Genomic DNA, 57671 nt, shown 5'->3' on the forward strand with positions numbered 1-57671 from the left:
ACAATTATGGCACAACTAACATAGGAAAGTTGTAGCGACCATTAAGAGTAAATTGCAATTTTGGTTGGTTGGGTTCAGAGCAAAAACTCTGTAAAGGTTGAAATTGCTACTTAAAAACTCTGAAGGCTTGAGCAACCGATGGAGTGATTTACAACAGCCTACAATACGATGCCTTGGTTGTCCCGATATCAAATCCTAGCAAAGATATGCGATCGCCAGCTCTTGAGAGCCATATTTGCAATATTCCTAAAACACAAATCAAATCCTCGTCTATGCAACCTTTTACTATTTTTGCCCAGTGTGTTTGTTGGCAGACCCTATGTGCCAACGCTACCAAGGGTTAAGTCTCAGGTAACCCTTCAGTTTGATCGACCAATTTATTCTAGGAAAACACAAACCATGTCTATCGATACTAAAATCAGACAAATAGCTTTCTACGGTAAAGGCGGTATTGGTAAGTCTACTACCTCTCAAAACACTCTAGCAGCTATGGCAGAAATGGGCCAACGCATTCTGATTGTAGGTTGCGATCCTAAAGCTGACTCCACTCGTTTGATGCTGCACAGTAAAGCTCAAACCACTGTTTTGCACTTGGCTGCTGAACGTGGCGCAGTAGAAGACCTCGAACTTGAAGAAGTCATGCTGACCGGCTTTCGTGGTGTGCGTTGCGTAGAATCTGGTGGCCCCGAACCTGGTGTAGGTTGTGCAGGTCGCGGTATTATCACTGCCATCAACTTCTTGGAAGAAAATGGAGCTTACCAAGATGTTGACTTTGTATCTTACGACGTATTAGGTGACGTTGTTTGCGGTGGTTTTGCTATGCCTATCCGTGAAAACAAAGCACAAGAAATCTACATCGTGACATCAGGTGAAATGATGGCGATGTACGCTGCAAACAACATCGCTCGTGGTATTTTGAAATATGCACACACTGGTGGTGTCCGTTTGGGTGGTTTGATTTGTAACAGCCGTAATGTTGACAGAGAAATCGAACTAATCGAAACTCTGGCAAAACGCTTGAACACCCAAATGATTCACTATGTACCTCGTGACAATATTGTTCAACACGCTGAGTTGCGTCGGATGACTGTTAACGAGTATGCACCTGACAGCAACCAGTCTAACGAATACCGCACATTGGCTACCAAAATCATCAACAACCAGAATCTTCAAATTCCTACACCAATTGAAATGGAAGAATTAGAAGAGTTGTTGATTGAATTCGGTATTCTTGAAAGCGAAGAAAATGCTGCAAAAATGATTGGTACACCTGCTGAAAGCACCACCAAGTAATTTTGATGTAGTTATAAATCGTTTCTAAGCTACTAGACCCCAGTTTTTATCAAACATAAGGGTGTAGGTGACCAAAATCCCTACACCCTTACACCCAGTCTTAACAGACAACCTTTGTGCGTAAGTCCTGTATGACTACAAACGCACAGATGAATCCAATGCGAGGTGCGATTCTAGACACCCCAATACGGTTCGGTTAAGATCCCCCCGCCTACGGCGACCCCCTTAAAAAGGGGGTAAAAGAGGGTTATAAGCCCCCCTTTTTAAAGGGGTTGGGGGGATCTTCGAGGAATAAACACGTTAACCGAACCGTATTGCGTAGACACCCCGCATTGATCTTACTTGCCGTCCAATAATGGAACGCTAATTACCCTTCGACAACCACAAAATTGTTGTTGGTTAACGACAACCCACCAGATAGTTGTGCAAATTGTACTTGATCGGACCCACCTGCATTGCCATCTTTGTCAAAGAACAATGCACCTGTAGTGGAATTATAAATAAATCGTTGAGCGCTAGTGTTTGCAGATGTTCCGATTCTAAACTGACTAGCTAAAAGTACACCTGTTGATAAACCGCCAGCAAAGCCAAGAGCCGATATCTGAATCACTTCATTAGTGGTATTGAAATCATAAATGGTATCCATGCCTTGATTAAAATGATTGAAAACGAAGGTATCAGTACCACTTCCTCCGTAAAGGCTATCATTACCCTTGCCGCCTGTGAGGATATCATTGCCACTACCACCTTTGATGGTGTTCTTACCAGTGGCGCTAGAGGCTGTGAGAGTATCATTGCCATCGCCACCATTAAGTAAATTATCACCTGATGAATAGCTAACATCCAAGTAATCGTCACCAGCACCACCGTTGAGAGTGTTATTACCAGAGGAGTCATATCTATCGTTGCTGGTGTAGTCGAACTGAGCAGAGGCAAATAGAGAATCATTGCCATCACCTCCACACAGCAGGTTATCACCATCTGAAAAGTTAACATTCAAGATATCGTTACCAACACCACCGTTAAGGGTGTTATTGCCAGAGATAGCATCGCCATACAGGAAATCTTCACGGTAGTATACCAAGGAGCCATCGGCAAAGAGAGAATCATTGCCATCACCTCCAGAGAGCAGGTTATTACCTGTTGAAGCGTCGAGATCCAAGTAATCATTACCTTTACCACCAATAATCGTATCATTACCATTACTGCCACCGTAAAGTGTATCGTTACCATTAGTCCCGACAATGTTGTCGTCCTCGTATGTACCTCTAATACCTAATCGTTCGATATTACTGTAGTTAATCTGATTTTTACCGACCATAATTGAGCCAGTGTTAGTACTGGCATTGAAAGTAGATGTGATTGCCTCAGTAGAACTGCCATAGTAGAAATTGATGTACAAAACATCGTCGTTACCTGTTCCTCCATCTACCGTTTGAGTTACTAAGGAGGAAACGACAGTAGATAATTCATCTAAAATGAAGATGTCATTGCCATCGCCACCATCTAGTAGATTACTACCTGTTAAATTTGTAACTTCAATGTCATCGTCACCAGCACCACCTTTGAGGGTATTATTACCAGACACCCCATCAATATATGAGCTAGAAAGGACGAGTGCATCATTGCCATCTTCCCCAGAGAGTAGATTATCGCCTTTTGAATCTCTAGCACTCAAGAAATCGTCACCAACGCCCCCAAAAAGTAGATTATCGCCTGTTGAAAGGTTAACTTTCAAGAAATCCTTACCAGCGCCGCCTTTGAGAGTGTTGTTGCCTGAGGCAAAATAGAGACGCAAATCTCTATTTTCGTCGAAGTACTCCTCGCCTTGAGCGGAGAGTTCATCATTACCATTCCCTCCATCTAGGAAGTTATTGCCTGTTGAAATATCTGCATTCAATAAATCGTCACCAGCACCACCCTTAAGAGTGTTATTACCTGAGGCAATAGTATTTAGGTACTGGTTTCCAGACGCAAAGAGAGAATCATTGTCATCGCCACCATCCAACAGATTATTGCCTGTTAAAAAGTCAGCTTTCAAGTAATCGTCACCAGCATCACCCTTGAGGGTGTTATTGCCTGCACCACCAATGAGAGTATCATTGCCCAGACCACCAATGAGAGTATCATTGCCGATACCACCCCTTAAAAGGTCGTTGCCACTCTTGCCGTCGATTTTATCATTGCCTCCTTGACCATTGACAACATCATCTGAGTTATCTAAACCCGTAATATTGTTGTCGAGGTCATTAAGAAAAGTGACCGTGTTCTTGATACCCAGGCTAGTTTCAGTCGAGTTGGCATCGAGAACATTAAAACTGTCCGTGATATTAGTTTGGTTATAAAAGATAATATTACCGATCGCTGGTTTTGTTCCAGAAGCTTTCAGGTTCTCCAAGTTTTCTAATTTGAAGTTTTGTAAGATGACTTTTGTATCATCTACTCCTTCAAAGGTGATTTCTAGATTGCCGCCATTCTGGGTCAGTAGCATATTTCTGGCAGTGAAGTCTTCAAATTTGATAGTATCCACTTCGCCAATGACTGCTGCGGAAGGATTTGTGCCTTTACCCACTCCACCGAAATCAGTGATTGTATCAGTGCCATCACCAAACTTATAAACAAATATATCGTTACCACCACCACCAGTTAAGGTGTCATTGCCGGCTTTACCGTTAATTGTGTCCGCGCTGTTGGCGCCCAGTAGGGTATCGTTCCCATTAGTTCCAATAAAATTCGTCATAAGTTTTTCCTGTCTAAATTAAGTTTTTTCCTAACTTGAGCTATCAATTTTGATGCTGTTTGGAGACATCAATAATTCACCGAAAATCAAATGTTTCGGCATACTTTACTATCAGTTTTTGGGGTTAGCAATTTTCCCAATACTCGCATTGTTGACCTGCGTGCAACTAGGTCTAATGCAAACTACTTGGAACTATCTAAGTTCAACCCTTTCAATACGAGTGAATCTCTTTTTTTCACTCTCTAACCGCGAAGGTTTTCTTAGCCGTTGGTGTTGTCACAGCCATCAATGTCTAGCCAAAGGCATAGTTGTTTCAGCGGTGAAGAGGTTAAAAAGGAAGTTTTTGAGCAAACAGCAAACTTTTTAGCTATTTTGAAAGGTCTAGCCCTACTAGTTTGAAAATAGCAAACAGTTTACAGGGAATAAAGAAACAAATCTTTATGCTTTCCTTGTGGGCGATCGCCCCAGAGTCTTTAACTTCAGAATAGGGAACATATAAATACGATCATACTAATTAAATACTGAATATTTACTTAGCTGTCTATATTTCAACAAATATCTTTGCACATTCTTCACATGATTTTACATCCTGCCTTTCTTATGTAAATATACTGCAACTAAAATGCTGTTGTAAACACATAACTTTTCATAATTTATGGTTTGCTGCTAAAACTCTCAATGGTACTAGTTAGTTAAATCTACCTGCAAAAACGAGGCAGACACTAAGCTAGGAAAGCTTTTTCATTATTAGTTGTGGGATTTTGCCGTGATTGAATCTCTTGAAAATAGAGACTAGGAAGGGAATACTTCATGTATTGTTAAGTAATTTATTATACATAAACGTATCTTGAATAAGTGAGTAAGAGAGGAAACCTTTTCATTGTTGATTGTGAGTTTTTCGATGAATGACTGTCTTGAAAATAAAGACTGGGGTCTGGAGACTTATGATTGAGTAAAAAATATTTTCATACCAAAGTTGTGCGATCGCTCGTACTAACTTCTAGGTTGAAAATAGGAGACAGTCTACAAGTCAAAAGTAATAAGCAAAGAAATTTTTTGCCTTACCTACAAAGTATTACAAGGTATTACTTGTGGTCGTTTAACTAGCAGAATAGGAAACATCTAAGTAACACCATACTAACTAAATACTGAATATTTACTTAGATGTCTATGCCTAGAAGCAGATCTTTGCATACTCTTCATATTATTCCTTGAAAAAAGTATATGTTAAGTACTGATGTTTTAGGGGAATTAGGTGTTCAAGCGTTGAGATTTCGTCAATTTTGCTAAACAGATAATTCTGGGGAAGCCTGGATTCCTTATGGGACAATGAGCGTTGTTAATTGAAATCAAGATTTACTTATCTTTGTGTATTCTTCATACTCATCTGGGCAAACAGATGACCGAAGCAATGAGTAAAAATACATATTAAATTGGCGATCGCTGTTGTGAAAACATGTAAGGCGGCGGGAATAATTATCGTTAGAATAAGGTAATAATAAATCGACAATAAGTAATAAGAATAAGGGTTTTAGCTGAGTTGATTTTTCTTGGTATAGTTTGGTTTGATTGTGCCAACTTACTTAGGTAATTGGGAGTCGGGAATAGTGGAGAAACCTTTTTGAGGTATTTGTGGGATTGTTTAGTGTAAAAAACTAGTACGTAGCATATCTCGTAGCCAAGCGAAAACCGCTAGAGGATGATAAAATTACAAAAGCAGACATGATTAAATTTAGTCAATAACATTTGCAAACTATTCGCACCCATGCTGAAAACACCCACCCAGACAATGTTGCGATACAATCTTGGGTTATCTGGCTGGTGAGGGGAAGACAATACAAAATGTGTGGAGTACCGAGGCAGGTGCTAAAATTACAGGCAACTTGATATTAGAAACTAAAAAACGCAATATGCCATCTGACTGTAAATTAAGCAATCAAATGCGAGATGCTATTTTCAACACCTCGCATTTTCCAAGTTTTTAAATCATGGAATCCTAAGCTTAAACAACCACAAAATTATTATTGGTTAGTGACAACCCAGCAGATAGTTGTGCAAATTGTACTTGGCTATATGTACCCCCACTGCCATCTTCGTCAAAGAACAATGCACCTGTCGTAGAGTTGTAAATCAATCGTTGAGCAATTGTTGTTGCAGATGCTCCGACGGTAAACTGACTAGCTGAGAGTACACCTTTACCACCAAAATCGTAGCCAACACCTATGCTAATCACCTCATTAGCTGCATTAAAGTCATAAATAGTATCTACTCCTTGATTGAAACTCTTGAAACCAAAGGTATCGATACCGCTTCCTCCATAGAGGCTATCATCGCCTCTGCCACCGATAAGGGTATCATTGCCATTACCTCCTTTGAGGATGTTATTACCAGAGGCATCCAGGGCGGAGATATAATCATTGCCATCACCTCCAAACAGCAGGTTCTTGCCTATTGAACCATCAGCATTTAAGGTATCGTCACCAGCACCACCCTTAAGGGTGTTATTGCCAAAAGATTGAGAGTCGTTTTCAACTTTGTAATATGTATCTCCGAAGTCGCTGTAGTTATAAAAATATGAGCCAGAGATATCTAGATAATCATTACCATTGCTACCATCGAGCAGGTTATTGCCTTTTGAACCGCTAGCACTCAAGGTATCATTGCCATTACCACCGTTGAGGGTGTTATTGCCTAAGGAACGAGAGTCGAAATTAAAGGTAGGAACACGTCCGTATGAGTCTTCCTCCTGCTGGTAGGCACCAGAGACGGAGACATAATCATTGCCATCGCCCCCAGAAAGTAGATTATTGCCTTTTGAACCACTAGCACTCAACTTATCATCGTCAGCACCACCGCTGAGTAGGTTATCGCCTGATGAATAGTTAGCATTCAAGGTATCAAAACCAGCACCTCCTATAAGGGTGTTATTGCCTAAAGCGCTATAGTCGCTATGTGTTTCATACTCGTAGTAAGCAGAGATGTCTAAAAAATCACTACCATCGCCACCATCAAGCAAGTTCTTGCCTGTTGAACGGCTAGCACTCAAGGTATCATGACCAGCGCCACCGTTGAGGGTATTATTACCATCTGAGCGAGGCTTGTTGTATATAGGGTCGCTATAGAATTCGTAGTAGGTATAGATAGAAAGCAAATCATTGTCACTGTCACCATTGAGCAAGTTATTACCTGCGCCACCAACGAGAGTATCATTCCCCGCACCACCAATGAGAGTATCGTTGCCTGTTCCACCTCTCAAAAGGTCGTTGCCACTTAACCCACGAATTTTGTCATTACCTCCCTGACCATTGATGACATCATCTGAGTTATCAAAGCCTTTAACATTATTGTTCAGGTCGTTAAGGAAAGTAACTGTATTCTTGTTGAAAATAGTGCTTTGGTTGGAGTTGGCATCGAAAACATCAAAGCTGTCAGTAGTGCTAGTTTCTCCATAAAACACGATATTGCCTAAGTCTACAGTGGCTCCAGTCGATTTACTGAGATTATCCAGGTTTTCTAAGGCAAAGTTTTGCAGGATGACTTTGACTTTATCTACTCTTTCAAAGGTAATTTCCAGATTACTGCCATTCTGGGTGAGTAATAGATTTCGTGCTGTCAAGCCATAGTTTTGAAATATTAGGGTATCAACTTCGGCAACAGCCGCTGCTGTTGGGCTTGTTCCTTTACCAACACCACCAAAATCGGTGATTAAATCAGTGTCGTCGTTCAAATTATAAAAAAATATATCTTTGTAAACAAATGTATCTTTGCCACCTCCACCAGTCAAGGTGTCGTTTCCCTCTTTGGATGTAATGGTATCGTTGCCTAATTGACCGTTAATTGTATCCGCTAAGCTGCTGCCATTAAGAGTATCATCACCATTAGTTCCATTGATATTCGCCATAACTTTTACCTTCCTAAAAGGATTTTTCGAGTAATATCAAGTTCGGAAAATTACCTATAATTCAAAGTTATCCGCATTTGTCCTTCTCGAAAGTTCTCTTCGCATTTGGCGCTCCCCAACAGTATTTGCGAAACCCTGTAGGATCTTGCTAAAGACTTTTCTTTGCGTCAGCTTTAATTATTAAGTATTCAATCGAACCTGTATAATTTCAGTTGCAAATAATCGGGTTAATAATAATTTGAAAGCCCAAAGAGTTTACTAAAAGTTAACGCTTTCGACAGATTTAATTTTGCACAAGATTGGCTCTGAGCAAATTGCAAGTAGTATTTATCGAACTATCTCGAACTATCTAAGCCTTAAGCACTGTACAAATTTCTCATAGTTGGGATTCAGTGGCAAAACAATTAGTTTTGGTTTGATTTCAACCATGCTTCATCACTAGCTCAGGGAAGTAGTTAGCGTAGGTATCGCTGAAAAACAGTTAAAAATCAATCTGGAATGCCCTCAACCCACAACCTATTAATTGGTTTGTCAATGCATAAGTCTTAATGTTTTCAAAATAGGAGCTGCGGACTGGAAAACGAATACTTTCATGCCCTCATTGTGCAATCGATCGCCTAAACATCTAGCCTGAAAATAGAAAACATTTAAATAACCCTATAATAAGTAAATACCGAAATATTTAATGGAATGTCTATTTTTTAATAAAAATGTAATATTTTTAGTAGGTGGTGAAGTATTGTATCGAAACGAGAATCCCTAGAGATTGCAAAATTACAAACGCAGACATGATCCGATTGAGCATAGAACACTTAGAAACGATTCGCAGCCATGCGGAAAACATCTACCCAGAAGAATGCTGTGGTATAATCTTGGGTTATCTGGCTAGTGAGGGCAAAACGACAGTAGAAGTAATGCCCACAGAAAATGCTTGGAATACAGAGGCAGGTGCTGAATTTTCAAGCGAACGCACAGTAGAAAGTAAAAAACGGCAGTATGCGATCGCACCTGAAGTAATGTTACAAGCACAAAAACAAGCACGCGATCGCTCCTTGAATATTATCGGCATTTTTCACTCCCACCCAGATCACCCTGCCATACCTTCAGAATGCGATCGCTTGTACGCTTGGCAAGGATACTCGTATATAATAGTTTCCGTCCAAAACGGCAAAGCCACCCAAGTGCGAAGCTGGAGTCTTGATGATACTCATCAGTTCCAAGCAGAAGCAATTGAAAATATAACTTAACGGGTTAATTTCAAGACAGATATCATTTTTCGATAGGATTAATATTCCTGCTCTTGCACAAGACTACTGCTATGTTAAATCCGAATCTGGATGAAATCCAGTTGACCAAAGATGATTACGAACGCTACTCCCGACACTTGATTTTGCCGGAAGTAGGATTGGAAGGACAAAAGCGCCTGAAAGCTGCTAGCGTACTTTGTATCGGTACGGGTGGACTAGGTTCACCACTACTTTTATACCTAGCGGCCGCAGGTATTGGACGCATCGGGATCGTTGATTTTGATGTTGTTGATACTTCCAATTTGCAACGTCAAGTCATTCACGGTACATCCTGGGTGGGTAAACCCAAGATTGAATCCGCAAAAAACCGCATTCACGAGATTAACCCCTATTGTCAGGTGGATCTCTACGAAACTCGCCTGAGTTCCGAAAATGCGTTAGAAATTTTTCAACCTTACGATATCGTGGTGGATGGCACCGATAACTTCCCCACGAGATATTTAGTTAATGATGCTTGCGTATTGTTAAACAAACCCAACGTCTACGGTTCCATTTTCCGCTTTGAAGGACAAGCCACTGTATTTAATTACGAAGGCGGGCCGAATTATCGTGACCTTTACCCAGAACCACCACCACCAGGAATGGTTCCCTCTTGTGCAGAAGGTGGCGTGTTGGGAATTTTGCCAGGAATTATTGGTGTTATCCAAGCAACGGAAACTGTCAAAATTATTATGGGACAAGGTAACACCTTGAGTGGGCGCTTACTGCTATACAACGCCTTAGACATGAAATTCCGGGAGTTGAAACTACGTCCTAACCCCATTCGCCCAGTTATTGAAAAACTGATAGACTACGAACAATTCTGCGGAATTCCACAAGCTAAGGCAGAGGAGGCAAAACAGCAGATGGAAACTCAAGAAATGACCGTTAAGGATTTGAAGGAATTGCTAGATAGTGGTGCGAAGGATTTTGTACTACTGGATGTCCGCAACCCCAATGAATACGAGATTGCGAAGATTCCTGGTTCAGTTTTGGTGCCCTTACCAGAAATTGAAAACGGTGATGGCGTTGCCAAGGTGAAGGAAATATTAAACGGTCACCATTTAATTGCTCATTGTAAGATGGGCGGGCGATCGGCAAAAGCCCTCGCTATTCTCAAAGAAGCCGGGATCGTTGGGACGAATGTCAAAGGCGGAATTACCGCTTGGAGTCGGGAAATCGATCCCTCGGTTCCGGAGTATTAAAATAGGACGCGGGGGTACGGGGACGCGGGGACGCGGAGAGTAAAAATTTTACCGCGTTACCTACCTTCCCTTCCGCCTCTTTAGATCTACCTTAATTTTTGTCCCCGCGTCTCCCCTTCCCCGCGTCACCGCGTCTTCTTATGACTACCTCAAAATCTTCTTTCAATATCTTATGGGTGCAAGTTTGGGTATTGGCAGCGGTGCAGGGGGCAATTACCCTGACTTGGTTAATTTATAATGCTTACTTGCCCCAACTTTTGACCCAGTTTGGTTTTCCTGCCTCATTCGCTATTGGTTTATTATTGGTAGAAAATGCCTTGGGTGCAGTATTGGAACCTTTGATGGGGGGACTTTCAGACCAAACTAGGCGTTGGGTAGGGACTCGATTTCCCTTCATTTCAGTAGGTGTAATTCTGGCATCAGCTTTGTTTATTGCCATACCATGTGTCGTCAGCTTGATCCCGCCTACTATGATAATGCGATCGCTCTTGCCCATAACTCTGGTAGCCTGGGCATTAGCAATGACAGTATTTCGCTCTCCAGCTATATGTCTGCTGGGAATGTATTCTACACCAGCCGAGTTACCGTTGGCTGCCAGTGTTGTAACTTTGGTAGGAGGATTTGTTGGCGCTTTTAAACCCATCGCTAACAAGTATATTCTCAGTTTAGGGCCAGTTTTGACCTTTGCAATTGGTTCTTTTGTGTTGTTGGGTGCGGGGGCCGTGTTGCGGTTAGTTAATCTGCCAGAAACACCAGTCGATCGACACAATGCACAGATAGTACAGTTTCCTTTAAAAAAATTAGCTTTGATTTTAGGAACTGGTTTTAGTGTAGCGTGGGGTATCCGATTTTTGATGGATGTCTTGGGTAAAGTCCTCAAAGCCCAACTTAACGCTGATAATATTGATATGCAAATGGTGTGGATTGGAATAGCGATCGCTTTGGCCAACATACCAGCTGGGATGTTCGCTGTCAAAATTGGCAATCGTCAAGCAATGCTTTGTGGTATTTGTGCAACTATTCCGGCGTTACTCATAATGGTATTTATCGGCGTACAAATTCCCATAATTGTGTTAATTATTGCTGGCTTTAGTTTAATTGTTAACGGGGCAGTTCCTTTTGCTTTAGGACTAGTACCCCAAAGATGGGCAGGATTAGGAATTGGGATGTATTTTGGTGGGTTTGCGGCGGCGATGAGTTTGTTTGGCGTCATATTTCCCCAACCGCAAACCATAACACCTTTTGTAGGCGCAGCTGCGGGCGCATTCGCATTTTTCCTCGCTGGTATTTGCATTGGGGTGAGTGGCATTTTTCAAACGCCAAGTAACGCAGAGATTTAACGCAGAGGTACGCAAAGTTAATCTTTGCGTACCTCTGTTTCCTTGGCGTTACTCTGCGTTTAAAAAGCAGTTACAGGTTTTACTTGACTCAACAGATTATGCAATTTCTCCCCTTCAATAACTTCTGTTTCCAAAAGTTGAGTTGCAATTTCTTCTAGCAAATCTCGATTCTCCTTAAGAATCTGTAGCGCTTGTTCGTGGGCAGTTTCCACGATTTCCTTGACCTCGCTATCAATAGCTTTGGCTGTATCTTCACTCACCGCCCGCCGGGGATTAGGGGCACCATTACCCAAGAACATTGCTTGTTGTCCTTGTTGGTAAGCGAGTGGCCCTAAGACTTTACTCATACCATAGGTAGTTACCATTCGTTCTGCCAAGTCTGTTGCTCGTTGCAAATCGTTGGATGCACCTGTTGTAATACTGCCAAACACAACCTCTTCGGCGGAACGTCCCCCTAACAGAGTTGCAATTTGACCGCGCAATTCTGCTTCATTCATCAAAAAGCGGTCTTCGGTAGGTAATTGCAAGGTGTAGCCTAAAGCAGCCATCCCACGGGGAATAATGGAAATCTTTTCTACACGACCGTTGCCTGTGGTTAGCGCCCCGACCATTGCGTGACCGACTTCATGGTAAGCAACAATCTTTTTCTCAGTATCGCTCAATACACGACTCTTCTTTTCTAGACCAGCGACTACCCGCTCAATTGCTTCGGCAAAGTCTTCTTGGGCAACCGTTTGGCGCTGATTGCGGGCTGCTAATAATGCAGCTTCATTTACCAAGTTTGCCAAATCTGCACCAGCAAAACCAGGAGTCCGAGTAGCGATCGCTTTTAGATCTACATCATCTCCTAATTTTACCTTTTGAGCGTGAATCTTCAGAATTGCTTCCCGACCAGATAAATCAGGACGGTCTACCAACACTTGACGGTCAAAGCGACCCGGACGCAATAATGCAGGGTCAAGGCTTTCCGGGCGGTTGGTAGCTGCCAGAACAATTACAGTTGCATCTCCAGCCGCAAAACCATCCATCTCAGTGAGTAATTGATTAAGGGTTTGTTCCCGTTCATCGTTACCACCGTAGAAGCCGTTGCTGCTACGAGACTTACCAATGGCGTCCAACTCATCAATAAATACAATACAAGGAGCCTGTTTCTTTGCTTGCTCAAATAAATCTCGCACCCTGGAAGAACCCACACCCACAAACAGTTCCACAAACTCGGAACCAGAGATACTGAAGAATGGAACTCCTGCTTCCCCTGCCACAGCTTTGGCTAAAAGAGTTTTACCAGTACCAGGAGGGCCGACCAACAGCACACCCTTGGGAATCCTCGCACCAATTTGCGTAAAACGTGCCGGAGTCTTGAGAAAATCTACAATTTCCACTAACTCAGTTTTCGCTTCTTCTACCCCAGCCACATCTTGGAAGGTGATTTTAGCAGATTCGCCTTCAACGTAAACCTTAGCTTTACTCTTACCGATAGAGAGAACACCTTGAGAACCACCAGCACCACGTGAAATAAAAAATTGCCAGATGCCAATAAAAATCAGTGGTGGGATGACCCAACTCAAAAGGGTTGTAAACCAAGTATTCTTCGGTGGAGGTGCAGCTGCAAACTCAACTCCTTTTTGTTCTAAGAGTTTGGGCAATTCCAAATCAAAGATTGGTGTAGTTGCAAACACCTGCCCCGGTTCGCCATTCTCTGTTTTTAATTCGTAGAGAATCTGGTTTTGACCAACGGAAGCACGGCTGACTTCCCCTTCCTGTACTTGATGAATAAATAAGCTATAGGGAACGCCAGCAGGACGAGAACCAAACAAACCAGGCAAAAACAAATTTAAAAGCAGGAATAATCCTGATACTCCTAACAATACATTGGCAATAATTCTAGAACGGGGTGGCTTAGGCTGTTCTTTAATTGTCATAGGTGTTATCAATCCTTTTAGTCATTGGTGATTGGGCATTGGGCAAGCAGGAAGTGTGGGAGGGGTGGGAGGTGTGGGAGGATAGGGAAAAAATCTTTCCCCCCTCTCTCCCCACACTTCCCCATCTCCCCATTCCCCAGTCTCCACCCTCCTCTAACCAATCAAAAATTTGGGCTAACTGGTCTAGGGTTATCAGTCCATATTGCCAGAGGGTCATTGGTAGGAAGTTAGGAGTCTGTTCGCAATGTTGCAAGGCCAAGGAAATTGCTTTGTCGGAAATAGCCAACTCTTTTTCTAAAAAATTCACTAATTGATTTATGGCTTTCATGGCAATGTTAAACAATATTAAATAAATTTATTTTTGATGGAATTTGAGAAACTCGACACAGACTGGATATAAATACTACATACAAAGCAGCTTGCCAAAAATCATCACACTTTTGACCGCTGTTGTCTGACCTAAATCCAGCGTCTAATAAGGCATCCGCGCAATTTAGGCTACGCCTGTGCCAAGTCGTTCATGTTATCTTCATCCTCAAGAGTAATCAATTTTCCCTTCCAGCAAGCTTGGCTGCTATTTTTAATTTATGTAACTAAACTTAACAATTAAATTAATCTTTGGGAACCAAGAGCAAATACGGTTTACCGTACTCAGAGTCGGCAAGAGCAAAGAACACTCCAACGCACACAAATTATTAAGTCATAGCGTCAGAGTGTAATTTTTGATATGCGAACTCCAAAAAATAAATTGTCAAATTTGGATACAACACGAGTGTTCTTCCCCATACTCCCTGCTAAGAGTTCCCTTGCACTTAACACAATAGGGTATTTTTTATTTGGAAGTTGCTATCTGCGATCGCATCGCTATAAATACTCAATTTATCTTACAGATATTTACAATTAAAAATGTTAGTTAGGAAAATTCATCTTCCTAACATAATTCTGCTCCCAATCCCATTTTTTCTATTCTCTGGCAATAACTATATCATTAGACTTAATAACTGCATAAGCTTCTTTTCCCACAGCTAGTTCCAACTCTTCAGCAGAAGCTCTAGTAATAATCGAGGTTAATTCTACTTTGTGAATAATTTCGAGAGTTACTTCACTATTCACGGCTCCAAAAACTACTCGTTTAACAACACCTTTAAGAATATTACGAGAGCTAACTTTTAATGATTTTTTGGGAATGTTAGTTTCTAACTCAGGCTTTTGAGTGTAAATATCTTCTTCTTCCTGCTTGCTTGGTAGTGATATTGCTGGTGAAGAGTGCTGATTAAGACTACGCACGAGTTCCCGCAGAATTTCAGTCTTGGTGCGTTGAGACTGTTCGCAGAATTCTTCTAGAATCTTCCGCTCCTCCTCAGAGGTTTGAAATGTGACCCATCCTTGTTCTTTTCTTGGCATAATATTATCAATTTTGGTTACCTTGTTACGATTCTATCAAGTATCAATTCGATGTATCGTTTTAGTAATAACATTTTTTTTTGAGTAATTTTTGCATTTTCCAGTAAAATTCGTCAATTAATCTCATACATTTAACTACATAGATATTTATTTTTTGTAGATGCAAAATAATTTGTTACTTCATAATGGATAACCGTCATTACACATATACCAACAAAAATGGTAATATTGGTTAAGCTTGATGTCTTCTCTGTTCTTAGCTTTTTAGTTGGAATCTTCGATTTGACAGTTGCAAGGTTAATGTAGCAGAAAACTCGGCGAGCGATGTCTCCGACGGGCTACGCCTACGCGCGAGTACCATAGGATTATTTCATGTGAGTTTATAAAAGGGTGATGAAACACCTCAAATCGCGTTCTCAAGACCTGCGGAGTTTGTTTGAGAACAATATCACCATTGAATACGTCGCGGAACCCCTCAAAGCTATGCCAGCTGATGCAGAGGTGACACAAGTGCTGCATTGGATGGAGGCACAAAATTTTGATGTCATCGGTGTTGAAACTGGAGATACTATCACTGGTTATGTAGAACGCTCTAGTTTGATTCAAGGTAATGGCAAATGTAGCGATTATCAACGGGTATTTCATCCCAAAGAATTAATTGCCATTTCCACCCCGCTGATGAAATTACTACCCATTTTGCAACAAACTCCGCGATTGTTTGTTCTCGACTGCAATCAAGTGAGTGGAATCGTTACCTGTGGCGACTTGCAGAAAGCACCTGCGCGAATGTTATTGTTTGGCTTGGTAACGCTGCTAGAAATGAATCTCCTGCGGTTGGTGCGGCTTTACTATCCTCAAGATTCTTGGCAACCAGTCTTGAAAAAAGAGCGGTTAGAAGTTGCTCGACGGCTATGGCGAGAAAGCCAGGAAAGAAACGAAGCTACGGATTTGTTAGATTACCTGCAATTCTGCGATAAGCGAGAGTTGGTTTTAAATCAGCCAGAACTTCTTGAGCAGCTGGGACTGAAATCCAAACGGTTTGGGGAACGTTTCCTCAAGTCTGCTGAACAGTTGCGAAACCGATTAGCTCATGCCCAAAATTTAGTCACTGGTTCCTCTTGGACAGAGTTGATTTCTCTAGCAGAAGCGATGGAAATGCTGTTAATTCGCTGTGAGGAAGTCGAGTAAAGTTTATTGATGGTTCTGCAACCAGGCTACTAAATAGACATAGGAGAAAAATAATCTAGAGACGTAGCATTGCTACGTCTCTACAAGGGTTCTGGATAACGCATATTTAATTTCTGGACATGTCTAATCTGCTGCTCTAGAGAAATATAAATGGTATAAGTTTTCTATCTTACAATTAAAAACTTCTGAAAGATCGCGGTAAGCTAGTTGGAATTCAAGCTGATTGCGTCAGTAGATTGTTAAATTAGCTGCTCAGTTTTCCGGGGTGAAATTTGTAATGACTGTAAACCTGAAGTCTTTAGAAAACCCAATTGCTCTCGCGGCCGATTCCAAAACCGCTGCTAATCCTCAAAAAAACCGCTACATTCCCTTACATCATCGACGTATTCTTTGTATCTTTCCCAAGTACAGCCGTTCATTTGGTACATTTCATTACGCCTATCCACTCATGGGTAATGTCCGAGCTTTTATGCCACCCCAAGGTATTTTAATTGTGGCTGCTTACTTACCTCAAGAATGGGAAGTCCGGTTTATTGATGAAAATGTCAAACCAGCAACTAAGGGTGATTACCAATGGGCTGATGTGGTAATTGTTAGTGGAATGCACATTCAAAAACCACAGATTAATCAAATTAATGAACTTGCCCATCGAGCCGGCAAAATCACAGTTATCGGCGGCCCTTCTGTATCTGGTTGCCCAGAATATTATCCAGAATTTGATATTTTACATTTGGGTGAATTGGGAGATGCAACCGATCGCTTGATCGAGTATCTAGACCAAAACTCCGAACGTCCCCAAGCACAAATTCGCTTTGAAACTAAAGAACGTTTGCCTCTGACTGAGTTCCCCACCCCAGCTTATCATTTATTGAATATCAATGATTATTTCCTAGCAAACGTGCAGTTTTCTAGCGGTTGCCCTTATCGTTGCGAGTTTTGCGATATTCCAGAACTCTACGGACGCAACCCCCGGATGAAAACCCCAGAGCAAGTTGTCGCAGAGTTAGATGCAATGCGGCAATCAGGCAATTTGGGAGCAGTATATTTTGTCGATGATAACTTTGTTGGCGATCGCCGCGCAGCCATGAAGTTACTTCCTCACCTAATTGACTGGCAAAAACGCAATGGCTATCCCATTCAGTTTGCCTGCGAAGCAACCCTCAACCTCGCTCAAAGCCCCAAACTGCTGGAGATGATGCGCGAAGCCTATTTTTGCACCATCTTTTGCGGCATTGAAACGCCAGAACCAGAAGCCCTCCATGCGATTTCCAAAGACCAAAATCTGAGTATGCCGATTTTAAAAGCGATTCAGGTTTTAAATAGCTATGGTATGGAAGTAGTTTCGGGGATCATCATCGGCTTAGATACAGATACACCAGAAACAGGCGATCGCATTCTCGAATTTATTCGGGCGTCCCAAATTCCCATGTTGACAATTAACCTACTTCATGCATTGCCGAGAACTCCTTTATGGCGGAGATTAGAAGCAGAAGGACGACTGGTATTTGATGAAAACCGCGAATCGAATGTAGAGTTTTTAATGCCTTACGAGCAAGTTATCGAAATGTGGCGGCGTTGCATCACCACAGCTTACGAGCCAGAATTTTTATATCAGCGGTTCGCCTACAACATGGAACACACCTACCCAAACCGCATCAAAGTTCCCAACAGCCCAGCTCGTACTTCTGGGGCTAATATTCGCAAAGGTTTAACTTATTTAATCAATATTTTGCTACGGATAGGTATATTTAGTAACTATCGTCAAACTTTTTGGAAAATGGCTAAACCCGCACTCAAAGCAGGTGATATTGAAAGCTTGATTCACGTTGGGCTTGTGGGGCATCATCTAATTAAATTTGCCCAAGATTGTGCCAAAAATGAAGAATCAGCTTCGTTCTATTCCCAAAAAATCCTGACTAAGGTTCGTAGCTAATAGGTATTTTAGCCGTGTGAAAAACAATGTAGAGACGTAGCTAAGGTTCGTAGCTAATAGGTATTTTAGCCGTGTGAAAAACAATGTAGAGACGTAGCAGTGCTACGTCTCTACAACAATTTTGGGTAACTGCGGAATTCTGAATTCCTCTATAGGACATACAGCGTTCTTACCCTAATGTATGATTTAATTCACAGAAAATTCATGTAAAATAATAATCTATATCTATAGACAGATGTGGTAATTAACAGTGTATAAGCTTAAAAACCACATCAAATTCATTTATGACGACAAAGACTTGGGATGCTCAACTTGCTTACTGGCTAGTTCGACCTCTAAAAAACAGTTGGGTAAATCCCAATCATCTGACCACAGTCCGACTGGTAACAGGACTGGCGGCCGCTGTTGCATTGGCAGTTGGCGATAGTATCTGGGCTAACATTGGCACAATGCTTTTTGCTTTATCCAATTTTTTAGACCACACCGATGGTGAATTAGCCCGTTTAAGTGGCAAAAGCAGCAAATGGGGACATCAGTACGACCTTTTGAGTGATGCCATTATCCACATTCTCTTATTTATGGGCATTGGGTATGGCCTTAGGGGAAGTGAACTTGGTTCGTGGGCATTACTTATGGGGATCGTATCTGGCGTATCTGTTGCTTGCATTTTTCATTTGCGAAACCAAATGGAACAGCGTTTAGGTAAAGACGCCACCCGTCAACCGAATTTTGCCGGCTTTGACATTGAAGATGTGCTGTATTTATTTCCCATAGTCACCTTACTCAACGGACTACAACCGTTACTCATTGCAGCTAGTATTGGTGCGCCAACGTTTGCTATATGGGTAATTTGGCAATTTTTGGCACTCCCAGAGTCTTAAGTAAATTAGGAAATGGGGAAGAGGACACGGGGACACGGAGAGGGGGGACGCGGGGAAAGATTTATTGCAAATTGTCCCCGGTTCGTGACATCGGGCATTGATGATTTTAAGTTTTAATTTATTGATTAATGAAACTTCAAACTGAAATTTCTCAAGCCATAGCAGCTGTTGATTATCAAAAACTGAAAGCTGAGTTTCAAGCACACAATGAATTTTTGGTGCTTGAAAACTTTCTTCCTAATTCGATTCTTAATGAGTTTTTGAGTTTGTTGCCATCGTTGCAACCTGCTATCAATCGTAACTATATTCCCAATCATAAAAAAGGCGGTAGTATTAGCCGCTATAGCTTAGATAAGCTAGCGCCGATTTTCGGAGAATTTTATCAATTAAATGCCCTTTTCGACTTTTTCAACGAAATTACTGGGGAAAAACTGCTTCCCTGTCCCGATCGCGATCCCCACACTTACGCGCTATACTACTACACTGAGCCTGGAGATCATATTCAATATCATTACGATACATCTTATTATCGCGGAAAACGCTACACGGTGTTACTCGGTTTAGTTGACCGTTCATCAAGCAAGTTGGAATATCAACTCTACAAGGATATTCCTGAACGGGAAACACAAATGCGATCGCTTTCCTTAACCCCTGGTACCCTAGTATTATTTAACGGTGACAAACTTTACCATAGAGTTACTGCTTTAGGCGAGAATGAACAGCGAATTGTTTTAACTTTAGAGTATGTCACCGACACCCGTATGGGTATGTTAAAACGTTTTGTCTCAAATATGAAAGATGCGATCGCTTATTTTGGTTTTCGCCAAGTCTTTGGACGTTAAAGTTATTAATTTCACTGGATGTTAATCAAAAGTCAAATAAAAAAGACAGAAAAATTTATTACTTGAGAAAGAAGCTACAAATTATTTAATAATAGAAAATAATTTTATTGATTACATTTATAGAAATTCTATAAATTTGGAAATGGGAAATTTAATTGAATTTACCTTGTTCGCTCCTCGTAACCAAGGGGCAGTTTTAATTGGGTCATTTTCTGATTGGCAAGAAATCCCAATGCAAAAAGGCGAAGATGGTTATTTTCGCACTCAAATACAACTAAAAGACGGGGTTTATCAATATAAATTTCGCGTTCAAACTAAAAGTCCCAATTTTGCACCTAATGAATGGATAGATGTTATAGACCCGAAGGCAACAGATGTTAATGAAACAGAAAAACACGCTATAGTGCGAATTAAAGACGGGCAACGTATTGTTGATACTTATGTTTGGCAATATGACGAAATGCTGTTGCCTGATAATCGGGAATTAGTCATATACGAAATGCACGTTGCTGATTTTACTGGTGATGAGGTTGACCCTGATAAGCGAGGCAAATATTTAGGGGTAATTGCCAAGTTAGATTATCTGTGTGAATTGGGAATAAATGCAATTGAATTAATGCCAGTCAACGAATACCCAGGTAACTATAGTTGGGGCTATAAAGTCCGCCACTACTTTGCTACAGAATCTAGCTACGGTTCCACAGAAGATTTAAAACGATTAATAGACGAATGTCATGCTAGAGGCATTCGTGTTTTTATGGATGCGATTTACAATCATACAGACGAAGAATGCCCATTACTGCTGATTGACAGGAATTATTGGTACTACGAACACAAGCATTATCCAGAAGACCCAGATAATTATTGGGGGCCAGAATTTAACTATGATAATTACGACGAAAAATTAAACGTTAAACCAGCATGGAAATACATCGGTGATGTAGTGCAATTTTGGATTCAAGAATATCATATTGATGGCATTCGCTTTGATGCGGTGCGCCAATTGGCTAACTTTGAATTTTTCAACTGGCTGACTAAGCAAGCAAAAAAACATGCCGCATCCAAGCATTTTTATAATATTGCCGAACACATTCCTGATACAAGCACTGTAGTCAAACCAGATGGGCCATTAGATGGTTGTTGGCATGAAAGTTTTCGCTACTTTGTAGTTCCATATATTTGTGGAAAATCATTTGAATTAGAACAATTAAAGGAGATTTTAGACCCTAGAAAACAAGGTTATGCAACTGCCACCAATACGATCAATTATTTGGCAACACACGATCGCCAACGTCTATTGCGAGAATTAGGCGATGCTGGTATCTTTGATGCAGAAGCATTTAAACGAGCAAAGTTAGCAGCAGCCCTGTTAATGACAGCAATGGGTATACCAATGCTGTGGATGGGAGAAGAATTTGGCGAATACCAGCCAAAAAGCGAAAGTGTGACTCAACCACAAAAAATTACTTGGTCATTGTTGACAAGTGACCAGAACCATAATTTATTTAAGTATTATCAAAAACTGATTGCTTTACGCCAGCAAAATCTAGCCCTGCAAAGTGACAATATCGAATTTTTTCACGAAGACACAAACAATAAAGTATTGGCTTACAGCCGCTGGGATAAACAGGATTCTCATATCGTTGTCGTGGTAAACTTTTCTGCCGTAAATCTAACTAAGTACGAAATTCCAAACTTTCCCACTGCTGAGTATTGGCAAGATTGGTTCGGTAACTGTGAAGTGGAAACTCAAGAAGATACTTTAGTCACTGATTTACCAGGCTATACAGCCAAAATATTTGTTTGGCAGTAATCTGAGAAGATGTTTGAAGTTCATCATCTCAATATAATTAGCATTGTCACAAACCTCAAAACCTTTTTTTCGTTTGATACAGGAGTAGTCACTTAGGGCCAGCATTTTAGTATATCTTGATACAGTTTAGAGAAGCCTGTTGTTTCCCCCTAGTTTCCCATCCCTCCACAGAGGAACTTTCCGAACTCAACCGTATTGGAGTATATACAGCAGTTTTCTTTTACATGAGGTACAAAGTCACTGGTTTTGAGGCAGCGCAAAGTCGAGCCACTGCGTTCCTGTCGCCCTGCGTCGGAAAGCAAGTGGCGTTGAGCCGAGGCTTCCTCGGATCAGAACTTTGTAAGAGAGGAGGGAGAAGAATAATTTGATTTCTGAATCCTTGGTGCTGTACCTCATTTAGCAAGAAAGGCAGCTATGCTGAGGGCAGGAGGCTTTTATCGGGAAAGGCAGAGGGCAGGAGGCAGAAGGCAGAAGGAAATTCTAAAGCAAATAAAAGCCCTCAGATGGGACAGAGGGCTTTTGGCAGATATGGTTAGCTAAGGGGGCAAAAATAACAGAACTAATGCAAACACTTGGTATGTTGATGTGGATGCAATAGGTTGCTATGTAAATAAATAGTATCAGATGGCTATCAGATAAGATACTCACATACATCACATGTGCAACATTTAATTACTATTAATGTTAACTTCAGCTAAAACCCTTGAAAATTACCATTCGCTTAGGGTTTCAACAAACCTCAACTTACCTTTAGTTTTAAAGTTGTACGAAGCGTATTTATAGTTTTTTAAGCAAAACTTTATCAAATCTTTTTATCTTTAATAAAAGTATTTCACATTTCACATGACTTGTAATATAGAATATTACAGTGAATATTATATTCAGTGTGCAAATACATCTGCCAAAAGTGCAACTTTATTGAAATTTCTCCTCATGAAATACAATAATTTTCTTCTAAATTTAGATTTAGATATAATTTAATACAGTCTAGTTTTTAGTTAAATAGTTAATTTTTATACCGAACTTAAAATTATTCAGAATTCGTAATTGATCGCCAAGCAATACAAAAGTAAAAAGTTCAAAGTGAAACGGTATGACCCCAGCGTTAAATTTATTTATAGGGATTATATTTTTACTTTTTATTTCTTAATTTACTTGAAAGTGAATTTTTTACATGGCATCAAATAGTATTAAAATAATTATCCATCAAGCATTTTAAGATATCTAACAATGATTTATTGCCAGAAAAACCAAATGTTATTATTTTTTTAAAGTTTTAATAGGATTGGAAACCATATGAAAAAGCAATTGTCACAAAACTGGCTTGTTTCTCAATCTTTGCTCCGCTTTTTAATTATTTTCTTATTAGTAATAGGTGTCTTTTTTCGCTTCGTCAATCTTGACAAAAAAATTTATTGGAGTGATGAAGTTTTATCATCATTACGCATATCTGGATATACGCAGTCAGAAGTTGAAACCAATTTACGTAATGGTAATTTAATCAGCGTAGAAGAGTTATATAAATACCAGTATCCTAACCGCGAAAAAACTACGATTGATGTCATGAAAGGCATAGTCTTAGAAGACTCACATATTTTGCCACTACACGTCTTGCTGGCTAGGTTTTGGGTGAAGTTATTTGGTAATTCTGTAGCAGTGACGAGAAGTTTTTCGGCTTTTATTAGTTTGTTAACCTTTCCTTGTATTTATTGGTTATGTAAAGAATTATTTAGGTCTTCGCTAACAGGGTGGATAGCGATGGCGTTGGTAACAGTTTCGCCTGCTCATGTCATATATGCACAAGAAGCACGAGCTTATAGTTTATGGATAGTAGCTATCTTAATATCCAGTGCAGCACTGCTGCGAGCTATGCGCCTGAAAACGAAGGTTAGTTGGTGCATTTATACAGTAACATTATCACTAGGATTTTATAGCCATATATTTTTTGGCTTTATTGCTTTTGCACAGGCAATTTACGTAGCTATAATTGAACGCTTTCGATTGAGTAAAACCTCAATTTCTTACTTGCTTGCATCGCTTCTAGGGTTTATGACTTTTGTACCTTGGATTTGGATTATTCTGACTAATAGTCACTCAGGTGCAATATCTTGGGCAAATGCAAAACAAAGCTTATTTGATTCAGCTACAAGATGGGCTGGAATTATTAGTCGTGTGTTTCTTGATTTAGGTATTAGCCCTAGCGACTCCAAGGAACTTAAATTTGCCTTAATTCCTTTTATTGGAATTATTTTAACTTTAATTATTTATTCAATTTATGTTCTTTGTCGAAGAAGCCCTAAAAGAGTATGGTTATTTATCTTAACATTAATTGGGTCTGTGGGGCTTCCCCTGGTAATCTTGGATTTTGCGTTTCAAAAGCGATACGGTACTAGTCGATATACACTTCCCTCCATTTTAGGCATACAGTTAGCTGTTGCTTATTTATTAGCAAATAAAATTAGGTTTAGTAATACTAAAATTTTCCAAAAAAAGCTTTGGTCAGTTGCAAGCGTGTTGATTATCATCAGTGGGATCGTATCTTGCGGAATCAGTTCTCAATCTCAGATGTGGTGGAACAAATTTCCTGAAAAATACGAACAATATCCCAAAATAGCCAACATAGTTTCTCAATATGATAAAGCACTTTTAATTAGCGACGGCAGAATAGTTCCCGAAATACAAATACTCGCTCACTTACTTGTTCCAAAGGTGCAATTACAAATTGTTAGTTCAAATAAATTACCAGAAATTCCTAGTGGTTTTACTGATATATTTTTGTTCCTACCTTCTGATTCTTTAAAAGCTGGAATTGAGAAAATTTATAACTTCAAGTTACAGCAGATAGACAAATTTCTCTGGAAAGCCATTAAATCTAGTTAAACCGATAAAAATCGGCTTTTTCCTCCTGCCTCACTTCGGCTACGCGGAAATCGAGCGTACCTTGAGGGGAAGCAAGCTACGCGTAGCGTATCGTAGATAAGTCGAGATTCAGTGAACACCTGCCTCCTGCCTTCTACTTAAAACTAAAATTCAATTTTTAAAGTGAAGTGCTACTACTGTAGGTATCTGAACTTTTCAAGAAGTATTCAGGATATGAGCCATCGAACTCACATTAAAAATTAATATCAATTAGCTCACAATTAGGAAAATTAGAGCAAAAATATACTTGAATCAATCCATGATTTAAGTATATATCTCTATTGCTGCGGCTTATGTCATCGCCCCTTGAGCGCCCGCTAAAAATTGAAATTAGACTTCCATCTTCCCATCCTCACTTACTAGAGGGGCTGGAGATATGGCTACGCTTGGGTTTAATATCCGATTCCCAAGTCAGGCAGCTATGCCGAGAATTTCTCACCTGTACGGTGGTGTTGCAACCTCAGACTCAAGTCAAAACTAAAGTAAAATTTGCAACTTCAGATCCTGTGGAACAGTTGCCTGTAGCCGCTTTACAAGCTAGTAGCCGTAGACAACCGCCAGAAAAACCAGCTCAACCCAGCTTTATCAGCACAATGTTGCAGTCACTAGGGGCAGAATTGAGTGTCCGTTGGCTGCTTTTTCTAGGAGTATTTTTGGTAGTGGTGTCCTCTGGGGTACTGGCTGCTAGTCAATGGGAAAAATTTCCTGCTTCTGGACAGTATGGAGTTTTATTTGCTTATACTTTGAGTTTCTGGGGGTTAAGCTTTTGGGCGACTAGGCAAAACAATTTGAGATTGACAGCTCAGACATTATTAATTGCCACTCTTTTGTTAGTGCCAGTGAACTTTTGGGCTATGGATAGCTTTGGGTTATGGCAAAATCCTTTGAATTGGATTGTAGTGGCGATCGCCTGCCCTACCCTCACTGCTATTACTGTTTTTATCTCCAAAAATCGTACTATTTTTCCCAATTTACATACAGCTAAATTAGCCATAGTAAATATTCTTGGGCTGAGTTATCTGCATTGGGGTTGGCACTTCAAAGAATTTCCCTTAATTGCCGTTTATCTAGCAACGATCGCCACAACTATCATTACCGTTATTGAGAATCGCCAGCCACATCGGGAAAATACAAGCGATCGCCACAATTTAAGTATTAGCTTACACGCTACTGTAATTATTTATGCTTTAATCGTCCTGTTAGTGCGGGCGATTTTTATTGCTGGGGTAAATGTCACGCAGTTGGGTTTAGCTATTGGCATTTGCGGCTGGTTGGTGACTTGGTTGGCACAGCAGGGAAGGGAAGAGGACGCGGCGACACGGGGACGCGGGGACACGGGGAATGTAGAGGACGCGGCGAGGCGAGGACGCGGCGATGTGGGGAATTCTTTCCCCGCGTCAGAGCGTCTCCCACTCTCCGTGTCTTCCCTACTCTGGGAAAGATTCGGTGCGATTTTACTGTTGCTGGGTTGGCTGGTTTCAGTAATTAATTATCCCTGGCAAGCGATCGCTGTGAGTGGTTTGGGTTTGTGGTTTGTGGGAAATCGCTTGCAGCGCTACAGTTTAAAAGTTGACTTAGCGGCAGTTTTCGTTATTGGCTTACAGACAATTTGGCTCTTTTGGCGGTTAGTACCCGATGGCTTACAGGATTTAGCCATCGCTACTGCTACCAGACTCACAAATTCTCAAAATGAACCTTGGGCGTTGCTGGGTGTAGTTTTATTTCCCTACGTAATTTTGATGGTGGCGCTGACAGATCATTTGTATCGCGTCCAAAAACGAGAATTGGCTAGATTTGGCGAAGTACTTACTCTATTATTTGGAACGTTTCTGACAACCATCGCCTTAGTCAATCCTACGTTGCGATCGCTAAATCTGCTATTTTCCACCATCACCCTTACCATCGTCACCAAACGCCGCCCTACCTCATCTCCTCCCCTGGTATACCTAACTCATATCATCGGCGTACTGACATTCTGCTCCTTCATCAGTTGGTTATTACCAACACTCAGTAGAGAAGCCTGGGCAAGTATTTTATTAGCTGTAATGGTTGCAGAATGGATATTTAGCCTGGGAAATGGAATATGGCGACGTAGTGCATGGGACATCGGTTTAGGACTAGCCGCAGTTAGTTTTTTGCTGTTGTGGATGAATGCAGAATCATCTTGGTACGGTATGGCTGACAGTAGAGCTAATTGGGGAGTTATTTGGCTAGTTACGCCCATAGCTCTCACGGGTGTTGCCAATCGCACAAATATAGAGAATCGGACTATTAACTGTTACTTAAGTATTTTGGCTGTGGGAATTGCCCAGTTACTTACTTTACAGGTTCCAGGAACCAGATTAATCGGTTTGGCGGTGGGTGCTGGGCTAATGTTCGTAAATACGCGCTATTTGCGAAACCAAGTATCTGCGGCAATTACGGAAGGATTTGTTTTAAGTTTTATTGGAATGCTGCTGTGGACGGGTGTGCCTGGTTTGCCTCGTTTGGCGGTGGCTGGTTGGTTTGTTGTGGGAGCGATCGCCACTTTGAGTTTATGGTTAATCCGCACAGCACTTAGGCAACGCGGTAACGAATTAGCACTTGTTTATGCAGCCGCTAGCGATAAATGGGCGATCGCTTTGTGTGGTTATCAGTTGTTTGCTTTGACGCTGCACTCAGTCCTGATTTACCGAGGGGTGGCTAATTCCGGATTTTTGTACTTACTTGCCACTGGTATCATTTTGGCAGGCATTGTCTATCGCAGTTGGCGACAACCAACAAATTGGGCATTTTATGGCATTGGCTGGTGTTTGGAATTGTTGACAGCCCAGGCGTTAGGATTTGGGGAGTTATCGATTATTAGAATAGCGATCGCTAATATCGCCTTGGGTTTACTTACTCAGCTTGTAGGAGAGTGGTGGAAACGACGACATCAATTACAAAGCTTGCCTAGTAGCTTTCACATTCTGCCCATAATTTATGGTGTATTTAGTGTATTTTTGCGTGTAAACACCTTCACCGATTGGACGGGTTTGTGTTCCTTGGGTGTAGCTTTAATTATCATTGGCGTGGGGCGACGCCAGGAAGACTTTAAACCTTTGGTGTATTTAGGAATCATTGGCGTATCAATTTCTGCCTATGAACTTTTGTTTTATCAAATGTTACAAGTTTCAGGAGGAGCATTAGGCGATGGATTGATTGCCATGTCTGCCCTTGGTACTACTATCATGTATGCCTATCGCATTCTCTCCCGTTGGCTGATGGGCTACTTACGTTTAACTGCCCAAGAACTCAAAGGCATAGCGGATATCCACTGGGCTTGGAGTAGTTGCTTATTAATCCTTGCTATTGCCCTTCCCATTGGAGTTAACCGTTTGGTGGGATTGGGAACTGGTGTATTTTTGGTTAGGTATGCGATTTTTCAGGGAAAGCGATCGCCCCAATCCTCCGTATCTCCAACATGGCGGATAACAATAGATGAACTTTGGGTTTACCTGGGTTTGTTAGAGGCGGGTTTCTTCAGTATTTTATTGCAGGAAATTCCAATAGGGCGTCTATTTGCTACACAATTACTACCTTGGAATGGTGCGATCGCCTCTGTAGTCGCCTATTTTCTGTATATTCTACCTTGGGAAAATTGGGGTTGGTCTAAAAGACCTTGGCAACAAGCTGCATACGTTTTACCACTAATAATTTTATGGCAAACTGCACTGCAAGTTTACCCAATTACTCTAGTACTCACCGCTGGATATTACATCTTTTTAGCAAAAGTAGGTGAAAACATCCGTTTTACCTATATTAGTGTAGCCTTGGTTGATTGGGCGCTGTACCGTTGGCTTTATAGCTTCTATCTGCGCGAAGCTTTGTGGTACGTAACACCACTTGGGTTATCACTACTTTATATAGCTCAAGTAGATACGCAACTGAAACTACCAGAATCTAAAATAGTTCGTCACAGCCTGCGGTTGCTAGGTAGCGGTGTAATTTGTGGCTGGGCAATTTTATTTCATCAAGACACGCCTTGGATTCCGGGAATTTTTAGCCTCATCGCCATTTTTGTCGGATTGGCTTTGCGAGTACGGGCTTTTCTCTACATTGGTACAGCTACTTTTGTAATTACTACTATCTATCAATCAGTAATCTTCAGTTTGCAATACTCATTTTTAAAATGGGTTGTTGGCTTGCTAGTCGGTATTCTACTGATTTATATCGCCGCCAACTTTGAAACCCGCCGCGCCCAAATAACTTCCCTAATTCGTAATACCATTGATGAATTGCGATCGTGGGAGTAATTTACTATTACATTTAACACAGGACATATTTATCATGTTGACCGAAAAAAATCACGATACTTTTTCAGAAAGCAAAAAACACTCCCTAGAGCAAAAGTTTGCGATCGGGGAGTGAGTAATAATCCACATTCTGCACTTCATCGTGTAATACAGGTAGATTTCCAAAATTTGGTTAACAATGTTTACATAAACATCAAGAATTGCCAATGATTTTAACTATTAATCCTGAGCAACTTAACCATTATTACGTATTACGAATAATTCTTGAAAATCAAAATAATACATTTTGAAGCGCCAAATATCAGTTTAAGCTCCTAATTTTTTTTTCAACTCTTCAAAGCTCACCTTGTTGTCACCATCTGAATCAAGTATGTCTAATGCTTCATCAAACTCAGAATTGTATGGATTAAGGTTCAGCGAATCAAAGAATATTTTGCCTTGTATAGCATCAAACTGCTTATAATCGCTTTCCTCTATGAAACCGTTTTTATCGGAATCAGAAATCTGAAAAAATAGTTTTAATTGTTCTTCTGGCAATGAAGCAGCAATCGCAGGAGATAACAAGAATGTCAAGCTGCTTACAACAAATGCCAAAAACACTAACATCAGTCGTGTAATTCTGGTGATATTTTTCATGATTTTTGTTGGGTAATTAGAAAGTCACGAGGTAAACTAGCACGATAGCAAAATAAAATACAAGGACAGTTAAGACAGTTAAGACAATTAATAAATACTTAATAAAATTTTTAGATTTCATAATGGAGTCATCGTGCCATTTCACAAAATTTTTGATCCAAATGACTTTTGTTTCTCCCCCTGTCTCAAGAGCCTCTCGTACCTAGCTAAATTCATCCCACTGTTCTGCAACACCCCAAAATTTTGAATTCTCCAAATGGGTTGACAGTTAACCGTCAACCCTCAACGAACCTTAGCAATACAAAGACTTAATCCATTGCCATTCCTTTGTTAAACCTTCTGTTAGGGAGACTTGCGGCTGATATCCGAGAAGTTTCTGGGCTTTAGATATATCAGCAGCAGTGTGACGGGCATCTCCCATCGCTTTTTCTATGTGATTTCTTTTGATTGGCTTGCCAACGATTTGTTCGATTGTATCCAGAACTTCTGCTAAAACCACCCGACTCCCGCCGCCGATATTAAAGATTTCTCCCACGGCTGCGGGGGCGATCGCTGCTGCTAAATTAGCAGCGATAATATCACTCACAAAGGTAAATTCCCGCGTTTGCTGTCCGTCACCGTAAATCGGAATTGCTTCATCCTGCAAAATCGATTTAAAAAATTTATGAAATGCCATATCTGGGCGCTGTCTGGGGCCATAGACTGTGAAATAGCGTAATGAGACAGATGGCACGCCAAAGTTTTTATGATATAGCTTACACAAAAACTCACCCGCTAGCTTCGTAATACCATAAGGAGAAACCGGTTGGGGACAAATTTCCTCATGCGTAGGTAAAGTTTCCGCATCACCATATACACTCGATGAAGAGGCAAACACTAACCTTTTGAGGTTTTTAGCATCTTTGGCAGCTTCTAGCAAGATTTGTGTAGCGTTAACATTTCGTTCTGTGTAACTTGCAAAACCTTTACCCCAACTTGCCCTGACACCCGCTTGTGCCGCTTGGTGATAAACTACATCCACATCTTCGAGGAGTTGATGCCAATCTAAAAACTGAATATCTGCTTCAATTAATGTAAAGCCCCGCACTCCATTTAAATGTGCAATATTTTTATACTTTAACATCGGATCGTAGTAATCATTGAATTCATCAATTCCAATGACTTCTTCTCCTTGTTGCAGCAATGTTTCTGTTAGATGGGAACCAATAAAACCGGCGACTCCAGTGACGATAATTTTACCCATGTTGCCTATTTTTTGATATTTTAATTAATCTCTACATTCACAGGTTAATACTTGTAACCAATAATCGTCATTACCTAAGAAGGTTTTTTTTACTCATGATTTCAATGGTCAAAAGTCATTAAAAATACTTAAAAAATAATTCTATTTAAAATGTTTCAGTATATTTATTTAGTTTTTATTTTTTAATATAGCAATCCTAAATGAGTCGTGAAAAATATGGATAAGGAAACGTAGACGCGGAGCGGCTTGCCGCAGGCTACCGCCAAGGACGCAAAGGACGCAAAGGTAAGAAAGAACAAAGAGATATATAATTTTCACAAATGATTTAGGACTGCTATATTAATAACCTTAGTCATTGGCCATTGTTATTCTTTCTCCCTCTGGCTCCCCATCTCCCCATCTTCCCATTGAATGCAACACTCATGAGGGGGCTTGCACAAGTGCAAGAATTAATGGAAAAATTGATCCGCGAGAGCCGAATCGGGCATTCTCGTTTCGCAAGGAACGCACGAGGAAATCAGTGAAAGTTTTAGTTGTAGGGAATGGGGGACGCGAACACGCTCTGGCATGGAAACTGCTGCAATCTAAGCAAATTGAGCAAGTTGTTTGCGTACCAGGGAACGGGGGCACAGCAATTATGGAACGTTGCCAGAACTTGCCCCTGGCAGTAGATGATTTTGAAGGTATAAGCCAATACGCTCTAGAACATAGCATTACTCTGGTGGTAGTCGGGCCAGAAGTCCCCTTGGCCAAGGGAATCACAGACTATCTCCAAAACAAAGGACTGATGGTATTTGGCCCAGTCAGAGCAGGAGCGCAGATTGAAGCCAGCAAAGCTTGGGCAAAAGCCTTAATGCAGGAAGCCGGGATTCCCACGGCGCGGGCTGCGGTATTTACGGAAGCAGCAGCAGCAAAATCTTACGTGAAATCCCAGGGAGCGCCAATTGTTGTTAAAGCTGATGGCTTGGCGGCTGGTAAGGGCGTAACGGTGGCTGAAACAGTTGAACAAGCCCAGAGTGCCATTGACGCGATTTTTCAGGGGCAGTTTGGCAGTGCTGGTGAATTTGTGGTCATTGAAGAATGTTTAATTGGGCAAGAGGTATCAGTTTTAGCATTAACGGATGGGTTAACAATTAGACCTTTGCTGCCAGCTCAAGATCATAAGCGGATTGGTGAGGGCGATACAGGGGAAAATACTGGCGGCATGGGAGCTTATGCGCCTACACCCATTGCAACACCAGAGTTAATGGCACGGGTTCAAACCGAAGTTTTAGAAAAAGCGATCGCCTCCTTAAGATCCAAAGGCATCGACTACCGTGGCGTACTGTATGCTGGGTTAATGGTTGCACCCGATGGCAACTTCAAAGTTTTAGAATTTAACTGCCGCTTTGGCGATCCCGAAACCCAAGTAATTTTGCCACTGTTAGACACACGCCTAGAAGACTTGCTTTTAGCCTGTGTACAGCAGCGTTTAGGCGAATTGCCGCCCATTGCTTGGAAAGCAGGAGCATCAGCCACAGTGGTTGCAGCTTCCGGCGGTTATCCGGGAGACTACGAGAAAAATCAGGTGATTTCTGGCATTGGAGAAGCAGAAAAAGCCGGAGCAACGGTATTTCACGCAGGCACGAAATTAAACCAGCAACAAGAAGTTGTGACAGATGGAGGACGGGTATTAAATGTAACTGGGATTGGAGCAGATTTTGAGCAAGCGATCGCTCAAGCCTACACAGCGATCAAATATATTCAATTTGAGGGCATATATTACCGGAGAGATATCGGTCATAGAGTGGTGACTAGGAAGCAAGAGGATCAAACTCTATAAGCTTTAAGCCAGCCTTGATTTTCATTAGCCAGCGAGGCTGACTTATACTTAAGCTATGCCCAACTTAGAAATTATCCATAACGCGGTAAAAAACTCACTGATAAAGGACTGCTGGACGTTAGCGTTAATTTTCTGTTTTATATAGCACTCGCCAATCCCCAGTCCCTTTTACTTTTCCCATTCCCCCCTCATCACTAACATATTTGTCAAATTAACTGTTAATTTTTTAGTTGTTGGGGTTTATAACAAGGACTACTAACAACTTTATTTAAGATGCTAGCTCTGTTAAAAACAATTCGACATGCGATCGCTAGTTGGTGGTCTGAGTTCACCCTCCAGACCAAACTCTTGGCTGTGGCGACAATGGTTGTCTCCCTGGTGATGAGTGGTTTGACCTTCTGGGCTGTAAACACCATTCAGCAGGATGCAAGGATGAATGACACCCGGTTCGGGCGTGATTTGGGACTGCTGCTTGCTGCCAACGTTGCCCCCCTAGTGGCTGATAATAATCTGACTGAAGTTGCCCAATTTTCTCAACGCTTCTACAGCAGCACCTCTAGTGTGCGTTATATGCTGTATGCCGATGATACTGGGAAAATCTTTTTTGGCATTCCTTTTTGGGAACCGGAGGTAGAAAACTCCCTCACCATTGAACGGCGGATACAACTGCCAGAGGATTATCCTGGTGATGGCGAAAAGCCGATGGTGCGACAACATACAACCCCATCTGGGACGGTCACCGATGTATTTATTCCCTTGATCGTTGATAAAAAATACTTGGGTGTATTGGCGATCGGTATTAATCCCAATCAAACTGCTGTCATCTCTACCAATTTTACCCGCGATGTTACCATTGCCGTTTTTATAACGATTTGGGTAATGGTGATTTTGGCAGGAGTGATTAACGCTTTGACCATCACCAAGCCGATAAAAGAACTGTTGGTGGGAGTAAAACAAATTGCTGCGGGGAATTTCAAGCAGCGAATTGATTTACCTTTAGGGGGCGAGCTGGGAGAATTAATTTTCAGCTTTAATGAAATGGCAGAGCGATTAGAACGCTATGAAGAACAAAATATCGAAGAACTCACCGCAGAAAAAGCAAAGTTAGAAACCTTAGTTTCCACCATCGCTGATGGTGCTGTGTTGATAGATAACAACATGCAGGTGATTTTAGTCAACCCCACAGCCCAGCGGATTTTTGGTTGGGAAGCCGCTGAAGTGGTGGGCCGCAATGTACTGCATCACTTACCTCCGGCGGTACAGATGGAAATCACTCGCCCATTGTACGAAATGGCCTCAGGCGAATGTGAAAGCGCCGAATTCCGGATTTTTCTCAACCAACCCATCCACCGGACAATTCGCATTCTCTTGACTACAGTACTCAACCAGCAACGAGAAAGTATCAAAGGCATTGCGATTACCATCCAAGATATCACCCGCGAAGTGGAATTAAACGAAGCCAAAAGCCAATTTATCAGCAACGTTTCTCACGAACTGCGAACGCCTTTATTCAATATCAAAACCTATATTGAAACCCTGCATGACTACGGCGAAGACTTAGGCATAAAAGAACGGCAAGAGTTTCTGCAAACAGTGAACCATGAAACCGATCGCTTAACTCGCTTAGTTAACGATGTTTTAGATTTGTCAAAACTCGAATCTGGTCGTAATTATAGCTTCGATGGAGTGGATTTAGCCCAAGCGATCGAACAAACACTGCGTACTTACCAACTCAATGCTAAAGATAAATGTGTTGAACTCATTCAAGAAGTTGCGCCTAATTTGCCTTTCGTAGTTGGTAATTATGATTTGCTAGTACAAGTATTTGGTAATTTGATTGGTAATGCCCTAAAATTCACAAAAGCTGGTGGCAAAGTCGCAATCCGAGCCTACCAACTAGATTCCAAGCCCAATCAGGCCCAATCTCCTCCAGTGCGAATTGAAATTTCCGATACTGGAATTGGCATCGCCACAGAAGACCAACACTCGATTTTTGAACGCTTCTTTCGCGTAGAAAACCGAGTTCACACCCTAGAAGGCACCGGTTTAGGTTTATCGATTGTCAGAAACATCATCGACAGACACCGTAGTAAAGTGCATTTGGTGAGTGAAGTTGGCGTTGGCACTACTTTTTGGTTCGACCTAGCCGTATTTGAAGAACAAGCAGCACCTGTAGTAGTTGAGCCTAATACTGAAACCCCCAAAATAACCCAACCGTATTGAATTAAAAACCGGAGTGTTTTCTCTTCCTGCCCCCTAAAGTGAAACGGTACAAGACGGTTGGGTTAAGTTTTTGATCGCTGAATCGATATTCTAGACGACTGTGAAATTGGCGGCAGTCAAGGTTTTGGTGTTAATCCCAGTCAGCGTTGCCAAAACTTCATCAGTAGCAGTGAGGATAATTTTGTGGCCAGTGAAACTGAGTTGACCGAAGCTCAGACCACCAGACAATCCAATCAAGTCAGTGCCTTTGTGGAAGTCGGTAATTTTATCAGTACCTTGTGTTGGCGCCAAGACAAATTTATCTTTGCCATTGCCACCTGTGAGGATATCATTACCAAAGCCGCCAGATAATCTATCATCACCTTGACCACCATTCAATATGTCATTACCATTACCACCATTCAATATGTCATTACCATTACCACCAAAGAGAGTATCATTACCATTACCTCCAGTAAGGGAGTCTTTACCATTGCCACCATCGATGTAGTCATTACCAGGAGTGCCGTTTATACGCTCATTGGCGTTCCTACCAAAAAGGCAAGCGCCCACTTGCACGGTTACTTTAGCGGTACTGGTGAGCTGACCATCACTGACAGTGTAGTTAAAGGTAGCTGCACCACTGAACCCTTTAATTGGGGTAAATGAGATGAAGTCATCTGCGAAATTATTGGGAGTTTGGTTATTTTTGAGTACCGCAGTAGAGTTGATTGCACCACTGACGCCAGTGATCCTGAGGCTGTTGCCATCGATGTCGCTATCGTTAGCCAGCAGGGTATTTACTGGAATAGAAATGGTAGTATTTTTGGCAGTCGTAACGGTATCATTAACGGCAATGGGGGCATTATTGACTGGTGCTTTTGTACCAAAGACCACATAGCTCTGCCCAGCCCCAAAGGAAGCGCCAATTGCACCAACAATCAAGTCGTCAATTTTGTCACCGTTGATATCTCCAGCAGCGCTGACTGAAAGACCAGAGAGGTCATTGCCAGTAATACCGTTGATGGCAAAACCTTTGCTGGGGGTAAGATTGGAGAGGTCGAGGGTGCTAGCAAAGCCGCTACTACTGCCAAAGACTACGTAGGTCTGCCCTGCACTAGATAAGGCAAAAGGTGCGCCAATAATTAAGTCGGCAATGCCATCGTCGTTAACATCCCCAGCAGCGCTAACTGAGAAGCCTGAAACATCATTTTCATTAATGCCTTTGATTGCAAAACCGTTGCTACCGTTCAGGCTAGATAGATTTAGGTTGGCATTAAACCCACCACTGCTGCCAAACACCACGTAGCTGGTTCCTGCACCCGAAGCGGCATTATAGGCACCGATAATCAAGTCGTCGATGTCATCATTGTTAACGTCTCCGGCATTGCTTACTGAAGCGCCGAAAAAGTCGCTGACATTGCCATTAATAGTAAAACCATTACTGCCGTTGAGACTAGATAAGTCTAAGCTGGCATTAAAACTTTTGGTGCTGCCAAACACTACGTAGCTCTTTCCTGTACCCTGTGCGCCAATAATTAGGTCATCGATACCATCTTTGTTAACGTCCCCTGCACTGCTAACTGAGTTGCCTGAGGTGTCAACGTCATTGCCGTTAATGACAAAACCGTTGCTGCCGTCGAGGTCTGAGAGGTTGAAGCTGGCATTAAAGCCGCTAGTGCTGCCAAACACCACGTAACTCTGCCCTGCACCCGAAGCCGCACTGGAGGCACCAATAATTAGGTCGTCAATTCCGTCATGGTTGATGTCTCCAGCATTGCTGACTGAGTTACCTGAGGAGTCTGAGATGCCATCTGAGTTTCGGCCATTAATGCCGTTAATAACAAAGCCGTTGCTGCCGTTGAGGTTCGAGAGGTCGAAACTGGCATTAAAACCGCTAGTGCTGCCAAACACTACGTAACTTTGCCCTGCACCCAAAGCCGCGCCTGGTGCACCGATAATTAGGTCAGCAATGCCATCATCGTTAATGTCTCCAGCACCGCTGACTGAGGCAGCAAAAAAGTCAGTAGCATTGCCGTTGATAGTAAAACCATTGCTACCATTGAGATTGGAGAGGTCAAGGGTGGCATTGAAGCCGCTAGTGCTGCCAAACACTACGTAGCTCTTTCCTGCACCTGGTGCGCCAATAATTAGGTCGCCGATGCCGTCGCCGTTAATGTCTCCAGCATTACTGACTGAGCTGCCTGAGGAATCAAAAGCATTATTGCCGTTAATGGCAAAGCCGTTGTTGCCGTCTAGAGAGGAAAAGCTGGATAAGGGATTAGCCATGATGTTTTTGTATGTTTGTTGTTAGCAATGGAATGAGATATAAAAATTTTTAAACAAATAACATTAGCCTCAGTTAAAAGTTAGGTTAAAGCAATTAATTTTAAATATTTTGTATTTTTATGATATTGATGCTCGATGGTATAATTAATACTTGAAATTCCAATGTGAATCTGCTTCATAGTAAACTCTACAGCACTAGAAGCAATCGAATAAATCTATAGGACTCTGATTTGATTTTTGAAAAAATACTGAGACTGAAAAGCCTGTTTTATCAAGGTTTCATCTGAAATCCTGTTCAGAAATCAGATAGGATTCCTATATATGAGCTTGATAATGCTGGAAATTTTAGAATAGAGTAACGATGTTTCTTAAAGTAGGTACAAAAATTTTCAGGCATTGCTGATTAGTGAGATGATTTTATCTCACCCAAAGGCGCAAAGACGCACAGAGTCAAGCTTTAGCCTTGGTTAAAAATCTCAATACATCCCGCATTTATGCAACGCAAATTTTCAAACTGCTCAAGATGTTGATATAACGAACAGCAAACACAATAACAATAAACCTAATAGCAACAACAAAGCCTGATTACGTTTTAGCCAATTTTTCACAGTTACCGCAAAACTCTTGGAATAACGCTGCTGTTCTAAATCTAACTTTGTTTCTTCAATATTTTGGTAGAGAGTACAGTCTTTAGCGTAGGGACGTTGAGGAAAATTGCAACTATCATCAACGTGATAGGTGCAGGTGTCGCACAGATACCCGTCCCCAGTAGCACGGTGCAAGGGAATACCGGGATGACCGTAAGCTTTGAGTGTTATCCGGCAATAAGGACAACTGATAGCTTGACTATCAATCAGTTGATGGCAGCGGGGACAAGATACAGTAGCCAAAACCTTTAGGATAAATACGTTAAGTAAACACTTTGATTTTAGCCACTCTTGGATTTTAGCAGCAACAGAGGCAAAAATTTTTACAACGGGTAAATTAACGGTTAAAATTGTCAAGTTGGATGCATCACCGTGCTAGTATGATTGCTGACTATGGCTCGACACTGCAAAATATTTTTCAAGCGATCGCCCCAAATAGTAACGAATCTGATGTAGAGCAAAAGGTAGTAATTCCTTTGTTGCATACACTTGGTTATACGAGTGCTGATTGGCAGTCTCAAGTGGTAGTTCTACAATCTAAGCTTGATTTCTTAGTGGGTCAGCCAGACTCAGCTTTAATAAAACCAGCCTATTTAATTATTGAAGTTAAAGCACCTAGCAAAAACATTGCCCACAGCGTTTGGCAAATTAATAATTATATGCGCCGCACTGGCTCTGTGATTGGATTGCTAACGAATGGCTATAATTTTCGTATACTTTATAACTATAATCAAAAAATTACAACAGTTGTAGAGTATTCTCAAGCTACACTTATTCAGCAATATACGTCTTTTTATAAAATTTTATCCAAAAAAACTTATTTAAACTTTACTTCTATTTTGTATAAAAATCAACAAAATATTCGGTTACAATTTTTAAATTTAATCTCAAAAGAGGTGCAACAAGAAGATATGTTGGGCTTATTCAATAAAGGTAAGAAATCTGCTATTCAAATAATGCATACCAGTGAAGAAAAAATTTTAGTTTCACAAACTAAGGAGGAACGCAAATCTATGATTATTACTGTATTTAATAATAAAGGAGGGGTAGGTAAAACTACAACGACTATCAACCTTGCTGCTGCTCTTAACAAGCTAGGTAAGCGAGTGTTGCTGATTGATATTGATGCTCAAGCTAATCTAACAATGGGGCTAGGAATAGATCCTTTAGATGATGTTGAAAAGCAAGGTAAAAAAGATATTACTCATCTACTAACTGAACCAAGAACTAGCTTAGAGGAAACGATTATTCATAAAAACTGGGATGATGTTGAACTAGATATTGTTCCATCTCACATACGTTTGAGTTTTATGGAAGCTGCACTAATTAACACACCAGATATTGATCGCGTACTAGCCAAGAAGCTTAACAAATATCGAAATCAATATGATTATATCTTAATTGACCCGCCCCCATCATTTGGTAAAGCTAATACTATTTCACTTATGGCATCTTCTGGAGTATTAATTCCTACACAGTTAGCTCCTTATCCCATCCGGGCATTAGAATATGTGATTTCAAGAGCTATTGCACTTGATGAATCCAAGGATGAACCACTGCCAATTTTGGGAATAGCAGTCAGTATGTACAATAGAGCAGCAAATAAGGTTGCTTTAGCTATGACTCAGCAGATTTTTGATATTTTATCGAAGAATGCTGAAAGTAAGAATATAGAGTTATTTCCGCAAGAAACATGGATTCCAAGTCTGAGCATAGTTTCAACTACACCTAATAAGGGGTATCCAATTTGCTTTGCAGAATTTGATAAAGAATTAAACTCTAAAGATAAAGAAGCGGCGCAAGATGCTTTTAACTGCTATATAAAACTAGCTAAACAATTTATTTCTGTGACCAAGGAAAAGGAGTAGAAAAATGAATAATGCAGAACGTCGGGATCGTATTGTTGAGTATTTACGTATCAAGTCAATTTCACACGGACAAGTTTATACTTTTCAAATTGCTATACCAGAGTCTGAAGTTTTAGAAATTTCTTCCGAAAAATGTGAATACTTAAAAAATAGTCTTATTCAACAAGGTACTAACTTAATTCCTCTGATTGTGCGTCGTACTGAGGCATATAGTGAAGAAGAAGAGTACGAAGTTGTCTACGGTGCTGATTGGTGTTTTGTTGCGAAGGAACTTGATATCGAAAAGCTTTGGGTTTGGGTATTTGATATGACTGATGAGCAAGTTGTTGCTGCTAAAGAAGAAATGCAGCAATTACTGGGGTTTTCAGATTCTATTCCTGTAGTATTACCATCAGTTTCTGAAGACACAGAATCAACTCAAACAATAGTTGAACAGCTTGATAAAATTTTTCGACAATCAGCAGCAACGCTAAATCAAAAGATTGAGCAAGTGGCTATCTCAGTAAAAAAAATAGAAAGCTATAATAACTATGAAAGAGATATTTATAAGAAAATAGAAATTCTTACTCAAAAAGTTGAAATCCTTACTCATAAAGTTGAACAACCTACTACATACATTAGAAAAAATGAGGAAGCTGAAAGTAAGCAGGCAATAACTCAGAATGAAACTGAAAGTATTACGAAGCAACTTGAACAAGTTACCCAATCTGTCACAAAAATTGAAAATTTTATAAATAAGTTATTTGAGGTTGATGCAGCAAGATTAATTACAAAAGATAACAAAATTAACGTTAACACTATTAAAACAGCTCAAGAATTAGAAAGATACAAAATACCACAAATAGGTTCTAAGAGAGCAGAAGCAATTTTTAGACTACGCGAACGAAAAGGTAAATTTGAATCACTCACAGAACTGATGGAAGTAAAAGGAATTACTCAAGGAATGGTTAAAATCCTTGATGCTTACCTATTTTGTGAGTAAGTCATTGTCCAGATGTCTAGTCTTTTTCTGCGTCTCGTGCGTGAAACTAACCCCGCATTTGTCGCAGTGCATCAAACGCCTTACTTCGCAAACCAACTGGTAACAGCGATAACCCTAAACCAGTCCACGCTTTAGCCGTCGAAAAAGATTTTCCTGCTAAAATTAGTTCTCTGCCTTTTTGCGTTTCTCCCTTTTCAATTAAACGCAAGCCTAATAATAATTGCGTTTCCATTAAACGCTCTTGCCTAATTTTTTCTATTTTTTCTGATTCAAATTTATAACTTTCTAAATATCGAATTTTATCAAAAAAATAAGGAATAGCTCTGTCTATACCTTGCTGCTCTGCGTGCAAACGATATTCCATCAGTAATTCAGGTAAGTAATAACCTTTTTTGCCTGCCAAAGCTAGCCGCACAAATAAATCATTATCCTCGCAATTTTGCAGATTGGGCAACATAAATCCTAATTCTTGCAAGGTTTTACGCCGAAATAATGTTGCTCCAATTTGAAAACTTTGATGAACAAATACAACTTCCAGTAAATTATCTACAATACCCGCAGGTAAATTTTTTCTCCCCCAGTGATGAGAATTTTCTTCAGTTTTTGCCTCATCCTTGATATTGTTAATATCAATTATCCAATGGTCTGTACCAACAAAATCAATACTAGAGTCTTGGTCAAGAATAGCTGCCGTACTTGCGAGAAAATCAGGTGTTAGCCGGTCGTCATCATCAAATTTAATAAAATATTCACCGCTGGCAGCATCAAAACCAGAACGCATATTATTGCTTTTGCCAATATTTTGTGAATGACGAATGTATTTAATCCGATGGTCTGTGTACTCGGACATTAACTCAGGTGTTCCATCGCTAGAACCGTCATCACAAACAATTAGTTCAAAGTCTTGCTCTGACTGATTAAGTACACTGGCGATCGCATAACGCAGCAGAGAGATACGATTAAAAGTAGGAATACAAACAGTAATTTTCGGCATATCACATAATAACTTGTTTATATTTACTCAGTAGTCCAAATAATTGCGATCGCTGCTTGATGAGCGATTATTCCCGAATCTAATGTTTAATTGTATACACATCTCTAGCAGTTGAGTATTGGCTTTTTTGTTTCTCACCACAGCATAACTCCTCTAAAAATCTAAAGTACTAGCATTGTCTAGGTTTTATCTAGCAGCATCACCTAACGTTGGTTAAGAGCGTTATAAAATAGAAATAAAGTTTATATACATTAGGCTAATTAAGCATAATTCCCCATGACCACTTCTAAACGCCACTATCACATCACTACTTTCGGTTGTCAGATGAATAAAGCTGACTCAGAGCGCATGGCTGGCGTAATGGAAGACATGGGCTTTGAATGGTCAGAAGATCCAAATAATGCAGATGTGATTCTCTACAATACCTGCACAATTCGAGATAATGCCGAGCAAAAGGTTTATTCCTACCTTGGCAGGCAAGCCAAACGCAAGCACGAACAGCCAGATTTAACGCTGATTGTTGCTGGTTGTGTTGCCCAACAAGAAGGCGAAGCACTGTTGCGACGCGTGCCGGAATTAGACTTGGTAATGGGGCCACAACACGCCAACCGCCTCAAAGATTTGTTGGAGTCAGTGTTTGAGGGTAACCAAGTTGTGGCAACCGAGCCGGTTCACATTATGGAGGACATCACCCAACCACGACGAGATAGTAAAGTTACTGCTTGGGTGAATGTGATTTACGGTTGTAACGAACGCTGCACCTACTGTGTAGTCCCCAACGTGCGGGGTGTCGAACAGTCTCGCACACCAGAAGCTATTCGTGCAGAAATGGCAGAATTAGGAAGACAAGGTTACAAGGAAATTACTTTACTCGGTCAAAATATTGACGCTTACGGCAGAGATTTGCCAGGAGCTACGCCAGAAGGACGGCATCTGCACAACTTCACAGATTTACTGTATTACGTCCATGATGTGCCGGGAATTGAAAGAATAAGATTTGCTACAAGTCACCCCCGTTATTTTACTGAAAGGCTAATTCGGGCTTGTGCTGAATTACCTAAAGTCTGCGAACACTTCCACATTCCCTTTCAATCTGGAGATAATGAAGTTTTAAAGGCGATGTCGCGGGGTTATACCCATGAAAAATACCGCCGAATTATTGATACAATTCGGCGATATATGCCAGATGCTTCAATTAGCGCCGATGCAATTGTCGGATTTCCTGGGGAAACAGAACAACAATTTGAAAATACTCTGAAACTGGTGGAAGATATCGGCTTTGATATGTTGAATACAGCCGCATATTCGCCACGGCCAGGAACACCCGCTGCTTTGTGGGAAAATCAACTGAGTGAAGAAGTTAAAAGCGATCGCCTACAAAGATTGAATCATCTAGTAGGCATCAAAGCAAGCGAGCGATCGCAACGTTACTTCGGACGCATTGAAGAAGTTCTAGTAGAAGACCAAAACCCCAAAGATAAAACTCAAGTCATGGGACGCACAGGCGGTAATCGTTTAACTTTTTTCACTGGTGACATCAAACAGTTGAAAGGCCAGTTGGTGAAGGTAAAAATTACTGAAGTTCGTGCTTTTAGTTTGACTGGTGAACCAGTTGAAGTCAGACAAGCCTTGTCTGTTTAACACGATTTGTAGAGACGTTGCATTGCAACGTCTCTACATTTTGGGGACGGTCGATCGCAATAATGCCATGTACGTGATTGGGCATAACGACATAAGCATCTGTGTAGGTGTAGGCAAAATGATTCGGAATTTCTGCCCAGAATTGTTGGGCTATTTCCCCAATTATTGATAATTGCACATTTCCTGTAATTACATCTCCCAAGAAATGAATGCGATCGCTTGTGCAAATTGTCACGAAATACCACCCATTAGCAGCGTAATTACGATTTGGCAACCGGGTCGATTCCACTCGGTATATACCCCGAAATTTGGGTTTGCCCATAATTACAATTCCAAATTTGCCCCATCTACAGACGCGCCTTGATGCGTCTCTGTTTTCATCTGTGCCTCTGTTGTATCTGGCTGCTGTTGCTGACGTGGCACCGGCTTTTGCTGTCCAAAACCATCAAACAAGTCATCAAGCTTGACAGTTAAACCCAAATATGCTCCACCAGCCGATCGCGTTCCGGAAAAATCCCTGTCATCAACTTCACCAAAAACATATCCAGCGGAAACACGCAAATTAGGAGTCAGGTAGTAACCTGTTTCCAGAACAAAGCCTGTCTCACTGTAATTAGATTGACCAATCCAGCGAGCCTCACCAACTAAATCCCAGCTATATCCCAAACGATAAGTAGCTCGTAATTGTCCCAAATTCACTGTACTCGTACCAACTAAATCGTTAGCCAAATAAGAAGTACTATTACGTAAAGCGTATTTACCGTAGAATTCCCATTGCCAGTTAGGGGCGTAGATAGCTTCCAAAGCAAAAGTATGGTCTTGGGAACCCGTACCACTACCTAAAAGAATGGTCTCAGGAATAATCGCCGGATTTTGGCGATATTCATAACGCAACAAAGCATTAAATTTATCACTATGGGGGTCACGGTAAGCTAAACCCACCTTCAGATTAGCGGTATCTGCCAATCCTGAAAGTCTTTGATTGGAAGAGTTTGCTTGTTGATAACGTACTAAAGCCGTCAGAGATGGAGAAATTTTACCGACTGCACCTGCGGTAATTACTGTATTACTACCACCAGAAGAGGAGCGATGTTCGTAGCGGGCGCTGGCTTGAAACTGGGGATTATCGCTGTATTCCAAGCCAACGCTGTAACTATCGCCACCATCAAATCCGATCGCCGATGCGGCTTGACCAAAAGCATAGGGTTGGGGATATTGTTGACCCGCCGCAGTCCGATTGAAGAAGTTACCAAATACGTGTTCGTAAGCTAAATTTAACCGCAATCCACGAGCAATAGTCCAGCGGTTATTGAGACCGATCGCACCTTGGGTAGTCAGTTCATTGGCACCACCCAAAATTGAGTAACGACCAGTTATGGTGGTATCCCTTCCGAGTTTGTGTTCGCCGTTGACACTCAAGCTAGTGATGGAATTACCAGACAATTGACCGCTACTGTAAAACTGTTGGGCGAGACTGACATTCACACCAGGAATTGCTGCCCAATTCAACCCAAATATAGTACGGTCTGGATAAACACTATCTTTTTGGGAAGATAAGCTGAGTTCGTTTTGAGCTTGGAAAGTCAGGTTTTTCGCAATGGGAACTGTAAAACGCGATCGCAATTGATCGGAATTACTACTCAAAGCATTGGGTGAGATGCGGTCTTGGCGATCGCGATGAATCCAATCTAGATCGAAGATGGCACTACCCAAGCGTTGTTGAATCCCAGCGGTAATTGTCGTCAGGGAATTATCAACTTTACTCCCTGGTATGGCATCATTACGGGGTGCAAATAATTCTTCAAATGTGTCTAGCGGTTGGGGAGCAATCCCAAAATTGTCTTCGTGGTCGTATTGCACCCTGGCATTGGTAGTTGGAGTCAGTTTAGCTATAACCTGCGCTCCATAACGAGTTTGTCCAGGTACAAAGCTGACGGTGGCATTATTGGCAAAACCTGTATCGGCAAAGCGATAATAGGCGCGTCCTTGAATGCCATTAGCAATTTGTCCCTCAGCTTCCAAGCGATAGGCATCACCGCGAACCTTACCCAGAACATCAGAATCATTACTCGAATGGGCGTATTCTGCAATTAGCTTACCCTTATCACCCAAAGCTATCAGTGCATCTGCGCCATACAGTTGAAAATCACGCACACCCTGATTTTCTTGGACATAAGTTGCTCCAATCCAACTTTCTCGGTTAAGTTCGCGGGAAAGATTATATTGCAAACGACCGGCAAAGATATTGCTATCAGAGTCTTCGCTTTCATATTGATAGCTAACAACAATCCGACGTACCAAGACTTGTCCGGTTTCATCAATATCGGTGCGAAGAATCGGTTCGCGGAATAATAAGGTACCGCGATCGTAGTCGATTTCGTAGTCTGGGCCTCGGTTTAGCTGTTTGCGTTCCAATACAGTCCCAGGACGATTTAGTTCTTCTAACTCGATAAAAACATTTTCGCTACCTGGTTGTAGGAGTCGGCGAGAGAGGAAATAATAACCACTGGTGCCATCGGGAGCAATGGTATCTCGTTGGAATCCTTCTAGGTTATTGCCGTAAAAACCTGTGATTTGTAGATTTCCTAAGTTGTAGTTAGCTTTAAAACCGTGGAGTTGGCGAGTGATAGAAGTAAATTGCTGCGATCGCCGCGCAAATTCTTCTGTGTTATAGTCACCCCACATGGCAAAATCAGGGGAAGATCCAGCTATACCAGTTGAGCGCTCGAAACGCAGAAACACGCTGTCAATGGAAGGAGCCACCACATCAACTTTCGAGCTATCGCCATAGACAGGATAGTTTTGTTCGCTAAATTGGTAAGTTCTAAACAAGCGATTATCACAGTTACAATCTTCATTCAAGTTACGAGAACTGTTATATGCGCCTGTAAACAACCATTCTCCGATAGTACCCGTGGCAAATATCGCTGAATGGAAATCTAATTGCGTTCTATTGTCTTTGTCGGGGGGGATGAAATCACGTAAACTGCCATAATAATTTGTACCTCTAGCGCCCAAACGTAAATCTATGACCCCAGTCAGCAAACTCGGACGCAGTGCCGTTTCAAATTGCAACTGGGTAAAGGCTTCTAAATTATTAACGATGGCTCTAATTGTGACAGTTTCTGCTTTTAATTGCGATCGTAACGTTGCTGTAAATTGTCCCCCTTTGGCCTCTACTTGAAATCCAGGTTCATCGGGTTTGAAATCTTTCTCCACAAAGTCCCCAGCAGTAGGTATCAAAGTGACAACAGCATCATAATTAGAGCGATTGCCACTTGCATCCAGTAGTTGACCTCGGATTGTAGCCGTAGAACGTCCATCTGCTGGGATACGAGACTCAACAGTTTCCAAAGTTAATTGCTGCGGCGCTCCCCGGACTGCAACCTGCACTGTTACAGGCGCTTGGGTTCCCCCAACTACCTGTGCAGAGATAGTATTTTGACCTTCTTGTAGCGAAACACCATACCATGTCTGCTTTACTAAATTAGTACTCGCATCAGTTTCCGTCCGCCCTACTAAGGAAGGATCTACCAACACGCCATTTACCCGCAATTCCACTTGACTACCAGCAGGAAACTGCACAATCACTGTAGTAGCTTGTACATCTACAACACTGTCAGCCGTCGGAGTCAAGATTTTGATTCCTGTAGAAATCGGTGAAGGTGGAGACACAGGCATATTTTCATTGATCCCTTGTCCCTCCTTCCCCACATCCCCGCGTCCCCCCGTCCCCGCGTCTCCCTGTCCCCCTATCCCCCCATCCCCATTAGCAATTTTGCGTAACCCTCTAGGCAACCCTACAAAAGTTGCTGGTTGAAATGGTTGTATTTCCCTTCGAGATTGGTCTTTCTTATCTTCTATTCCTGCAATTTTGCGTAAGCCTCTAGGCAATTCCACAGAAGTTGCTGGTTGAAATGGTTGTATTTCTGTTTCACTTGGCTGGACATTTGAAATTGAAGTAACAGTAGCCGATGCTAAAGAAGTTGAGGAAAATCCAACAGATGTAACCTCTTTAGAACTTCTCAACAAAGGATAAGAATTTAGAGCTTGTTCAATTCTTCTCTTAATCTTTGCGCCTTTGCGCGGCAGTCGCTTCAAGTCGGGAAACCCGGACGCCAGTCGCTCATGGGGGGAACCCCCAAGACCGCGCTGGCTCCCCAACGCGCTGCCTTGCCTTTGCGTGAACCTTTCATATCCTGAATCACCAACCCCAGAATTCACATCCATACTTTTTTCAACCACTTTATTTTCAACCGCTCGATCTTCGACGCCCTTCTCTACTTGCAAAAACAGGTTTTCATTGGTGACTTTTGCTTTGACTATGGCAGGATATAAAATCAGGCTGAGAGCTACCGGCATTGCCCCCATCAGCCTCAAGTTGAAAATAGTTGCACAGTGCAGTCTAGGTTTCATTTTTTGACTGTTTCCTGAAATGTGGGGGTGACACCGAAGTTCATACGTACCAACCCACCTGGTTCTAAATGCACTAGGCGAGATTGGCTATTGCGCTCGCGGAATTTTTTATTGGGAGCTAAGGCATAACCAGGTACACTACTGAGGTCTAAAACACCTGTGTGGTATCCAGGTAAGACATTAGCTAGGGAGAACAAACCATTCGGATCTGTAGTGATGCGGTTACCATCTTCTAGAAAAACCACTGCATTGGGTATTCCAGGCTCACCACGCTGCTGTTCGCCGTCAAAGTTTTTATCAATAAATACCCGACCGATAATCGTGCCACAATCAGAAACGATTCCCGGACGAATTTTTAATTGGTGTGTTGCTGGGCCATCCTTAGTGCTAAAACGGTTATCAATTCGTTGAGCATTAACGATCGCACTGTTGCGACCACTACCACGCATAGCATCGGCTGTTAATTGAGCAGCGTAGGCAATATTCAAGACTTTCCCTGTGGGAATCGTCATGTCTGTCCGGAATATCACCGTATTTCCATTTCGTTCCGAGGTGATAGGAACTGCTGTACCATCCATCTCTCCTTGCACAGATTTTGGCAAGAACTGGAATCCTAAAGGTAGGTTGTCGGTGATAACTACATTGTTCAAACCAACATCAGCAAGATTTTTTACCGAAAGACGGTAAATTACCGTATCTCCAGGTTCAGCAGTAGCGCGATCGCCTGTTTTAATAATCTGCAACTGATTGGCTTGACACAAATTTGTAGTAAATTCAAAGGCTAATAAATCCAATCCCACTGTTTCTGCATTGGGAACTAAAACAACTGTTTGCTCTACTCTGGTTTCACCTGTAAGACTAATTGGTTGCCCATCCAAAGAAGTAGCAACATATTGCACAACATCATTACTATCTTTGGCAATAATTTCAATCTTGACGCGCCGTTGTCTGTAGATGGAATTTGATGGCGGATTGACTACAAAAATATAACTTCTACCCGGATCGGTTTGACCTTTGTTTGGATCTAGTAAAAAATTGTAGACACCAGCAGGATTATTTGTAATGAAATATGGGTTACTATTTTCAATATTTGGTGATTTTCCCCCAGGCACATTGTTATTAGGAATATCCGGTAACTCTGTGCGAGTCAAAGCAGCTAAACTACCCAATTCTGTGCCCGTTGGGTCGCTAGGGTTAAGTTCATATACCCCAACTGAAAAACCTGTATAGTCGGGTAAAAGTGCACCAGCACAACCTAAAATCCTTCCTATTGGGTCAACTAATGGGCTAGGAGTAACGTTAAGCTGACTAGAACTTCCTTGATATTGATACTTACTAGCTGGGTCTGTATAAGTATAAGTAGCTTGATTTGTGATTGGCGAAGATACAACTTGATTATTACTTTGTTGGGCTGTCGCTGATATAGGTAAACTAGTATATAAAAAGCTTCCCAGCAGAAGACTTGCTGTTAATCTTTGCCACCAGCTACTACTAAAATTAATTTGTTTTTGTTTTTGAGGACGGCTCACTGAACACATCTCCTCTGGATGGCAAGCTTATTGTTAATAAAAAAATTATCAAAACAGAACTCAGAAGTCAGAAGTCAGAATTCAGGAGTTAGAATTGAGAATGAATTCGAGTGTTAGATAGGGCAGCGATAGCAGTTTTAAACTGCATAAAATTGAAAATTTAGTGGTTTTGAATGATTAGTAGATCTAAATTCCCAGTGCAGTTGATTCTGAATTCTGAATTCTGAGTTCTGAATTCTCCATTCTTCTTTCAATCAACGCACTTGGGTTTGATAAGTCGCCTTGACTGTCGTCTTTGCTGCAACTGACGGAATCTGTAAACGGATGTGGGTGTAAGCAATGGCTGGCGCTGGTTTAGTTTCCACTTTGCCGTTAGGAACAGTAACTTTAACGGTGGGATTTTCGACGAAGCTACGCCCACCATCAATGCTATAAGTGATTTTTCCATTATTAGTTACATTTGCAGATTTAAGTACGTAGACCATCCCTCTAGGAATGGGTTGATTCAGAGTTAAATTCTTCACTGGGCGATCGCTCTGATTTTCGCCACTTAAGGTATACCTCAATACATCGCCTGGTCGCACCACAGCTTGACCTTTCAAAGGTTCCCATTTCTGGCTTTGCTTACCCTGCGGATCTTGAACTACCACTAGCTTTTCAGCTTCTAAGCGCAATTGAATTTGCGCTTGAGTTTTGATATTTTGAGCGTAGGCACTTCCTGAATGCCAAATATTTGCAACTCCTGGAAATGGAGCTGTAGCTATTAGCGCGAACGCACTGAAACCTGCAATAGAAGCACCTTTAATCATAAATAAGTTCTAGAATCGTTGATTGTTGACTTATATTTCCCTGCTTTTGCTAATAAATAGTCACTTTCCTCTTACTTGAGGTTTGTGGGAGTGAAGCCAACTGCTTGCGGCTATAACGCAAACGTCCCCACTCCCAACGAATTAGTTAACCTTGCGTTGAAAAGTAAATGTTCTTTGAACACCTGGTGCGATCGTGCCAGTTACGGTATCCACATACTTAGTTACATCCGTATTTACCGTAGTTCCAGTTTGATCGATGCCAGAGCTAGTAGCTGGATTACCACTGAAGAATTGAATGGTTGCACTCCCAGAATCTTTCGCTGAGCCAACAATGTTACTAGTATCAATTTGACCACTGACATCGTTGTCTACTGCCCAGTTGTTGGGGCTTTGGGTACCATCTTCAATAATCACAACTTTGTCAGCATTCAAAATCACGTTACCATTTCCAGATTGAGGCTCGGAAATGTTAGTGTACTGAATTTGGTACTCAATAATATTTCCTGGTGCAGGCTTTTTCGGGTCAGTACTGAAGGTACCATCATTTCCCTGAACTACAGGCCCGCTTCCTTGTAGAACTCGTGATACTTTCAGCAGTTTCAGGTAACCAGTGTAGACGCGATCGATAGTGATGTTCGATGAATCAAAGATATTATTGTTACCAGTATCCTTGATTCCATCACCGTTACTATCCGTCGTATAGTTGTCAATAGAAGCAGTGATGCGTACTGGGAAGCCTCTATTTATATCAGTCGATAATTGCGTACCTGGAGGTAAATCAACTTCTACACCATAGTTGAGAGTTGCATTAGGAGCAAAGTTGGGAATGGTTATTGGTGTAACAGGTCCTGTAAACGCTCCATTATTGTAGGTATAAATAGCAGATTGACTATTATAGGTAATAGTCACTTTCGTACCATTAGGTAAATCTCCTGGAACTGTTGGTGGTGTTGGCTCTAGCTTCAAAACGCCTGGGTCAGTACCACTGTTTTTAACTGTGTTGGTGAAGCCAACTGACTGAGGATCGAGTAAACTACCAGGTGCTGTACCAGCAGGAACCAGAGAAGATTTGTTGGTGAAGTCGTCGTCAGTTCCACCCGATGGTCCAGTCGCATCCGGCGCATTTTGCGGCCCGTTGAGTATCGCTGAGGCTACAGGTGCTTGCAGCGTGAAGACGTTGGCCTCACCTCCTGGTGTACCATCACCAGTGTTGTTGTTGCCCGTGTCAGTTCCAGTTTCCGGAGATGTTGGAGTACCAATATAGCCATCATCAACGTTGCCAGCCAATAAAGTATCGGGAACACCATCGCCATTGGTATCTGTACCCCCAGGAGGTGTCATATTCCCTGGTGGCCCATTGTAGTTGCTAGGATTTTGGTCGCCGGATTCGTCGTATACTGGGAGATTAGTGCTGGGTGTTTGACCAAACAATTGGGCAATGTTAGCGACGGTCAAGGGTGAAGTTGCAGTTGATTCAATGGCTAGCTGAATCGAGAAGCCATTCACCGTCGTACCAGGAGCGATGGAAGTAATGATTGCTGGATTATTGATAAAACCAACGCGAGTGACTGAGGCCAAGGGTGGTGCTGTCGTAGTCCAACTCGCTGTATTAGCATTAATTGTAGTAACTGCGTCAGTGGTATAAACAGTTTGCCAACCAGGCGGTGGAGTTGGTGCTGCTGCCAAATCTGTACCCGCAGGAATCGCATCAGAAACCAAGATCCGGGTGCTAGCAACACCGTTAACATTGATGCTTGTGCCCGTCAACGGTGCTGGTGTGATTCCCTGTCCGGTGGGATCGTTGGACTCAACTCGCAAACTCAAATCATAAGTCAGCTTGTCATCTGTAATTGCAGTGGTGCCAGCATTGTTATAGCCACTGCGAATCTTGAGAACGGTGGCTAAAGTGTAGGTTTTCACCGTTAAACCAACCTTAATTTGCTCGGTGGCGCTAGCTTCCCGTGTACCGTTAACTGGTGTGCCATCTACCTCACCAACAGCACCACCATTGGCGTTATCTACGGTGAACACGTCACCACCATCAGGACTCCGGAGTTGGTTTTGAGCATCACCAGGAGTGTTACCAAGGGTAACAGTAATTATGTCATTGGTTTGAGCGCCATTCTGGACGGTAATTGGTACACGCACCAACACAGTACCACCAACCGGAACTGAGGGTGTATCTACGCCACCTTGGGGGATGTTTATCCAAGTTTGACCACCGTCGGTACTATATTGCAAGCTATTAACTGTACCACCATTTGGTAATGTTCCAGAAACTGTACCTGGCCCAGTTGTTGTAGCTTGGTTAGGAATGTGGAATTTGGTTGGGTCATTACCTACGTTGGTCAAGGTGTAGGTGTAAATGAGTAAGTCACCAACCTGGACTGTGGTATTGGTAGGGCTAGAAGTGGCATCTGTGACACCAGATGCGCTGACGGTGATACCAGCAACCTCCGCTACGGTGACAACCACAGTGTTGGAAGTGGCGTTGATTGTTGTCCCTGGACTGTTGGGATCTTCGTAGGTTGCTGTGGCTGTGTTACTGATGGATGTACCCGCTGTAGTTCCATCAGCTAATACAGGTGCAACAAATTGGAAAAAGCTACCAGTTAATAATGCTGTTGCTACTAAGGATTGATAGCAGTAATGCTGCTTGTTTACAAATTTATTTTGTTTTACCATAGGTTTTGTTTGTTTGCTGAACTTGTGTCCTGAGTTTTCAAAAGGATAAAGTTCGGCAATTTTTTAAAGAATTACCGATAATATTTGCCTAAAACTTTCATGTTTTAAGAATGCAGACTTGAGGAGTTACAGCAAAATTGCTGAATTCTCCAAATCAGAATTCAGGAATAAAACACCCTTAACACCTGGTTTTTAAACCTAGTTTGTATTTCAAGCTTCTTGAATCCTGTCAGTTATTGACACTCCTCACCAAGTATGTTGAAGCAATACTTTCAAATAATTCACCGAGATGAATTTGCGATCGCCTTTGAAAATCAAGGCTAGTAATCACAAATATGGGGAACTTACTGTTGCGTACTGCTGAATTGTTTATGCAAGTAGAAATGTAACTTTTGCTGCAAAAAAAGTCCACCGTAGAAATAAGTAACTTCTCTAGCAGTGAATGAGTGTATCAAAGATTAAAATTCCACTTTATTTTTGTAATATCAATAGCAAGTTCAATCTTCAACCCAAGATAAAAAATACTAAAGCCTATACCTGAAGATACTTTTGGCTTTTTGCGGTTATATATTTACTCTAGCCTAGAAAGTCATTTGAATAAATTTAGTAAGCAATTTAGATCGCTAAAAAGTGGCGATCGTTCAGATAAATGCATATTAATCATATAAAAAATGCAATTTAATCATAACTACCAACAGTATTAAGACTGAATAGCTCAAAGTCAAGTCTAAATTTGTAACTAGAAAGAACTAAGTGTAAATACTAAATACAAAAATTCATTGGCTTTAAAATTTTACAAAAATTATTACTATCGCTACTAACAATACCCGACAAAAATTGTCGGGTATGTTTGACTGGTATTTTTACTCGTGTTACTATCAGGCGACAGTTGATGGACAGACAGGGAAAGCTAGTTTATGACTCAGGCAATCACAACCCAATCCCAAGTCAGTAATGCCACATTTTTTAAAGCCTTGAAATGTAAGGAATGTGGGGCGGAATATGAACCCAAAGCCAGCAATGTTTGTGAGTTGTGCTTTGGGCCTTTGGAAGTCAAGTATGATTACACCGCTCTACGTCAGACCGTCACTCGTGAAACAATTCAAGCTGGGCCTAATTCAATTTGGCGCTACCGTCCGTTTTTACCTGTCGCAACTGATAACGTTATAGATGTGGGAACGGGTATGACTCCCTTGGTTCGTTCCCACCGTCTTGCCCGCCGCCTGGGTCTAAACAAACTTTATATTAAAAATGATGCCGTGAATATGCCCACCCTTAGCTTTAAGGATCGGGTGGTGTCAGTTGCCCTCACCAGGGCGCGAGAGTTGGGCTTTTCCACTGTTTCCTGCGCCAGCACTGGTAACTTGGCAAATTCTACAGCTGCGATCGCCGCTCACGCCGGTTTAGACTGCTGCGTGTTCATCCCCGCAGATTTGGAAGCTGGTAAAATTCTCGGTAGTCTGATTTACAGTCCCACCCTCATGGCTGTAAGAGGCAACTACGATCAAGTCAATCGTCTGTGTTCGGAAGTTGCTAATACACATGGTTGGGGATTTGTCAATATTAATTTGCGTCCTTACTACTCCGAAGGTTCCAAAACGCTAGGCTTTGAAGTTGCAGAACAACTCGGTTGGCAATTACCCGACCATATTGTTGCTCCTTTGGCTTCTGGTTCTCTGTTTACCAAAATTTATAAAGGTTTCCAAGAATTTGTAGAAGTTGGTTTGGTAGAAGGTAAGAACGTCCGTTTCAGCGGCGCTCAAGCTGAAGGTTGTTCGCCCATCGCCCAAGCATTTAAAGAAGGGCGCGACTTCATTAAACCAGTCAAACCGAATACAATTGCTAAATCCATCGCCATTGGTAACCCAGCAGACGGCATTTATGCTGTGGATATAGCTCAGAAGACTGGTGGTAACATTGAATCAGTCAATGATGCAGAAATTATTGACGGCATCAAGCTGCTGGCAGAAACCGAAGGCATCTTCACAGAAACAGCTGGTGGTACAACCGTAGCTGTGCTGAAAAAATTGGTGGAAGCTGGCAAAATCGACCCAGATGAAACTACCGTGGTTTACATCACTGGCAATGGTTTGAAAACCCAAGAAGCAATACAAGGCTACGTTGGCGAACCCTTGACTATTGATGCCAAACTCGATAGTTTTGAACGTGCCCTAGAGCGATCGCATACTCTAGACCGCTTAGAATGGCAACAAGTCCTCGTTTAATTATGAGTTAGGAGTTATGAGTTATGAGTTTTTTTATTCCTAACTCCTCACTCCTCGCTCCTCACTTTTCACTCTTAACTTTCTACTTCTATGGCCGTAACAGTCTTAGTTCCTACAGCTCTTCAACAATTTACAAATAACCAAGCTACGGTAGAATCCAGTGGTAATACCATTGCTGAACTTGTGGATTCATTAGAACAAAGTTTTCCTGGCTTCAAATCACGATTATGTGATGAAGAAGGAAAGCTACGACGGTTTGTGAATTTTTACCTCAATGACGAAGATATTCGGTTTTTAAAAGGTGCAGATACACGCCTCAATGATGGTGATGAAGTCAGTATTGTCCCCGCTGTCGCTGGTGGTTAATACTGAAAATACAACAGAAGTCAGAATTCAGGAGTCAGAACTGGCATAGTTTCTCTCCCTAGTTTTGAGATATAGATTCTGTATTTCAAACTTATTGAAATTTGTTGTATTTTCTAGATTTAGCAAATTAATAAATGTAGGCTTGCCGTAATTGGCAGGCTTAATTTTTATCGAAACAGAATGAAGGCGTCACTCATTGATTCTGACTTCTGAATTCTGAATTCTTCTTCAATGGCTAATTACAAATTGTTTTGACTGAGCCTCGATGCTCTATCTGGTTACATCTTAGCCGTGATTGCAGAGCATCAATCTTTTGTAAAAGCGACATTCCCCACAGGATAGAAATCGCCAACTTGATGGTCATACCCAGAAGCAAAAGTGCTACGATTCGGGAAGATCTTCTTTGTTGAACAAGCCTTTTTTGTTCTTCTGCAAGTCGCGCTTCGACTTCTTTGGCACGTTCAGCCTCCAATGCTTGCTGCATTTCTTGTCGGTCTAATTCTTCACTAGCAGCTAAAAATCGATAATCTAAGTTGCTTAAGCTTTTGCCATTTGCCCAAGTTTGGGCGTCAATTAAGGCTTGACCGCGCAAAAGGCGAGATTCATCTTGTTGCTTTGAGGCTACCCATGCATTGAAATTTTCGTAGTAAGGGCGTAAGTTAGCTAATTTTTTTCCAACCCATTCTAGATTGAAAACTTCTTCATAAATGCGGTTTTTGATTTGGAGAAAACCTTGCTTTTTTATCACCAAACCGGATAGCAACAGTTCTACTTGTTCTCGGCTATCGTCAACGGGTACTTTAATTCCTTGGAGGATTTGCTGATAGATTCCCAGCAATCTGGCAGCAAATTGTTCGTTTCTCAGAATGCGATCGCGAATTGTCCTTAGATGCTCTGGTTCATCTTGGGATTCCCATTTTTCAATAATATGCGATCGCACTACATTTTCTATCCAAAATTCTTCTGTCCCTGGAGGAATTTTGAGCTTTCTACCCAGGTCGTCTTGAGATAAATTCACAAGCAGCCGACACAGCTTTTGCGTCAAAAATGGTTGCCCTTGTGTCCAAGACAAAATTTCTTGTAAGACTTTTTGGGCATGATTGCCTTGAATCTTCAGCCCTAAAGCTAATGGTTGAGCTTCTTCAAATGTAAAACCATTTACTTCTATAGCTTTGCCAATATTAAATGGGGTAGTATGATTTCGATGTAAAATTAAGTCTGAAGGTGTAGCAACGCCGAAAATTGCGAAGGTAATCCGATTATATTCTGGATTAATTGCTCGTTGGTTGTAGCAAAATCTAATCAAGCTAAAAAAGTCATCAACTGCAAAATCTAAGTTCAGAATACTATCAATTTCATCAATAAAAATAAACAATCTTTCGTTAGGAAACTGAGCTAACAGTACTTCCGAAATAAAATGGCTGAGTTTTTGAACCAAAGAAATATCTTTTTTTTCTTGCCACCAAGTTTTTAAATTAACTTTTCCTAACAGCTGAAAACCTAACCATAAATCGCCTGCTACTCCTTTGTACCACTGTTCGGGAGTGATATTGTCACAACCAATATTGGTCATATCAACTGTGGCACATCGATAACCCTCTTGTTGTAAGCGATGTTTTGTTTTGACCATTAATGAGGATTTCCCCATTTGCCTACAGCTGAGAATATAGCAAAAGTCACCTTGTTTTAAAGCATGGTAGAGTTCTACATCTGCCTTGCGCTCAACATAGCTAGGAGAATCACTGGTGAGGGTACCACCAACTTGGTATCGATAATTGTTCATTTGATTTTAAATATGTTCTCTTTCTTAATCAAATAAGTTATCTAAGAAGAATAAATATTTAAAATATTTATCTCCCAAGATTTTACCAGAAGTATTAAAATACTGAGTGCTTTGCAAGCTGTTGACTAAAATAAAGACGATATAATTCACACATAACACAAGCTTGATTGCCATTGAGTTGCACTAAACCCATGCTTTCTAGTTTATAAGCAGCGATCGCATTTATAGTGTTCTATTTGGCACAGTCTGATGTTAAACAGTTACCGCAGACAGCCAATTAAGTCTGTAATATTGCGAGATTAATTTATGAACGGTTATCTTGTATGAACTGCGACATCAATTAGTGAAAGAGCGACATCTAATTTGTGAACTTACAGTAAAAAATTCCTGAAAATAGATATTATCCGTCAAAGCCAGCAGTCGGATTTGAACCGACGACCTTCCGATTACAAGTCGGATGCACTACCACTGTGCTATGCTGGCAACTTTTTTGTGGGTTTTGCTCTCAATTAGCAACCACAATTTCTAATTTTACCATACTAAATGTATTTGTCTAGGGCGATCGCTAAAAAATATTTCTCTGGAAAATAGGG

Annotated in this window: 31 protein-coding genes, 1 tRNA gene and 4 pseudogenes; 18 read left to right on the forward strand and 18 right to left on the reverse strand. The window is 41.4% G+C overall.

Features of this window, described 5'->3' with window-relative positions; translation table 11 throughout:
* Positions 1 to 399: 399 nt before the first annotated feature.
* Positions 400 to 1293, forward strand: a complete 894-nt coding sequence (nifH, locus tag H6H03_RS07280) for a nitrogenase iron protein (RefSeq protein WP_190954475.1) — start codon at positions 400 to 402, stop codon at positions 1291 to 1293.
* A gap of 367 nt (positions 1294 to 1660) precedes the next feature.
* On the opposite strand, the pseudogene H6H03_RS41180 reads toward nifH, so the two are convergent.
* Both H6H03_RS41180 and H6H03_RS07290 read right to left on the reverse strand, forming a co-directional pair.
* Positions 1661 to 4033 (reverse strand): annotated as a pseudogene (locus H6H03_RS41180) (calcium-binding protein); the annotation flags it as partial.
* Between the two features lie 2002 nt (positions 4034 to 6035).
* Positions 6036 to 7934, reverse strand: a pseudogene (locus tag H6H03_RS07290) (calcium-binding protein); the annotation flags it as partial.
* A 788-nt stretch (positions 7935 to 8722) separates the two neighbouring features.
* On the opposite strand from H6H03_RS07290, the gene H6H03_RS07295 reads away from it, so the two are divergent.
* The 3 genes from H6H03_RS07295 to H6H03_RS07305 all read left to right on the forward strand — a co-directional run bounded on the left by H6H03_RS07295 (position 8723) and on the right by H6H03_RS07305 (position 11765).
* Positions 8723 to 9181, forward strand: coding sequence for a Mov34/MPN/PAD-1 family protein (locus tag H6H03_RS07295; protein ID WP_190954478.1), 459 nt, complete (start codon positions 8723 to 8725; stop codon positions 9179 to 9181).
* Between the two features lie 71 nt (positions 9182 to 9252).
* Complete coding sequence (moeB, locus tag H6H03_RS07300; RefSeq protein ID WP_190954479.1) at positions 9253 to 10425, forward strand: molybdopterin-synthase adenylyltransferase MoeB; 1173 nt, start codon at positions 9253 to 9255, stop codon at positions 10423 to 10425.
* A gap of 140 nt (positions 10426 to 10565) precedes the next feature.
* A complete protein-coding gene (locus H6H03_RS07305) occupies positions 10566 to 11765 on the forward strand; it encodes an MFS transporter (RefSeq protein WP_190954480.1) in 1200 nt (399 codons plus the stop codon).
* A 59-nt stretch (positions 11766 to 11824) separates the two neighbouring features.
* Here H6H03_RS07305 and ftsH4 read toward each other — a convergent pair whose 3' ends face one another.
* The 3 genes and pseudogenes from ftsH4 to H6H03_RS07320 form a co-directional block, all read right to left on the reverse strand.
* On the reverse strand, positions 11825 to 13687 hold the full coding sequence (ftsH4, locus tag H6H03_RS07310; RefSeq protein ID WP_190954481.1) for an ATP-dependent zinc metalloprotease FtsH4: 1863 nt from the start codon (positions 13685 to 13687) through the stop codon (positions 11825 to 11827).
* Positions 13688 to 13838: 151 nt separating this feature from the next.
* Positions 13839 to 14015, reverse strand: a pseudogene (locus tag H6H03_RS40170) (DUF2949 domain-containing protein); the annotation flags it as partial.
* 635 nt (positions 14016 to 14650) lie between these two features.
* Positions 14651 to 15091: a TOBE domain-containing protein gene (locus tag H6H03_RS07320; RefSeq protein ID WP_190954483.1), complete on the reverse strand. Its 441-nt coding sequence runs from the start codon at positions 15089 to 15091 to the stop codon at positions 14651 to 14653.
* 393 nt (positions 15092 to 15484) lie between these two features.
* Here H6H03_RS07320 and H6H03_RS07325 point away from each other — a divergent pair, with 393 nt between their 5' ends.
* The 7 genes from H6H03_RS07325 to H6H03_RS07355 all read left to right on the forward strand — a co-directional run bounded on the left by H6H03_RS07325 (position 15485) and on the right by H6H03_RS07355 (position 28941).
* A complete protein-coding gene (locus tag H6H03_RS07325; RefSeq protein ID WP_190954484.1) occupies positions 15485 to 16279 on the forward strand; it encodes a hypothetical protein in 795 nt (264 codons plus the stop codon).
* 277 nt (positions 16280 to 16556) lie between these two features.
* Positions 16557 to 18212, forward strand: a complete 1656-nt coding sequence (locus H6H03_RS07330) for a B12-binding domain-containing radical SAM protein (protein WP_190954485.1) — start codon at positions 16557 to 16559, stop codon at positions 18210 to 18212.
* 284 nt (positions 18213 to 18496) lie between these two features.
* A complete protein-coding gene (locus H6H03_RS07335; protein WP_190954486.1) occupies positions 18497 to 19093 on the forward strand; it encodes a CDP-alcohol phosphatidyltransferase family protein in 597 nt (198 codons plus the stop codon).
* 128 nt (positions 19094 to 19221) lie between these two features.
* Positions 19222 to 19935, forward strand: a complete 714-nt coding sequence (locus H6H03_RS07340) for a 2OG-Fe(II) oxygenase (RefSeq protein ID WP_190954487.1) — start codon at positions 19222 to 19224, stop codon at positions 19933 to 19935.
* A 142-nt stretch (positions 19936 to 20077) separates the two neighbouring features.
* Entirely contained in the window at positions 20078 to 21748 is a 1671-nt protein-coding gene (locus tag H6H03_RS07345; protein ID WP_190954488.1) for an alpha-amylase family glycosyl hydrolase, read from the forward strand.
* A gap of 1296 nt (positions 21749 to 23044) precedes the next feature.
* Positions 23045 to 24628: a glycosyltransferase family 39 protein gene (locus H6H03_RS07350; protein WP_190954489.1), complete on the forward strand. Its 1584-nt coding sequence runs from the start codon at positions 23045 to 23047 to the stop codon at positions 24626 to 24628.
* A gap of 332 nt (positions 24629 to 24960) precedes the next feature.
* Complete coding sequence (locus tag H6H03_RS07355) at positions 24961 to 28941, forward strand: DUF2157 domain-containing protein (protein WP_190954490.1); 3981 nt, start codon at positions 24961 to 24963, stop codon at positions 28939 to 28941.
* Positions 28942 to 29247: 306 nt separating this feature from the next.
* Here the strand turns inward: H6H03_RS07355 and H6H03_RS07360 are convergent, their stop codons facing one another.
* Complete coding sequence (locus tag H6H03_RS07360) at positions 29248 to 29577, reverse strand: EF-hand domain-containing protein (RefSeq protein ID WP_190954491.1); 330 nt, start codon at positions 29575 to 29577, stop codon at positions 29248 to 29250.
* A gap of 292 nt (positions 29578 to 29869) precedes the next feature.
* Entirely contained in the window at positions 29870 to 30820 is a 951-nt protein-coding gene (locus H6H03_RS07365) for an NAD-dependent epimerase/dehydratase family protein (protein WP_190954492.1), read from the reverse strand.
* A 520-nt stretch (positions 30821 to 31340) separates the two neighbouring features.
* Here H6H03_RS07365 and purD point away from each other — a divergent pair.
* Positions 31341 to 32642, forward strand: coding sequence for a phosphoribosylamine--glycine ligase (gene purD / locus H6H03_RS07370; protein ID WP_190954493.1), 1302 nt, complete (start codon positions 31341 to 31343; stop codon positions 32640 to 32642).
* A 273-nt stretch (positions 32643 to 32915) separates the two neighbouring features.
* A complete protein-coding gene (gene nblS / locus H6H03_RS07375) occupies positions 32916 to 34865 on the forward strand; it encodes a two-component system sensor histidine kinase NblS (RefSeq protein WP_190954494.1) in 1950 nt (649 codons plus the stop codon).
* Between the two features lie 90 nt (positions 34866 to 34955).
* Here the strand turns inward: nblS and H6H03_RS07380 are convergent, their stop codons facing one another.
* Positions 34956 to 37133, reverse strand: coding sequence for a beta strand repeat-containing protein (locus H6H03_RS07380; protein ID WP_190954495.1), 2178 nt, complete (start codon positions 37131 to 37133; stop codon positions 34956 to 34958).
* 518 nt (positions 37134 to 37651) lie between these two features.
* Positions 37652 to 38023, reverse strand: a complete 372-nt coding sequence (locus H6H03_RS07385; RefSeq protein WP_190954561.1) for a zinc ribbon domain-containing protein — start codon at positions 38021 to 38023, stop codon at positions 37652 to 37654.
* Between the two features lie 137 nt (positions 38024 to 38160).
* Between H6H03_RS07385 and H6H03_RS07390 the strand changes: the two genes are divergently transcribed.
* Positions 38161 to 39648: an AAA family ATPase gene (locus tag H6H03_RS07390; protein WP_242057775.1), complete on the forward strand. Its 1488-nt coding sequence runs from the start codon at positions 38161 to 38163 to the stop codon at positions 39646 to 39648.
* Between the two features lie 4 nt (positions 39649 to 39652).
* A complete protein-coding gene (locus H6H03_RS07395) occupies positions 39653 to 40630 on the forward strand; it encodes a ComEA family DNA-binding protein (protein ID WP_190954497.1) in 978 nt (325 codons plus the stop codon).
* 46 nt (positions 40631 to 40676) lie between these two features.
* Here H6H03_RS07395 and H6H03_RS07400 read toward each other — a convergent pair whose 3' ends face one another.
* Positions 40677 to 41624 carry a glycosyltransferase family 2 protein gene (locus H6H03_RS07400; RefSeq protein ID WP_190954498.1) on the reverse strand — a complete coding sequence of 316 codons (948 nt, stop codon included), beginning with the start codon at positions 41622 to 41624 and terminating at the stop codon, positions 40677 to 40679.
* 276 nt (positions 41625 to 41900) lie between these two features.
* Here H6H03_RS07400 and miaB point away from each other — a divergent pair, with 276 nt between their 5' ends.
* The gene (miaB, locus tag H6H03_RS07405; RefSeq protein WP_190954499.1) at positions 41901 to 43265 is read left to right on the forward strand and encodes a tRNA (N6-isopentenyl adenosine(37)-C2)-methylthiotransferase MiaB; all 1365 of its coding nucleotides are present in this window, start codon (positions 41901 to 41903) and stop codon (positions 43263 to 43265) included.
* Here the strand turns inward: miaB and H6H03_RS07410 are convergent.
* From H6H03_RS07410 to H6H03_RS07430, 5 genes are all read right to left on the reverse strand, one after another.
* Positions 43243 to 43587, reverse strand: a complete 345-nt coding sequence (locus H6H03_RS07410; protein ID WP_242057776.1) for a transposase — start codon at positions 43585 to 43587, stop codon at positions 43243 to 43245. The genes miaB and H6H03_RS07410 overlap by 23 nt on opposite strands.
* Before the next feature lie 2 nt (positions 43588 to 43589).
* The gene (locus tag H6H03_RS07415) at positions 43590 to 47681 is read right to left on the reverse strand and encodes an Ig-like domain-containing protein (RefSeq protein WP_190954500.1); all 4092 of its coding nucleotides are present in this window, start codon (positions 47679 to 47681) and stop codon (positions 43590 to 43592) included.
* A complete protein-coding gene (locus H6H03_RS07420; RefSeq protein WP_190954501.1) occupies positions 47678 to 49219 on the reverse strand; it encodes a DUF11 domain-containing protein in 1542 nt (513 codons plus the stop codon). Before H6H03_RS07420 ends, H6H03_RS07415 begins: the two co-directional genes overlap by 4 nt.
* Positions 49220 to 49464: 245 nt before the next feature.
* On the reverse strand, positions 49465 to 50016 hold the full coding sequence (locus H6H03_RS07425; RefSeq protein WP_313931808.1) for a hypothetical protein: 552 nt from the start codon (positions 50014 to 50016) through the stop codon (positions 49465 to 49467).
* A 144-nt stretch (positions 50017 to 50160) separates the two neighbouring features.
* The gene (locus H6H03_RS07430) at positions 50161 to 52704 is read right to left on the reverse strand and encodes a beta strand repeat-containing protein (RefSeq protein ID WP_190954503.1); all 2544 of its coding nucleotides are present in this window, start codon (positions 52702 to 52704) and stop codon (positions 50161 to 50163) included.
* A gap of 917 nt (positions 52705 to 53621) precedes the next feature.
* Between H6H03_RS07430 and thrC the strand changes: the two genes are divergently transcribed.
* Positions 53622 to 54929: a threonine synthase gene (gene thrC / locus H6H03_RS07435; RefSeq protein WP_190954504.1), complete on the forward strand. Its 1308-nt coding sequence runs from the start codon at positions 53622 to 53624 to the stop codon at positions 54927 to 54929.
* A 90-nt stretch (positions 54930 to 55019) separates the two neighbouring features.
* A complete protein-coding gene (locus H6H03_RS07440) occupies positions 55020 to 55295 on the forward strand; it encodes a MoaD/ThiS family protein (protein WP_190954505.1) in 276 nt (91 codons plus the stop codon).
* Positions 55296 to 55530: 235 nt separating this feature from the next.
* Here the strand turns inward: H6H03_RS07440 and H6H03_RS07445 are convergent, their stop codons facing one another.
* The 3 genes and pseudogenes from H6H03_RS07445 to H6H03_RS07455 form a co-directional block, all read right to left on the reverse strand.
* On the reverse strand, positions 55531 to 57078 hold the full coding sequence (locus tag H6H03_RS07445) for an AAA-like domain-containing protein (protein WP_190954506.1): 1548 nt from the start codon (positions 57076 to 57078) through the stop codon (positions 55531 to 55533).
* Positions 57079 to 57172: 94 nt separating this feature from the next.
* Positions 57173 to 57304 (reverse strand): annotated as a pseudogene (locus H6H03_RS07450) (AAA-like domain-containing protein); the annotation flags it as partial.
* 185 nt (positions 57305 to 57489) lie between these two features.
* A tRNA-Thr gene (locus H6H03_RS07455) sits at positions 57490 to 57561 on the reverse strand.
* Positions 57562 to 57671: the final 110 nt, after the last annotated feature.

Source organism: Nostoc paludosum FACHB-159 (assembly GCF_014698835.1).
Taxonomy (GTDB): Bacteria; Cyanobacteriota; Cyanobacteriia; order Cyanobacteriales; family Nostocaceae; genus Nostoc; species Nostoc paludosum.

Bases quoted from the DNA above. Each gene is read 5' to 3' on its own strand.
- H6H03_RS07355 (WP_190954490.1), top strand. From the start codon at position 24,961: ATGTCATCGCCCCTTGAGCGCCCGCTAAAAATTGAAATTAGACTTCCA.
- H6H03_RS07410 (WP_242057776.1), bottom strand. From the start codon at position 43,587: ATGGGCAAACCCAAATTTCGGGGTATATACCGAGTGGAATCGACCCGG.
- nblS (WP_190954494.1), top strand. From the start codon at position 32,916: ATGCTAGCTCTGTTAAAAACAATTCGACATGCGATCGCTAGTTGGTGG.
- H6H03_RS07350 (WP_190954489.1), top strand. From the start codon at position 23,045: ATGAAAAAGCAATTGTCACAAAACTGGCTTGTTTCTCAATCTTTGCTC.
- H6H03_RS07325 (WP_190954484.1), top strand. From the start codon at position 15,485: ATGAAACACCTCAAATCGCGTTCTCAAGACCTGCGGAGTTTGTTTGAG.
- H6H03_RS07365 (WP_190954492.1), bottom strand. From the start codon at position 30,820: ATGGGTAAAATTATCGTCACTGGAGTCGCCGGTTTTATTGGTTCCCAT.
- H6H03_RS07445 (WP_190954506.1), bottom strand. From the start codon at position 57,078: ATGAACAATTATCGATACCAAGTTGGTGGTACCCTCACCAGTGATTCT.
- H6H03_RS07360 (WP_190954491.1), bottom strand. From the start codon at position 29,577: ATGAAAAATATCACCAGAATTACACGACTGATGTTAGTGTTTTTGGCA.
- H6H03_RS07335 (WP_190954486.1), top strand. From the start codon at position 18,497: ATGACGACAAAGACTTGGGATGCTCAACTTGCTTACTGGCTAGTTCGA.
- H6H03_RS07420 (WP_190954501.1), bottom strand. From the start codon at position 49,219: ATGTGTTCAGTGAGCCGTCCTCAAAAACAAAAACAAATTAATTTTAGT.
- H6H03_RS07440 (WP_190954505.1), top strand. From the start codon at position 55,020: ATGGCCGTAACAGTCTTAGTTCCTACAGCTCTTCAACAATTTACAAAT.
- H6H03_RS07295 (WP_190954478.1), top strand. From the start codon at position 8,723: ATGATCCGATTGAGCATAGAACACTTAGAAACGATTCGCAGCCATGCG.
- nifH (WP_190954475.1), top strand. From the start codon at position 400: ATGTCTATCGATACTAAAATCAGACAAATAGCTTTCTACGGTAAAGGC.
- miaB (WP_190954499.1), top strand. From the start codon at position 41,901: ATGACCACTTCTAAACGCCACTATCACATCACTACTTTCGGTTGTCAG.
- H6H03_RS07340 (WP_190954487.1), top strand. From the start codon at position 19,222: ATGAAACTTCAAACTGAAATTTCTCAAGCCATAGCAGCTGTTGATTAT.
- H6H03_RS07390 (WP_242057775.1), top strand. From the start codon at position 38,161: ATGATTGCTGACTATGGCTCGACACTGCAAAATATTTTTCAAGCGATC.
- H6H03_RS07380 (WP_190954495.1), bottom strand. From the start codon at position 37,133: ATGGCTAATCCCTTATCCAGCTTTTCCTCTCTAGACGGCAACAACGGC.
- H6H03_RS07330 (WP_190954485.1), top strand. From the start codon at position 16,557: ATGACTGTAAACCTGAAGTCTTTAGAAAACCCAATTGCTCTCGCGGCC.
- H6H03_RS07430 (WP_190954503.1), bottom strand. From the start codon at position 52,704: ATGGTAAAACAAAATAAATTTGTAAACAAGCAGCATTACTGCTATCAA.
- H6H03_RS07345 (WP_190954488.1), top strand. From the start codon at position 20,078: ATGGGAAATTTAATTGAATTTACCTTGTTCGCTCCTCGTAACCAAGGG.
- H6H03_RS07320 (WP_190954483.1), bottom strand. From the start codon at position 15,091: ATGCCAAGAAAAGAACAAGGATGGGTCACATTTCAAACCTCTGAGGAG.
- H6H03_RS07305 (WP_190954480.1), top strand. From the start codon at position 10,566: ATGACTACCTCAAAATCTTCTTTCAATATCTTATGGGTGCAAGTTTGG.
- ftsH4 (WP_190954481.1), bottom strand. From the start codon at position 13,687: ATGACAATTAAAGAACAGCCTAAGCCACCCCGTTCTAGAATTATTGCC.
- thrC (WP_190954504.1), top strand. From the start codon at position 53,622: ATGACTCAGGCAATCACAACCCAATCCCAAGTCAGTAATGCCACATTT.
- H6H03_RS07400 (WP_190954498.1), bottom strand. From the start codon at position 41,624: ATGCCGAAAATTACTGTTTGTATTCCTACTTTTAATCGTATCTCTCTG.
- moeB (WP_190954479.1), top strand. From the start codon at position 9,253: ATGTTAAATCCGAATCTGGATGAAATCCAGTTGACCAAAGATGATTAC.
- H6H03_RS07395 (WP_190954497.1), top strand. From the start codon at position 39,653: ATGAATAATGCAGAACGTCGGGATCGTATTGTTGAGTATTTACGTATC.
- H6H03_RS07415 (WP_190954500.1), bottom strand. From the start codon at position 47,681: ATGAAACCTAGACTGCACTGTGCAACTATTTTCAACTTGAGGCTGATG.